60 protein-coding genes and 1 pseudogene (1 of these 61 running past the window's edge) are annotated in these 52,446 nt (G+C 43.7%); 28 read left to right on the top strand and 33 right to left on the bottom strand.

Annotated elements, in window-relative coordinates; translation table 11 throughout:
• The 3 genes and pseudogenes from NG798_RS16845 to NG798_RS16835 form a co-directional block, all read left to right on the top strand.
• Positions 1-132 (top strand): annotated as a pseudogene (locus NG798_RS16845) (photosystem II D2 protein (photosystem q(a) protein)); the annotation flags it as partial.
• 160 nt (positions 133-292) lie between these two features.
• A complete protein-coding gene (psbC, locus tag NG798_RS16840; RefSeq protein WP_263013009.1) occupies positions 293-1,651 on the top strand; it encodes a photosystem II reaction center protein CP43 in 1,359 nt (452 codons plus the stop codon).
• A 136-nt stretch (positions 1,652-1,787) separates the two neighbouring features.
• Positions 1,788-1,973, top strand: coding sequence for a PCP reductase family protein (locus NG798_RS16835; protein WP_261224846.1), 186 nt, complete (start codon positions 1,788-1,790; stop codon positions 1,971-1,973).
• Positions 1,974-2,074: 101 nt separating this feature from the next.
• Here NG798_RS16835 and NG798_RS16830 read toward each other — a convergent pair whose 3' ends face one another.
• The 4 genes from NG798_RS16830 to NG798_RS16815 all read right to left on the bottom strand — a co-directional run bounded on the left by NG798_RS16830 (position 2,075) and on the right by NG798_RS16815 (position 5,679).
• A complete protein-coding gene (locus NG798_RS16830; RefSeq protein WP_261224845.1) occupies positions 2,075-2,887 on the bottom strand; it encodes an ion transporter in 813 nt (270 codons plus the stop codon).
• Between the two features lie 91 nt (positions 2,888-2,978).
• Positions 2,979-3,341 (bottom strand): hypothetical protein, encoded by a 363-nt coding sequence (locus NG798_RS16825; protein ID WP_261224844.1) that lies wholly within the window; start codon positions 3,339-3,341, stop codon positions 2,979-2,981.
• 98 nt (positions 3,342-3,439) lie between these two features.
• Entirely contained in the window at positions 3,440-4,207 is a 768-nt protein-coding gene (locus NG798_RS16820; protein ID WP_261224843.1) for an endonuclease/exonuclease/phosphatase family protein, read from the bottom strand.
• Between the two features lie 56 nt (positions 4,208-4,263).
• Positions 4,264-5,679 carry an NCS2 family permease gene (locus NG798_RS16815; protein WP_261224842.1) on the bottom strand — a complete coding sequence of 472 codons (1,416 nt, stop codon included), beginning with the start codon at positions 5,677-5,679 and terminating at the stop codon, positions 4,264-4,266.
• Positions 5,680-5,882: 203 nt separating this feature from the next.
• Here NG798_RS16815 and NG798_RS16810 point away from each other — a divergent pair, with 203 nt between their 5' ends.
• Positions 5,883-7,433: a dolichyl-phosphate-mannose--protein mannosyltransferase gene (locus NG798_RS16810; protein WP_261224841.1), complete on the top strand. Its 1,551-nt coding sequence runs from the start codon at positions 5,883-5,885 to the stop codon at positions 7,431-7,433.
• Between the two features lie 45 nt (positions 7,434-7,478).
• Here NG798_RS16810 and NG798_RS16805 read toward each other — a convergent pair whose 3' ends face one another.
• Positions 7,479-7,994, bottom strand: coding sequence for a pentapeptide repeat-containing protein (locus tag NG798_RS16805; RefSeq protein ID WP_261224840.1), 516 nt, complete (start codon positions 7,992-7,994; stop codon positions 7,479-7,481).
• Entirely contained in the window at positions 7,991-8,638 is a 648-nt protein-coding gene (gene trmB / locus NG798_RS16800) for a tRNA (guanosine(46)-N7)-methyltransferase TrmB (protein ID WP_261224839.1), read from the bottom strand. The genes NG798_RS16805 and trmB overlap by 4 nt, the downstream gene beginning before the upstream one ends.
• A 303-nt stretch (positions 8,639-8,941) precedes the next feature.
• Between trmB and NG798_RS16795 the strand changes: the two genes are divergently transcribed.
• On the top strand, positions 8,942-9,145 hold the full coding sequence (locus NG798_RS16795) for a hypothetical protein (protein ID WP_261224838.1): 204 nt from the start codon (positions 8,942-8,944) through the stop codon (positions 9,143-9,145).
• Positions 9,146-9,159: 14 nt separating this feature from the next.
• On the opposite strand, the gene NG798_RS16790 is transcribed toward NG798_RS16795, so the two are convergent.
• From NG798_RS16790 to NG798_RS16775, 4 genes are all read right to left on the bottom strand, one after another.
• Positions 9,160-9,597, bottom strand: a complete 438-nt coding sequence (locus tag NG798_RS16790) for an Hpt domain-containing protein (protein ID WP_261224837.1) — start codon at positions 9,595-9,597, stop codon at positions 9,160-9,162.
• Between the two features lie 178 nt (positions 9,598-9,775).
• Positions 9,776-10,177, bottom strand: coding sequence for an alr0857 family protein (locus NG798_RS16785; RefSeq protein ID WP_261224836.1), 402 nt, complete (start codon positions 10,175-10,177; stop codon positions 9,776-9,778).
• 166 nt (positions 10,178-10,343) lie between these two features.
• Positions 10,344-10,865 (bottom strand): HNH endonuclease, encoded by a 522-nt coding sequence (locus NG798_RS16780; RefSeq protein ID WP_261224835.1) that lies wholly within the window; start codon positions 10,863-10,865, stop codon positions 10,344-10,346.
• A 142-nt stretch (positions 10,866-11,007) separates the two neighbouring features.
• Positions 11,008-11,229 carry a hypothetical protein gene (locus NG798_RS16775; protein ID WP_261224834.1) on the bottom strand — a complete coding sequence of 74 codons (222 nt, stop codon included), beginning with the start codon at positions 11,227-11,229 and terminating at the stop codon, positions 11,008-11,010.
• 90 nt (positions 11,230-11,319) lie between these two features.
• Between NG798_RS16775 and NG798_RS16770 the strand changes: the two genes are divergently transcribed.
• Positions 11,320-11,655 (top strand): ribbon-helix-helix domain-containing protein, encoded by a 336-nt coding sequence (locus NG798_RS16770; RefSeq protein WP_261224833.1) that lies wholly within the window; start codon positions 11,320-11,322, stop codon positions 11,653-11,655.
• 58 nt (positions 11,656-11,713) lie between these two features.
• On the opposite strand, the gene NG798_RS16765 is transcribed toward NG798_RS16770, so the two are convergent.
• Both NG798_RS16765 and murG read right to left on the bottom strand, forming a co-directional pair.
• Positions 11,714-11,908, bottom strand: a complete 195-nt coding sequence (locus NG798_RS16765) for a hypothetical protein (RefSeq protein WP_261224832.1) — start codon at positions 11,906-11,908, stop codon at positions 11,714-11,716.
• Positions 11,909-12,187: 279 nt separating this feature from the next.
• Positions 12,188-13,249 carry an undecaprenyldiphospho-muramoylpentapeptide beta-N-acetylglucosaminyltransferase gene (gene murG / locus NG798_RS16760; RefSeq protein ID WP_261224831.1) on the bottom strand — a complete coding sequence of 354 codons (1,062 nt, stop codon included), beginning with the start codon at positions 13,247-13,249 and terminating at the stop codon, positions 12,188-12,190.
• A 166-nt stretch (positions 13,250-13,415) separates the two neighbouring features.
• On the opposite strand from murG, the gene NG798_RS16755 reads away from it, so the two are divergent.
• From NG798_RS16755 to lepB, 3 genes are all read left to right on the top strand, one after another.
• On the top strand, positions 13,416-14,204 hold the full coding sequence (locus NG798_RS16755; protein ID WP_261224830.1) for a nuclear transport factor 2 family protein: 789 nt from the start codon (positions 13,416-13,418) through the stop codon (positions 14,202-14,204).
• Positions 14,205-14,240: 36 nt separating this feature from the next.
• On the top strand, positions 14,241-15,020 hold the full coding sequence (locus NG798_RS16750; RefSeq protein WP_261224829.1) for an SDR family oxidoreductase: 780 nt from the start codon (positions 14,241-14,243) through the stop codon (positions 15,018-15,020).
• Positions 15,021-15,107: 87 nt separating this feature from the next.
• Positions 15,108-16,184: a signal peptidase I gene (gene lepB, locus NG798_RS16745; RefSeq protein ID WP_261224828.1), complete on the top strand. Its 1,077-nt coding sequence runs from the start codon at positions 15,108-15,110 to the stop codon at positions 16,182-16,184.
• A gap of 25 nt (positions 16,185-16,209) precedes the next feature.
• Here the strand turns inward: lepB and NG798_RS16740 are convergent, their stop codons facing one another.
• Positions 16,210-16,719, bottom strand: a complete 510-nt coding sequence (locus NG798_RS16740) for a hypothetical protein (RefSeq protein ID WP_261224827.1) — start codon at positions 16,717-16,719, stop codon at positions 16,210-16,212.
• Between the two features lie 287 nt (positions 16,720-17,006).
• A complete protein-coding gene (locus NG798_RS16735) occupies positions 17,007-19,154 on the bottom strand; it encodes a pentapeptide repeat-containing protein (RefSeq protein ID WP_261224826.1) in 2,148 nt (715 codons plus the stop codon).
• Positions 19,155-19,538: 384 nt separating this feature from the next.
• Here NG798_RS16735 and NG798_RS16730 point away from each other — a divergent pair, with 384 nt between their 5' ends.
• Entirely contained in the window at positions 19,539-19,952 is a 414-nt protein-coding gene (locus NG798_RS16730; protein ID WP_261224825.1) for a hypothetical protein, read from the top strand.
• A gap of 96 nt (positions 19,953-20,048) precedes the next feature.
• On the opposite strand, the gene NG798_RS16725 is transcribed toward NG798_RS16730, so the two are convergent.
• The 5 genes from NG798_RS16725 to petB form a co-directional block, all read right to left on the bottom strand.
• Complete coding sequence (locus NG798_RS16725) at positions 20,049-20,432, bottom strand: DUF2614 family zinc ribbon-containing protein (RefSeq protein WP_261224824.1); 384 nt, start codon at positions 20,430-20,432, stop codon at positions 20,049-20,051.
• 47 nt (positions 20,433-20,479) lie between these two features.
• Positions 20,480-21,628, bottom strand: a complete 1,149-nt coding sequence (locus tag NG798_RS16720) for a glycosyltransferase family 4 protein (RefSeq protein ID WP_261224823.1) — start codon at positions 21,626-21,628, stop codon at positions 20,480-20,482.
• Positions 21,629-21,795: 167 nt separating this feature from the next.
• Entirely contained in the window at positions 21,796-22,233 is a 438-nt protein-coding gene (locus NG798_RS16715; RefSeq protein WP_261224822.1) for an anti-sigma regulatory factor, read from the bottom strand.
• A gap of 272 nt (positions 22,234-22,505) precedes the next feature.
• A complete protein-coding gene (gene petD, locus NG798_RS16710; protein ID WP_261224821.1) occupies positions 22,506-22,988 on the bottom strand; it encodes a cytochrome b6-f complex subunit IV in 483 nt (160 codons plus the stop codon).
• 120 nt (positions 22,989-23,108) lie between these two features.
• Positions 23,109-23,756 carry a cytochrome b6 gene (gene petB, locus NG798_RS16705; RefSeq protein ID WP_261224820.1) on the bottom strand — a complete coding sequence of 216 codons (648 nt, stop codon included), beginning with the start codon at positions 23,754-23,756 and terminating at the stop codon, positions 23,109-23,111.
• Between the two features lie 769 nt (positions 23,757-24,525).
• Between petB and ctpA the strand changes: the two genes are divergently transcribed.
• Positions 24,526-25,776, top strand: a complete 1,251-nt coding sequence (gene ctpA / locus NG798_RS16700; RefSeq protein ID WP_261224853.1) for a carboxyl-terminal processing protease CtpA — start codon at positions 24,526-24,528, stop codon at positions 25,774-25,776.
• Between the two features lie 273 nt (positions 25,777-26,049).
• Positions 26,050-26,691, top strand: coding sequence for a tetratricopeptide repeat protein (locus NG798_RS16695; RefSeq protein ID WP_261224819.1), 642 nt, complete (start codon positions 26,050-26,052; stop codon positions 26,689-26,691).
• Here the strand turns inward: NG798_RS16695 and NG798_RS16690 are convergent.
• Entirely contained in the window at positions 26,688-27,119 is a 432-nt protein-coding gene (locus NG798_RS16690; protein WP_261224818.1) for a hypothetical protein, read from the bottom strand. The two genes, NG798_RS16695 and NG798_RS16690, sit on opposite strands and share 4 nt — an antisense overlap.
• 348 nt (positions 27,120-27,467) lie before the next feature.
• Positions 27,468-27,563 (bottom strand): photosystem I reaction center subunit XII, encoded by a 96-nt coding sequence (gene psaM / locus NG798_RS16685; protein ID WP_261224817.1) that lies wholly within the window; start codon positions 27,561-27,563, stop codon positions 27,468-27,470.
• A gap of 242 nt (positions 27,564-27,805) precedes the next feature.
• Between psaM and NG798_RS16680 the strand changes: the two genes are divergently transcribed.
• On the top strand, positions 27,806-28,540 hold the full coding sequence (locus NG798_RS16680) for a TerC family protein (RefSeq protein ID WP_261224816.1): 735 nt from the start codon (positions 27,806-27,808) through the stop codon (positions 28,538-28,540).
• Between the two features lie 151 nt (positions 28,541-28,691).
• Here the strand turns inward: NG798_RS16680 and ndk are convergent, their stop codons facing one another.
• From ndk to NG798_RS16665, 3 genes are all read right to left on the bottom strand, one after another.
• Positions 28,692-29,141 carry a nucleoside-diphosphate kinase gene (ndk, locus tag NG798_RS16675; RefSeq protein WP_261224815.1) on the bottom strand — a complete coding sequence of 150 codons (450 nt, stop codon included), beginning with the start codon at positions 29,139-29,141 and terminating at the stop codon, positions 28,692-28,694.
• Positions 29,142-29,342: 201 nt separating this feature from the next.
• Positions 29,343-30,359: a mechanosensitive ion channel family protein gene (locus tag NG798_RS16670; RefSeq protein WP_261224814.1), complete on the bottom strand. Its 1,017-nt coding sequence runs from the start codon at positions 30,357-30,359 to the stop codon at positions 29,343-29,345.
• Positions 30,360-30,429: 70 nt separating this feature from the next.
• Entirely contained in the window at positions 30,430-30,948 is a 519-nt protein-coding gene (locus NG798_RS16665; protein ID WP_261224813.1) for a hypothetical protein, read from the bottom strand.
• 105 nt (positions 30,949-31,053) lie between these two features.
• Here NG798_RS16665 and NG798_RS16660 point away from each other — a divergent pair, with 105 nt between their 5' ends.
• Complete coding sequence (locus NG798_RS16660) at positions 31,054-31,965, top strand: histone deacetylase (protein WP_261224812.1); 912 nt, start codon at positions 31,054-31,056, stop codon at positions 31,963-31,965.
• A 131-nt stretch (positions 31,966-32,096) separates the two neighbouring features.
• Here the strand turns inward: NG798_RS16660 and NG798_RS16655 are convergent, their stop codons facing one another.
• Positions 32,097-32,942: a methyltransferase domain-containing protein gene (locus tag NG798_RS16655; RefSeq protein WP_261224811.1), complete on the bottom strand. Its 846-nt coding sequence runs from the start codon at positions 32,940-32,942 to the stop codon at positions 32,097-32,099.
• 71 nt (positions 32,943-33,013) lie between these two features.
• On the opposite strand from NG798_RS16655, the gene NG798_RS16650 reads away from it, so the two are divergent.
• From NG798_RS16650 to NG798_RS16640, 3 genes are all read left to right on the top strand, one after another.
• Positions 33,014-33,631, top strand: coding sequence for a TenA family protein (locus tag NG798_RS16650; RefSeq protein ID WP_261224810.1), 618 nt, complete (start codon positions 33,014-33,016; stop codon positions 33,629-33,631).
• 92 nt (positions 33,632-33,723) lie between these two features.
• Entirely contained in the window at positions 33,724-35,076 is a 1,353-nt protein-coding gene (locus NG798_RS16645; protein WP_261224809.1) for a TrkH family potassium uptake protein, read from the top strand.
• Between the two features lie 135 nt (positions 35,077-35,211).
• A complete protein-coding gene (locus NG798_RS16640) occupies positions 35,212-35,907 on the top strand; it encodes a TrkA family potassium uptake protein (protein ID WP_261224852.1) in 696 nt (231 codons plus the stop codon).
• Positions 35,908-36,039: 132 nt separating this feature from the next.
• Here NG798_RS16640 and NG798_RS16635 read toward each other — a convergent pair whose 3' ends face one another.
• A complete protein-coding gene (locus NG798_RS16635) occupies positions 36,040-36,615 on the bottom strand; it encodes a thioredoxin family protein (RefSeq protein ID WP_261224808.1) in 576 nt (191 codons plus the stop codon).
• A gap of 60 nt (positions 36,616-36,675) precedes the next feature.
• Here NG798_RS16635 and NG798_RS16630 point away from each other — a divergent pair, with 60 nt between their 5' ends.
• From NG798_RS16630 to fmt, 3 genes are all read left to right on the top strand, one after another.
• Positions 36,676-37,080 (top strand): NIL domain-containing protein, encoded by a 405-nt coding sequence (locus tag NG798_RS16630; protein ID WP_261224807.1) that lies wholly within the window; start codon positions 36,676-36,678, stop codon positions 37,078-37,080.
• A 270-nt stretch (positions 37,081-37,350) separates the two neighbouring features.
• Positions 37,351-37,809, top strand: coding sequence for a hypothetical protein (locus NG798_RS16625; RefSeq protein ID WP_261224806.1), 459 nt, complete (start codon positions 37,351-37,353; stop codon positions 37,807-37,809).
• Between the two features lie 408 nt (positions 37,810-38,217).
• Positions 38,218-39,222: a methionyl-tRNA formyltransferase gene (gene fmt / locus NG798_RS16620; RefSeq protein WP_261224805.1), complete on the top strand. Its 1,005-nt coding sequence runs from the start codon at positions 38,218-38,220 to the stop codon at positions 39,220-39,222.
• A gap of 339 nt (positions 39,223-39,561) precedes the next feature.
• Here the strand turns inward: fmt and uvsE are convergent, their stop codons facing one another.
• From uvsE to NG798_RS16600, 4 genes are all read right to left on the bottom strand, one after another.
• Entirely contained in the window at positions 39,562-40,476 is a 915-nt protein-coding gene (uvsE, locus tag NG798_RS16615; protein ID WP_261224804.1) for a UV DNA damage repair endonuclease UvsE, read from the bottom strand.
• 201 nt (positions 40,477-40,677) lie between these two features.
• The gene (locus tag NG798_RS16610; RefSeq protein ID WP_261224803.1) at positions 40,678-41,034 is read right to left on the bottom strand and encodes a DUF6464 family protein; all 357 of its coding nucleotides are present in this window, start codon (positions 41,032-41,034) and stop codon (positions 40,678-40,680) included.
• 160 nt (positions 41,035-41,194) lie between these two features.
• Positions 41,195-42,409, bottom strand: a complete 1,215-nt coding sequence (locus tag NG798_RS16605) for a DUF790 family protein (RefSeq protein ID WP_261224802.1) — start codon at positions 42,407-42,409, stop codon at positions 41,195-41,197.
• A 12-nt stretch (positions 42,410-42,421) separates the two neighbouring features.
• Positions 42,422-43,975, bottom strand: coding sequence for a DEAD/DEAH box helicase family protein (locus NG798_RS16600; protein WP_261224801.1), 1,554 nt, complete (start codon positions 43,973-43,975; stop codon positions 42,422-42,424).
• A 372-nt stretch (positions 43,976-44,347) separates the two neighbouring features.
• Between NG798_RS16600 and NG798_RS16595 the strand changes: the two genes are divergently transcribed.
• The gene (locus NG798_RS16595; protein WP_261224800.1) at positions 44,348-44,980 is read left to right on the top strand and encodes a cytochrome b N-terminal domain-containing protein; all 633 of its coding nucleotides are present in this window, start codon (positions 44,348-44,350) and stop codon (positions 44,978-44,980) included.
• An 85-nt stretch (positions 44,981-45,065) separates the two neighbouring features.
• Here the strand turns inward: NG798_RS16595 and NG798_RS16590 are convergent, their stop codons facing one another.
• Entirely contained in the window at positions 45,066-45,854 is a 789-nt protein-coding gene (locus NG798_RS16590; protein WP_261224799.1) for a Uma2 family endonuclease, read from the bottom strand.
• 136 nt (positions 45,855-45,990) lie between these two features.
• Between NG798_RS16590 and NG798_RS16585 the strand changes: the two genes are divergently transcribed.
• The 3 genes from NG798_RS16585 to NG798_RS16575 are packed head-to-tail and all read left to right on the top strand — an operon-like array spanning position 45,991 to position 48,277.
• On the top strand, positions 45,991-46,746 hold the full coding sequence (locus NG798_RS16585; RefSeq protein WP_261224798.1) for an ATP-binding cassette domain-containing protein: 756 nt from the start codon (positions 45,991-45,993) through the stop codon (positions 46,744-46,746).
• Positions 46,743-47,378 (top strand): ABC transporter permease, encoded by a 636-nt coding sequence (locus NG798_RS16580; protein ID WP_261224797.1) that lies wholly within the window; start codon positions 46,743-46,745, stop codon positions 47,376-47,378. The genes NG798_RS16585 and NG798_RS16580 overlap by 4 nt, the downstream gene beginning before the upstream one ends.
• On the top strand, positions 47,375-48,277 hold the full coding sequence (locus NG798_RS16575) for a glycine betaine ABC transporter substrate-binding protein (RefSeq protein WP_261224796.1): 903 nt from the start codon (positions 47,375-47,377) through the stop codon (positions 48,275-48,277). The genes NG798_RS16580 and NG798_RS16575 overlap by 4 nt, the downstream gene beginning before the upstream one ends.
• A 16-nt stretch (positions 48,278-48,293) precedes the next feature.
• On the opposite strand, the gene NG798_RS16570 is transcribed toward NG798_RS16575, so the two are convergent.
• Positions 48,294-48,980 carry a Uma2 family endonuclease gene (locus NG798_RS16570; protein ID WP_261224795.1) on the bottom strand — a complete coding sequence of 229 codons (687 nt, stop codon included), beginning with the start codon at positions 48,978-48,980 and terminating at the stop codon, positions 48,294-48,296.
• Between the two features lie 152 nt (positions 48,981-49,132).
• Here NG798_RS16570 and NG798_RS16565 point away from each other — a divergent pair, with 152 nt between their 5' ends.
• Positions 49,133-50,104 (top strand): aromatic ring-hydroxylating dioxygenase subunit alpha, encoded by a 972-nt coding sequence (locus NG798_RS16565; protein WP_261224794.1) that lies wholly within the window; start codon positions 49,133-49,135, stop codon positions 50,102-50,104.
• A gap of 7 nt (positions 50,105-50,111) precedes the next feature.
• Here NG798_RS16565 and NG798_RS16560 read toward each other — a convergent pair whose 3' ends face one another.
• Positions 50,112-50,687: a DUF1802 family protein gene (locus NG798_RS16560; protein ID WP_261224793.1), complete on the bottom strand. Its 576-nt coding sequence runs from the start codon at positions 50,685-50,687 to the stop codon at positions 50,112-50,114.
• 93 nt (positions 50,688-50,780) lie between these two features.
• On the opposite strand from NG798_RS16560, the gene NG798_RS16555 reads away from it, so the two are divergent.
• From NG798_RS16555 to NG798_RS16545, 3 genes are all read left to right on the top strand, one after another.
• Positions 50,781-51,743, top strand: coding sequence for an aldo/keto reductase (locus NG798_RS16555; protein ID WP_261224792.1), 963 nt, complete (start codon positions 50,781-50,783; stop codon positions 51,741-51,743).
• A 122-nt stretch (positions 51,744-51,865) separates the two neighbouring features.
• Positions 51,866-52,072, top strand: coding sequence for a type II toxin-antitoxin system HicB family antitoxin (locus NG798_RS16550; protein ID WP_261224791.1), 207 nt, complete (start codon positions 51,866-51,868; stop codon positions 52,070-52,072).
• A 129-nt stretch (positions 52,073-52,201) separates the two neighbouring features.
• A protein-coding gene (locus tag NG798_RS16545; RefSeq protein WP_261224790.1) for a HEAT repeat domain-containing protein crosses the window boundary here: on the top strand, positions 52,202-52,446 show its beginning. It continues 2,704 nt past the right edge of the window; the window shows 245 of its 2,949 coding nt (coding positions 1-245); it begins with the start codon at positions 52,202-52,204; the stop codon falls past the right edge of the window.

The raw sequence follows: 52,446 nt of genomic DNA, 5'->3' as shown, positions 1-52,446 counted from the left end.
GAGTTTGAAACGTTCTATACCAAGAACATTCTCCTCAACGAAGGTATCCGCGCTTGGATGGCACCGGCTGACCAACCGCACGAAAACTTCGAGTTCCCCGAAGAAGTGCTGCCTCGCGGTAACGCTCTGTAAGAGTCCATTGTCATTAGTCAATTGTCGTTAGTAATTCGGCTGGAAATTCGATTTGACAAATGACTAGGGACTAATGACAAAGGACAATTGACAACTAATGTTTACTTAGTGTTGAAGACAAAAGAGGTTCTGCTCCGTGCAAACATCCTTTAACAGCGCAATGGTGAGCGGACGTGACCAGGCATCTTCAGGGTTTGCCTGGTGGTCTGGTAACGCACGCCTGATTAATCTCTCTGGTAAGCTGCTGGGCGCCCACGTCGCTCACGCTGGTTTGATTGTGTTCTGGGCCGGTGCGATGACTTTGTTTGAAGTCGCTCACTTTGTCCCCGAAAAGCCCATGTATGAGCAGGGTTTCATTTTGATCCCTCACATGGCAACTCAAGGCTGGGGTGTTGGCCCTGGTGGTGAAGTTATCGATACTTTCCCCTACTTCGTGGTCGGTGTTCTGCACTTGATCTCGTCTGCCGTTCTCGGTTTGGGTGGTATCTATCACGCAATTCGTGGCCCGGAAACCTTGGAAGAATACTCTTCTTTCTTTGGCTACGACTGGAAAGATAAGAACCAAATGACCAACATCATCGGCTATCACCTGATTTTATTGGGTTGCGGTGCGCTGCTGTTGGTGTTTAAGGCCATGTTCTTCGGCGGTGTGTATGACACCTGGGCGCCTGGTGGTGGTGACGTTCGCGTGATCACGAACCCGACGTTAAACCCGGCTGTGATCTTCGGCTATTTGGCTCGTTCTCCGTTTGGTGGCGAAGGCTGGATCTGTAGCGTCAACAACATGGAAGACGTTATCGGTGGTCACATTTGGGTCGGCTTTATCTGCATTGCCGGTGGTGTTTGGCACATTCTCACCAAGCCTTTTGGCTGGGCACGTCGTGCTTTCATTTGGTCTGGTGAAGCTTATCTGTCTTATAGCTTGGGCGCTTTGTCCTTGATGGGCTTTATCGCTTCTTGCTATGTGTGGTTCAACAACACTGTTTACCCCAGTGAGTTCTACGGCCCGACCAACGCTGAGTCTTCTCAGGCTCAAGCTTTGACGTTCTTGGCCCGTGACCAACAAATGGGTGCTAACGTGGGTTCTGCTCAAGGCCCAACCGGTCTGGGTAAATACCTGATGCGTTCTCCTACCGGCGAAATCATCCTCGGTGGTGAAACCATGCGTTTCTGGGACTTCCAAGGTCCTTGGTTGGAGCCTCTGCGTGGGCCTAATGGTCTTGATTTGAATAAAATTAAGAACGATATTCAGCCTTGGCAATTGCGCCGTGCTGCTGAGTATATGACCCATGCTCCTAACGGTTCTATCAACTCTGTGGGTGGTATTATCACCGACATCAACGGGTTTAACTATGTTAACCCCCGTGCTTGGCTGGCCGCTTCTCACTTCATCTTGGCTTTCTTCTTCTTGATCGGTCACTTGTGGCACGCTGGCCGCGCTCGTGCTGCTGCTGCCGGTTTTGAAAAAGGTATCGACCGCGAAAATGAGCCGGTGATGTTTATGAATGACCTCGACTAATTTTTGAGTTATTCATATTTTAAAAAGTGTTCCTGCTTCGGCAGGGACATTTTTTTTGTTTGGGGATAATTGGGTTTCGTTGGTTAAGCCAACCTACTATAATCGTTTTAGGTTTTAGATATTTATTTAATTAGCTATGATGAATTCTGATTTTTCTGATGAGTTGAAATGGACTGCTGAAGCAAAGCTGAAGTTAAAAAATATTCCTTATTTTGTACGTTCTCAAGCCAGACAGCGTATCGAACAACTGGCGCGGGAGGGAGAGTTAGATGTAGTGACACCCGAAATTGTAGAACAGGCAAGGTTAGAATTTGGACAATAGAAAAATAACATCCGAGTTCATCTGCGTTCATCCGAGTTCATCCGAGTTCATCTGCGTAGCGCTACGCGCGGCTACGCCTAACATCTGCGGTTAAAAAACTCTTAAGGATTATCTAACTCAGTACCACAACGCTTACAAAAACGAGCATCAGCATCGTGGAAACCTAAACCACATTTTCGACAAGGAGTTTTAACTTGATTGGCAGTTTTGACGAATTGCTTAATCAGATCGCCTAATTGCCAGGGTATGAGAGCAATGCCGGTTAAAATCATTAAAACAGTCATAAACCGGCCTGCTTGGGAAATAGGAGTAACATCGCCAAAACCTACGGTAGTCATAGTAACAACGGAAAAATAAACCGCATCAAAAAAGGTGGCAAAAGTTTCGGGGTTGACTGGATGCTCGACTTGATATATGAGGCCAGAAAATACAAAAATAATGGCTATTAATGTAAATAAAATTCGGGCAACAATCACGCTATCTTCAGCACTTATTTTACCAAAAATTAACGTTTTTTTGTCTAAAAATCTGAGCAGTCGTAAGACTCGAAACCAGCGAAATATTCTTAAAAAGCTAATATCAACCACTCTTAAAATTAAGGGCAAAATAACGATAAAATCGATTAAGGCATAGGGGTTGAAGATAAATTTTAGCTTGTGTTCTGCACACCATAGCCGCAGTAAATATTCAAGGGCAAAAAAGACTAAAGTGCCTGTATTTATATTATGTAAAATAACTTGAAAGGCGGCTGGGAGGGGGTAGGTTTCTGCGACAAAGACGACGCAAGATAGCAATATAATACTTGTAATAAATAAATTGATAGCGCGACCGGCTGGGGTTTCAATATCTTCTAAATAAAAGGCCAGTTTCTCTCGAAAAGCGATTGATTGCAAGCGTAAAATTTTGGCATCCATTGCAGTTTTTTCTCCACAAAAAACGGATAAAACCCTCTTGCATTGCTGAAAGAGGGTTATTTTTGAAATTTGCCCAAAAATTGCTTTTAGTTTAGCGAACGAGGGTGAGTTCTTTTTCGACTGTTTCCGCCGGGGTGACTACTTCTTCAATCACCGCTATCTCATCGATGATGATAGCTTCTGCTTGCTTTTTGCGACCGGCTTTGTAGGCAACACCGGCAGCCACCAAACCAGCAACCCCAGCCAATCCCAAGCCGCCGATAGCGAGTTTTTTAGTCATGTATTTTTGGCTGAGGGCAGCCGAGGAAGCGCCATCAGAAGAGAGGGCGGTGCCTTTGCTTTGGCTGAAGAAGGGGCAACCACCAGCCACCGAGGGGCTGACGGATGCGAAGACTACAGCGGCGGTGAGGGTGGCGGTGGAGAGAATGCCGGTGAGATATAAATTGCCTTTCATAATTGCTGTGGAGTTTGAATGAGGATGTGATTTATTATGGGTGATTTTTTCTAAACTGCCCACCTAATCACCGATAAAGTTTTTCTGATTATTGCCATTTAGGAAACTTCTGCGATGACGGGCAAATGATCGGAGGGCCAAACTTCTAACCACCGGCCTGTATCTATTTTTACTTGCTGCAATTTTAAGCGCGAATCGTAATAAATGGTATCAATTGCTGCAAAAGCTTTGCCGGTGAAGTCGTGAAAAGTTTGTTGTTGGCTGATCGGCAGACCACCAAGGGCATCCACAAGTTGAATATTATTTGATAGCAATTTGAGAAAAGTTTGTCTAGCGATTGTTTGGGGTTCGGCGTTAAAGTCGCCGGTGAGTAATAGAAAAGAATCGTTATTCTGAATTTGACTCATGCGTTCACAAATTAATTTTGCCCCCAATTCGCGGGCTTTTTGGCTGCGATAATCTAAATGGGTATTAAATAAAGTAAATTTCTGTTGGTTGGGATCAGAAAAAATTGCCCAAGTTGCCATACGCGGGATGGGATTACCCCAACTTTCACTAATGCTGCCTGGTATTTCGGGTGTGTCACTTAAGCAAAAATCGCCGGTTGCTAAACAAAGTAATTCTGTGCGATAAAAAATGGCGCAATATTCGCCTTTGCCTGTGCAGGTGCGGTCATTTCCTACACATTGATAGTCGGGTAGTTTTCCCAGTAAATCATACATTTGGTGAGGTAATAATTCTTGGGTTCCAATGATGTCTGGGGCGTAGGAGTGGATTAATTCAGTAATGGCTTTTAGACGATATTTCCAGGCGTTATTGCCTGGATCTGGTTTATCAAAACGTAGGTTAAAACTGATTACTTTCATATTTGTAGGCCGGGGTTCTGCCCACCATTATAAATGCCGGTGGGCCGAGTATGGGGCTACGCGGCTTGAAAAGCCATGAAGACAAAACGTAATAGAAAAACCCCAGCTAAAACCCAAATAGCAGGAGTAACTTCTTTGGTTTTTCCTTGAAAGGCTTTAAGCAAGGGATAAGTAATAAAACCAATAGCTAAACCTTCGGCAATAGAATAAGTTAAAGGCATCATTATCAATGTTAAAAAACAGGGAATAGATTCGGCGGGATCATCCCAGCGGATATTACGAACATTGCCGGCCATTAAAACACCAACAATCAGTAAAGCTGGAGTTGTGGCAAAGGCAGGGATGGCAGAAAAAAGCGGAATAAAGAACACAGAAAGCAGGAAAAAACCGGCAACAACAATACTTGTAAAGCCGGTGCGTCCGCCTTCTGCAACTCCTGAAGCAGATTCGATATAAGTTGTAACGCAAGAAGTTCCTAAAATAGCGCCGGCAGTAGTACCAATGGCATCAGCAAGGAGAGTTTCTTTAGCGCGGGGAAGTTCACCATTTTGATCGATATAACCGGCTTGAATTCCTACACCGGCAACTGTACCAATAGTGTCAAATAAATCGACAAACAAAAACACAAATGTGACTGCCAGAAAGTCTAAAACATTGCCTTGCATCATTTTAGATAATCCCAGTACCGATTGACCGACTAAATCTGTCGGCCATTGAGGGAGAGCAACAATACCAGCCGGCCAGGGTGTAACACCTAAAATCCATCCTAATAAAGCGGTTGCTAAAATGCCAATTAATAAAGCACCTTTGATGCGGCGAGCAACTAATGCAGAGGTAATTAAAATACCGGCAATTGCTATAAGAGTTGATGGTTGACTTAAGTTGCCTAAAGCTGTTTTTGTGGCAGGATTAGCAACAATAATCCCAGCCCCTCCTGTGGCAGGATCACCGGCAAGGGCAATGTAGGCTAAAAATAAGCCAATTCCAGCGGCTGTGGCGTGTTTTAAACTTTCAGGAATAGCGGTAAGAATGAAGGTACGAATGTTAGAAAGCGTCAGGGCAATAACAATTAAACCTTCAATTAAAACAGCAGTGAGGGCAACTCGCCAATCAATGCCTAATCCTTTGACAACAGAAAAGGCAAAATAAGCGTTTAATCCCATTCCTGGGGCGAGTGCAAAGGGATAATTTGCCACTAAAGCCATGACGATACTGCCAATGGCTGAGGAAATGGCGGTAGCGATTACTAATTCTCCAAATAGATCCTTGGGTTCTTGTAAAAAAATGGCGTTTGATAAAATTGCGGGGTTAACGGCCAAAATATAGGCCATTGTCATAAAGGTTGTGACACCGGCCAGGATTTCTGTGCGAAAATTTGTGTGGTTTTGCGAAAATTTAAAAAAATCCGCTACCGCCGCCGAAATCCCAGAGGCCGGTGGTTGAGGGTTTACATTGAAATCACTATCACTCATTGCTTTAAACTGAAATACACCGCCTTTAGCCTACAGCCATTGAGTGCATTTTTTGGCAAAATAGGACACAATTAGCAAAAACTCCGCCAGCTAAGTGCGGTACAGACGTTCTGCCACAACGTCTCTACATCTGCACTGCGAAGATTGATATGCTCAACCGATATTAACAACTGATGCCTCTAAAATCTAAATTTTTCTCTAAAATGAATCCTCAAAACTATCCAATCAAGAAAACTTCTAAATTTCCCTGGTTTGCCCTGGGAATGTGGGGTGTGTTTTTGCTGTCGCTTGGGCTAAGATTTTGGAATATTAACTTTTTTAATACTCTGGTTTTTGATGAGGGATATTATGCCGTTTATGGGGTTAATTATTTAGATGGAGTGCCGTTTTTTGATGCTCATCCGCCTCTAGGAAAATATGCCATTACTGCTGCAATTTGGTTAGCTTCTCATTTGCCTTTTAACACCGGCACCCCCAATGCTTTAAGCGGAATTTTGCTTTCTCCGTTTAGTTATCGTTGGTTAAATGCCTTGGTAGGGTCTTTTTTACCCTTGATTGTGGGGGGTGTTGCTTATCAACTTTCGGGTCGCTGTTTGTATGCTTTTTTGGCAAGTTTGTTTACTGCCTTAGATGGCTTACTTTTAGTTGAATCTCGTTTTGCTTTAATTAATATTTACCTAGTTTTTTTTGGTTTTCTTGCTCAATGGTTATTTCTTTTAGCTTTGAATAATCGAGGATTTATAAGTGTTTTTTGGTTGTTTTTATCTGGCGTATCTTTTGGCTGTTCTATTTCGGTTAAATGGAACGGTTTAGGGTTTTGGTTAGGAGTTTGTTTGACTTGGTTAGCGGCGCAAATTGTTTACTGGCAACGCCGCCGACAAGAAAAATTAAGTCGGCCTACAATTGAAATTATTAACCCGGATACCGGCATTAGAAGCTTTGAATTATCTTCCAAAATTCCTCTACCTCTCCCCCTGCTTCAAAAACGTTTCATTCAATTGTCTTGGTGGAAAATTTTACTGTTTTTAGGAGTTGTGCCGGCAGCGGTTTATTATGCAGTTTGGCAGCCTCATTTAGAGATTAATACGGATACAAATTTTCTCGACGTTCATCAAAAGATTTTTAATTTTCACAAAAGCTTAAAAAGTGGCAAAGATATTCACCCCTATTGTTCGCGGTGGTTCACTTGGCCTGTGATGTGGCGTCCAATGGTATATTTATTTGAAAAAGCACTAACTCGCCGTGAATTGGTGCCACAGTATCCACCTTTACCAGACAAAGTTGGTCAAATTTTTTATGATGTTCATGGCATGGGAAATCCTCTGCTTTGGGTACTTTCTGCGATAGTAATTTTGTTGTTGTCTGTGATTTTAATTCATCGAGTTTTTATTTGGTACACAGAGGGAGATAATTTTAATGCAAATGACCAAGTTTTGCGCTTTCCCACACCGGCAGAGTTCTGGTTAGTGTGTTTTGTTGTGCTGAATTATGCGGCAAATTTTTTACCTTGGGTGGTGGTGACTCGTTGCACTTTTATTTATCTTTATATGCCGGCTTCTGTATTTGCTTTTATGGCGGTTGCTTGGTTAGTAGAACGCTGGTTAAGAAGTTACCAAATTTATTATCGCGCTGCCGGTGTGACGGTGATTTTTGCGATTGCAATTGCCTTTGTTTTTTGGTTGCCAATTTATTTAGGTTTACCCCTTTCTCCTGCCGAGTTTAATCTTCGGATGTGGTTAGAATCATGGATTTAGTCATTGACCCCCCTTTAAAAGGGGGGATGACAAATGACAAATAACTTATTCTTCTTCCTCCTCCGAAACACTGCCATCTGGGAGAATGGCACCCGTAAGGGTGATGCCGGTTAAGTCTAAGCCGGTGACATTTGCTTCTTTTAAATTGGCTTTCATAAAAGAAGCGCCGGTGATTTTTGTGCCGGTTAAATTGGCTTTGATTAAAAAGGAAAAATCTAAGTTAGCCGAGGTTAAATCAGCCCCATTTAAGTCGGCCTCATTTAACACAGCCCGTTGCAAATTAGCTGCTGTTAAATTTGTATTTGTCAAGTTTGCCCGTTTGAGTTTTGCACCCACCAAGTCAGCGCCAGAAAGGTTTGTACCAGAAAGATTTGCTCCCTCCAAAAAGGCACTCCGCAAATCGGTTTTACTCAGGTCAAGATTACTTAAATCTGCACCTCCTAAATTGCACATTCTGCATTGTTTTGTTTGCAAGAGTCTTTGGACGTGCTGAGGATTAGCAGCAAAAGATGGGGTGCTGTTTAACAATAAAAGTGCTAAACTCAAAACCGTGACTTTCATATTTTATCTACCCGCACAAATAAGGTTCTGTAAACAGGCTGGCCTTTTCTTATAGTAGCAATTTCTCGTTCGGTTTGCACCGGCAAAGGATTTTCTGGTAGCCAAATTTCCGGGTCATGTTTAAAAGCAAAAGCCGGATTAGCTGCAAAACGTTCTCGCATTTCCTGGGCTACTTCTTTGACATCCGATTGCAAAAACAGTTCCCCGCCCGGAACTAAAAATTGAGCTAATTCTTCCACCATTGCCGGTTGAACCATCCGCCGTTTTTGATGTTTGTTTTTAAACCAAGGATCGGGAAATTGAATTGTGACTCGTTCCAGCATTGCCGGTGGTAGAGATTCCAGCAAAGATTTAAGGGAATTATTGGCATTGCAAAAGAAATAATACAAATTTGTTAACTGTTTTTCCGCCGCGATATTGTTGGCTTCTTCTACCAGAGGGTGACGGATTTCTAAACCTAAAAAATTCCAGGCCGGTTCTACCTGTGCCATACTTAAAATAAACCGGCCTCTAGCACATCCAATATCTAAATGCAAGGGTTTACTTAAATCTTTATAAATTTGACTCCAATCTGGGGGCAACACCGGCACCTGAAAAACGTTACTAAGGGGATTAACGTGCTGCCTAACTCTCACCCTTGCCATTCGCAAAACCTCATCGGAATTTTAGGAACAAATTACTTTACAATCTTATCAAAGTATTCTTACCTTAGTTAACTTTTGTAGGGCCACAGCATTGAAAGTAAACTTTAATTGTAATAACGGATACATTTAGTTGAAAACTTGTGGTTGTTTGGTTGTAAAAAATATCTAACACGGCGGAAAACTGCTTTAAGATAGAGAGAAATTTTCATCCAAAAGATAGATAAATTAATGGCTTATGGAGAGTTAATCTTAACAATAGTTAGCCCATGAAACACAGAACTCCTTAAAAAGATCGCAAAAATTATGTCATTCCATGCAATTTTACCCGAAGAATCCACCCTTCCAGAATTATTTGCCAACGTTTGGAAACAAGGGATGATGACTGCCAGTAATCGCCAAAGCATTAAATCCGCTTTACTCACCGGCAGTCTCAGCGAAACAGAGTTAAGAATCATTAACCGAATGCTATATGCTGTACGCCGGGGATGGTTAAGAGTTGCCGATTAACTTAACCGCGCCAATCAACAAAGCTTTTTTTCCACAATTAAAATATCTAAGTAAAAGGTTAAGGCTTCAAACGTCGATTCGCTAGTGGCAACAATTGCGGACATTTTTTCGTCAGGCAATTCTTCATAACTCTGCATTTGCTCAATTAACTGTTTAAGAAATTCAAGCGCTTGCAAAAACAGCGCTTGTAATTTTGCATCTGCCTCCACCGGCTGCTCTTTAATGACGCGAAAACATTTTTCTAACTTAAAAGCGGTTTTACCAATACTCTCAATATGCAAAAAAGCTGCCCCACCTTTCAGCGAATGAGCAGCGCGAAACAATTCTTGTAAGCATTCTGGATCTTCCAAACTTTCCGCTAGATTTAGAATGCCTTTTTCCAGCGTTTTCAGCAAGTCTTTTGACTCTTCAATAAAATATCCCATCAAAATTTTTTTCTGTTCTGGCTGCATTGTTTCCTCCTTAAAAAAATGATTGGGAGTGGAAGGGCAGGGGCGGGCACAATGATCGGGCAATCACAATCATCGCCGGCGTCCCGCCTGCGCCACTGGGGATGCCTGGGCCAAAGAGTAGCCCCACCCCTACAGAGCTCGGTAACTTTAAAAAAAATTCCCACTTCCCAATCAATAATCACCAATCTTGTGTTTCACGGACACAGGAAATATTATTCTGGGCTTCTTGCCATAACTTCACCAAAAAAAACTCGGTACGGTCAAAAAGTGAAGTTACAAACACTCCCTCAGCCGTCTCGCTATCAGCAGCGATCCACGTTCCCTGTAGGCTGATTTCGACAAATTCTGCATCAGCAACACACACAGAAATCACCTCTGAATCTTCTCGTTTTGTTTCGGTTTCCAGATAATGCAAACCGGGTAAATTAGAAGGCAGCAAAAACGACGCTGTAATCGGTTGCACACAGAGGCTTTGACCAACTCGCATCGCCAAAATTACTCGTGTTGCCACCAATTCTTCTAAAGATTGTGCCAAACGCTCAAGGTGAAAGCTTGTTTCGGTGTATGTAAACTTCAGCATTGCCGGTTTTCTCCCGTTATTTTTTTTGCTGAGGGGCTAAAAATTAAGAGTCAAGAGTCATTTGTCATTTGCCCTTTTTTATAGGTCAAGAGTCATTCTTGATTGATTATAATTTCATGCTAAAAAATAGACGATTGACTCTTGACAAATGACTCTTAACAAAGGACTACTCTCTAAGGTGTTGGTCGCGCCAGAAGTGGTCAGCAAACGCAACAGTTGGGTGCATGGGTGCGCGAGGTTGACACTTCAATGGCATGGCAGCTTGGAGGGGGGTACGGTCGCCTTTACGAGCATTACAGCGTTCGCAAGCGGTGACGATATTATCCCAAGTGTGGGAACCTCCTTTTGAGCGAGGGATGACGTGATCGAGGGTTAAATGTTTGCCGCTACCGCAGTATTGGCAGGTGTGATGATCACGCCGTAAAACTTCTCGTCGGTTGACCGGCGGAATTTTCCAGATCCGTTCGCCACCGGCAATTGTTAAACGAATATGTTCGGGTACTTGTAAAACACAACTTGGCGAACGCACCGGCCAGCTAATGCTGGGTGGGGTTCCCAAATTTAAGGGTTCTGCCTTGCCGGTGACTAACAAAACAATTGCCCGCTTAATATTGATGCGGCTGATCGGTAAGTAGTTTTGGGAAAAAACGACTACTGACCTACTTAATATCTCGGTTGCGGTTGTCATAATGCCCATCCCATAAGTTGCTATACAGTGCGACCATTGCGGGAGATTTCTTTTATATTGACAAAACCCTGAATAAAATCACCCCCGCCTCTGTTCGTTGGAAGCGGGGGTGATAAAAATCCGTTAAAGTTGATTTTTCGCCCTATGTTGGTACAGTAATGTGTACCTCGCTTCCTTGCTTTGCTTTCTCTGGTGCCCGCCGAATAGCGGCAGAATAATTATTGTTTTTATTATTGCTGTAGTTTTGCTGTGGCAAACCCGAAAAACCCACAAAAATAAACTCCACATCCATATCTGCTGATTCCCAATGGCTGAGGCATTGGATTGCAAAAACGGTTGTGGAGGCGAGGGTTAGACTGTTCACGGGAAAACTCTTTGAAGGCTACTACTTGAATCCTACAGCCAATATACTACACTAATATTACAAGCTTGTCTAGTTATCGGAGGAAAATTTATGCAGACCCTGACTCGTACTTCTACAACCGAGATGGAAGTTACCAGCATTCGATTGGAGCGGGATCTCAAAGAAAAGCTTAAAGAATTGTCTGGAAACCAGGGATATCAGGCGTTAATTCGAGATATTCTCTGGAATTACGTTCAGCAAAAGTCTGGAGATTATCGATCTAATTTTTCGAGAAATGATATTCGGGCCTCGTTTTCGGCGACGGCGGAAAAAGAAGAGCATTGTGTACTCACCGGCAAGCTCATCCGACCGCAAGAGCCAATGTTATTAGGCTTTACAACGACTGGCGATATGGTGCCTTTGAGTTTAGAAAGTTTGGCCGGTTAGGTTTTTTCTGTTAATTTGCCTCCTCCCCATGTTTAGTTTTGGCCGGGGAGGGGGAATTTTAATCTTTATTTTCTCCTGTTAATTTTGGGGCGTGAGGGCCGGCTTTTTTGCTGGCTTTCTTTTTTTTGATCGCCTGAATTTCTGCCAGGATTTTCCCCCACTCGGCGGTTAATTCTTTGGCGGAATCATCGCTGTGAAATTCAAGATAGGTGACGGTTTTTTTGATTAAATATTCAAATTCTGCCGGTGACATATTTAGGGATTAAGGATTTGGGGCAAATTGATCGGCATCAGGACAAACGCACTCGTATGCTTAGAAATTAGGTTTTTCTATCAGGCATCCTCGATTTGATTTTGTTGCCATACTGCTCAAAAACTTGGTTTCTCGACTTTCCTGCGTTTGTCTTTAAAAGGCGTTTTTGTGATTACTAAAACTTCTTTTTTAGAAAAAAGCATCAAGATAAAAAAAGAGGTTTTTTAAAGGTTTATGGCAGCCCTCTCTCATTTTCCTAAAAAAGCCGGCGATTTTTGATTAATTGGCCAAATATTCTCTTACCAAACCGGCCAACCGGCTCGCACTATTGGGAACTGCTAAGGAACGCGCCTTATCTGCCATTTCTTGCAACCGCTCTGGCGATTTCAACAAGTCTAAAACCAAACTCTGCAATTTTTCGGCTGTAAGTTGCTGTTGCCGGCACATCACAGCGGCACCGGCACGTTCAAATACGGCGGCATTAAAGGCTTGGTGATCTTCTGCGGCAAAGGGATAGGGGATTAAAATTGCCGGTGTGGCTGTTGCTGCCAATTCTGTTAAGGTACCGGCACCGGCCCGCGAAATTGCCAAGTCTGCCCGCTCAAATAAACCGGCCATATTGTCATACAACGGTAGCGAAATATACTGCGGGTGTTGCAAACTTTGTGCATCGGGGTCATTTTCGCCGGTTTGGTGAACGATCCATGCTCCCTGCTCAAACCAGGCCGGCGCACATTCTCTCACTAATTTATTTAATGCTACAGCACCTTGTGAGCCACCCGTGACGACGATTAGGGGTACATTGTCCGGCACCGGCAAATTTAATTTCTGGACTGATAAAAATTGTTTTCGCACCGGCGTGCCGACATAAAGGGTTTTTACACGAGGTAAATAGGCGGATGCGGCTTCAAAGCCAAGGGCGACTACGGTGCAAAAGTTGCTAAACCAGCGCGTTACTTTTCCGGGTAAGGCGTTGGAGTCGTGGAGAATGGCCGGTAATCCGAGAGAACGCGCTGCTAAAATGGCGGGGGCTGCGATATATCCGCCGGTGGTGAAAACGCCGTCAAATTTGCCTTTTTTGAGGAGCCGGCGCACGGTAAATACCGAACTGACAAGTTTGGCAAAAACTTTTACGGTTCCGAGCCCTTTTGTTTGGAAGCCTTCGACGGGGACACTATGCAGGGGGTATTGTTTGGGCACTAATTGGGTTTCGAGCCGGTCGGGGACTCCTAGCCATTGTATCTCACAATCTTGGAGTTGTTCGGCTACTGCAAGTGCTGGGAATAAGTGCCCGCCGGTGCCGCTGGCGGCGATTAGGAGTTTTTTGGGTTGGGTAGTCATTGTGAGGTTTTGGAGTTTTAATCGCAGATGTTAGCGGAGCAGATGTGGAGGCTGGGAAGAGAGTTTGTTGGAAAAAAGAGATTTTTTCTGTATTCGCCAATTTAAAATCTAAATTCTAAGATATAAGTTGGCTGCGCTTTGTCTGCCAATTATTCAAATTACCACCATGATGCGTCAATCTCAATCTCGTTTCTGTTTTTCTCAAATGTCTGGACTCGGTGCTGTGCTGGGGTTTGTGCTATGGTGTGCCGGTGCGATGGCCGCGACGCCGGATACTGCACCTCCTGAGCTTAAGGCTATTTTGACTAAAATTGATAGCGCTGCTAACCGGCAAGATATTAATGCGGTGATGGATTTTTATAGTCAAAGTTTTAGCCACAGTGACGGTTTAACTCGTGATAATCTGCAAAATGCTTTGGTGGAATTTTGGAAGCGTTATCCGCAAATTAGCTATCGTACGGAGTTGCAATCTTGGCAAGTTGATGGCAAGACAATTGTTGCGGAAACAATTACTCAAATTGTTGGCAAGCAGTCGAATAATGGCCGAGAGTTTACTTTGAATGCTACTTTACGTTCTCGTCAGCGTTATGAGCAGGAAAAAATTGTTCAGCAAGAAATTTTAACTGAACGTTCTCAAGTGACTACCGGCGCAAAACCTCCGACGTTAGACATTAAATTGCCGGCGCAAATTAAGGCCGGTCAGGAATATAGTTTTGATGCGGTTGTGCAAGAACCTCTGGAGACGGATTTACTTTTGGGTAGCGCGTTAGAAGAGCCGGTGAAAGCTGAGACTTATTTAACACCAACTCCCTTTGAATTAGAAATTTTACAAGCTGGAGGTTTATTTAAGATTGGTAGCGCGCCGGCAGAAAATCAACCGCGATGGCTTTCAGCAATTGTTGTGCGAAAAGATGGTATGACTGCTGTTACTCAGCGGGTGAATATGGGTAAATAAGGGTTAAGTTTTTGGGGATAATTTAAAAGGAGTGAAATGATTTCTGTTAAAGACAAAATTGTGCTAATCACCGGCGCATCAAGTGGCATAGGTTCTGCCTGTGCGCGGGTGTTTGCGGGGGCCGGTGCGAGGTTAATTTTAGCCGCTAGAAGATATGACAAGCTGGAAGAATTTGCTAAGGAACTCCGCAAAGAATACGGCTGTGAAACGTATCTTATTTCGCTTGATGTGCGAGATTTACAACAAGTCGAGCAGGTGTTTTCAAATCTTCCTGAAAATTGGCAAAATATCGAGATTTTGATTAACAATGCTGGGTTAAGTCGGGGGCTAGAAAAACTCCATGAAGGCTCGATCCCAGATTGGCAAGAGATGATTGATACGAATGTTAAAGGGTTGCTTTATGTAACTCGAACAGTTGTTCCTGGGATGGTAAAAAGAGGTAGCGGTCATGTCGTGAATATTGGCTCTATTGCCGGTCGTGCTGCTTATCCGGGGGGGAGTGTTTATTGTGCCTCAAAAGCGGCTGTGCGGGCAATTTCAGAAGGACTAAAACAAGATTTACTTGGTACTCCTATTCGGGTGACGGAAATTGAACCGGGGTTAGTGGAAACTGAGTTCAGTATTGTGCGATTTCATGGAGATACTGACCGCGCCAAAAAGGTTTATCAAGACTTAACTCCTTTGACGGGGGATGATGTGGCGGATGTGGTATTTTTCTGTGTAACCCGACCTGCTCATGTGAATATTAGCGAGGTTTTGGTAGTACCAAATGATCAAGCAAGCGCGCTTCTTGTTCACCGGCATCCGCCTAAATAAGTTAAATTAAATAGGCCGTATTTGTTGAGGCAAAAGATTGATAAATTCCCCTCTTTTTTTGAATAGAGGGGTGAAGGAGGTAAGGTTTTGCAAACTATCTATCAGCCTGCATCTTCCCGTATAAAAGAGCCTTGGTTAGCGGTAAATTTGTCTTTGGTTTTGCCAGGCTCAGGCCAAATTTATGCCGGAAAAATTTTAAAAGGAAGTGTAATTTTAATCAGTTTAACAAGTTTAATAGCGTTTTCTGTTTGGTCGATTTTTGCGGCGCGGGGAAATACTCTTTTAGGAATGGCGGGTTTAGGTGCGGGAGTTGGGGGATATTTATGGAATTTGGTTGATGCTTATCATTGCATTAGCGGAAAAAAAAGGGGGCAAAATGCGACACCTTACCCTAAAAAAGTTAAATCAAAATCTAGCCCAAAAGATCCTTGGTTAGCGGTGTTTCTTTCGCAGATTTTACCAGGTTTGGGGCATTTATATTTGGAAAAAGCTGTGATGGCTGGGATTTTGTTATCAGGGATTGTTTTGTTTGCAAATTTGGCCGTTTTCTATCGTCAATTGCTTTTAGTTCCGCCGGTGTTATATGCGCTTGCTTCTTATCATTCTTACTTAATTGTTGACCGCAAACCCCGCCATTATAAACATTTGATTATTTTTTTTGTGGTTTTGGTTTTAATTCTAAGAATTATCACTACTTATTTACCGGCCTGGATCGAAAGCAAAGTTCAAAAGTTCAGTATTCCCAGTGATTCAATGCTGCCTACTTTGCAAATTGGGGATGGCATTTTTGTCGATAAATCTAGCAATTTTATTCCCCAAAAAGGTGATTTAATTGTTTTTCAGGCACCGAAAGCAGCCCAAAACAAAGATGTGCCGGCAGACACTTTATTTATTAAAAGGACTATCGGAAAACCAGGGGAAGTTATTGAAATAAAAAAAGGCATTGTATCTCTAAATAGCATTCCTTTAGATGAACCTTATATTGCAGCACCTCCCCTTTATGAATGGGGGCCCGAAGTGATACCAAGCGGCTTTTATTTTGTCTTAGGAGATAACCGGAATGATAGCTTTGATTCGCACGTTTGGGGATATTTACCGGCCTCTAATATTATCGGAAAAGCGTATAAAATATACTGGCCACCGGCTCACATCAAACCTTTGTAGGGTGGGACATTGCCCACCATTTCCCTTAAAATCGTAACCCCACACCACCTTGTAAAGAAAATGCTGCACCCCCTTGTTCTCGATAAGCATCAAAAGCAATAATTGCATTCCCAAAAAAGACTAGGCGGCTATTAGGTAAAGAGTAATCAATTCCAGGCTGAATGGCAAAACTTGGCTTATTTCCCACCGGCGTATCACCACCCGCAATAGAAACCCCAGCACCCACATAAGCATCGGTTTGCCAATTAGTAGGAATATCATAAGAAACTGTCGGAACAATAGCCGCACCATCGCCATTTAAAAAAGCTTGTGCGCGTAAAGAAATCGGTACTTCTAAAAGTTTATAACGAAAGGCAATAACGCCAGCGGTTTGCCCTTGACGATCTTCGCCACCGCTACCAAACGATCCGCCGACACCGACATAGCTACCATAGGCGGCTTGTGCGTAGGCGAATCCAGCATTAAAAGTCAATGCTGCTGTTGTTGAGGCTGTGAGTAAACTCATTCCCCATACCAACTTTTTTAGATGTTCCATTTTATACTCCTCACTTGCCTGCTATTTTGCGATTTGGTTAATTTTAACTTAAGGCCGGTGATTTTTTAGGGATTGCAGAAAGATATTGTGGAGTAAAAAAACTTTATAACTTCTACCAAAACCGCTTTAAAAAATAACCTATCTGTGGAGCAGGCATCTTGCCTGCCATACATCTGCGAACATCTGCGAACATCTGCGGTTAAAAAATCCCCCAACAAAAAGACCCTATAAAAATCGTATCTAGTATGATCTTAATAAAACACCCCCAGAGGGCGTTTAATTGTAATTTACCGGCCCATAAACCCACATTTCGGATGCAAACCCCCCTGCTCACAAATATAACTCAACTGCTTAACATTCAAATTTTTCGCCTTAGAAAAATCCACCCCCTGCAAACCCAAAGAAGGCGAACCACTACCCACCTTTTGGATAAATTGATCCGGCTTCTTCACCTCCTCCTCAACAAAAAGCGCCCCCTGAAAATCAGCCCCCAGCAAATTAGCCCCCCGCAAATCAACCCCCACCAAATTCGCATCCCGAAAACTCGCATATCTCAACATCGCACCCCGCAAAAACGCCCCCTCAAGCGAAGCCGAAGAAAAATCAGCATACTCTAAATTACCCCCACTCAAAACAACCTTCCTTAAATCCGCACCCTTCCACTCAGTTTGACTTAAATTCCCACCCTTAAAACTCGCCCCAGCCGCCTTAACCTCAGCCAAACGAGCACCCACTAAATTCGCCCCAACCAACGAAGCATCCTGTAAATCAGCCCCCGTCAAACGAGCATTTTTTAACACAGCCTCTCGCAAAGAAGCCCCCATCAAAACCGCACTACTTAAATTCGCCCCACTTAAATTAGCCTTCGCCAAATTAGCCTTCGCCAAATTAGCCCGAATCAAACTTGTATTATTCAACAAAACCCCCGCCAGCAAAGCACGAGACAAATTCGCCTCCTTCAACTCCGCCCCACTCAAATCAGCAAACTGATCATCAAAAGTACCAAACAAATTATCCTCACCCGGCCCAGAAAAACGAGCCTCCTGAAAACTACCCCCAGAAAGAATCGCCCCTTTTAAAACAATCCCCGACAAATCCAACTTATCCAACACCAAATTAAACCGAGCCGGCTCACTCATTTGCCCCAAATTTGTGCGGCTCAAATCCGCCCCATGAACACGATCATTATAAAGCATCAAAATCTTAGAAATCGCCCGCTGAGTCGTCCGCAAACGCAAAGCCACAGTTCTTTTTTCCTGCTTAGATCCCCCATAGCGCACGCCATCCAAATCATTCCGCAGCGATAAATTCAGCCGGTGTAAATAAGGCAAAGACTTCGGCCCCGCACTAACCAAAGCCTGAGAAATAGCCTCTAACTGTTGCGCGTCACTTTCTAAACTCAACAAATCCGCTAAAACCATCACCTCCGCATCAGGACTTTGAAGCGTTGCCAACGCCAAAATAGCCCCGCGTCTTTCATCACTTGCAAACTTATTAACTAACTGTAAAAAACGCTCATTTTCCTGCCTTTTACCGGCCCGCAAATTTTCCTGACCTTGAATATAAACCTGAGTCCCCACAAACGTCAGCAAAATCGACCCCAAAACCGAAACACCGCCAATCAAAATCGCCACACCCGGATGGCGGCGAACCCAAAACCAAAACCCAGGTTTAGACCACTGACTTTTTTCACTCACCACCAAAGCAGCAATCGCCTCATCCTCATCAGCCTCATTCCACTGAGATTCCCCACGCGGCGCATCAAATTGTCTAAACGCCGGCAAAATAGAATCAGCCTCCTGAACAAAAGTCCCCGCCAGCCGGTCATGGAAAGTACAGCGGTGGCGGAAAAATAACCCATAAACCCCATCCGCCACAATCAACACCGCCACCAAGCCGGTCAAAATCCCCAAATCTGGCACCGCCCCACCATAACGCCAAATTGTATAACCAACCCCCACCGGCAAACCCCAGCGACTACCCTCACGCAACAAAGCTTTACTAAAACCCGGCGCCTCACCCGAAGCCGTCACCACCTGCAAATTAAACCAACGTTTCGGGAGAGTTTTGCCGGTTTTCGCCAACAAATAAAGCTGCCAACCGGCAACAACCCAAGGCATCACAAGGGCCCCTGTCCAAAACAAATTAGTTAAAGGCGAAACCTTTTGCTTTGTTTCCCGCAAAGGAAGGGCCAAACTTTTCGCCACCCCCACCTGAGTTGCCGACAAAATTGGATTCAGTGGTACCGCTTTCTCAGATAAGTGAGACTGAGCATACAAACCACAACCAAAAGGAATCAGCGCACTTGCCAAAATAATAGAAACTTCCGCAGCCCAAGCACCGCAACGTCGCGTCAACAGGGGCAAAGCATTTGTTTTAGAGGGCCACACTTGTTTTAACCGCTCAATACCGAAAGGAACACTAGAACTTGCCATCAGAGGATTTACAGGTAATTACTCGTTATTTTAAATAAAATAGCTAACCAATAAAAAGCGATTTGCAATTTAGCGCTTTTCTATGCAAACTATAATAACCGCCCCATCTTCAAAAATAGCTAACCTTTTGTACCACTTTAACAAGTGACGCGATAAGGCTTGCATAGGGGACAATACCCCCTCGAAATTAGTAAAATAATTCATAGCCTTAGCCTTATTTTTAAATCCAGCACCGCTATTTTAACTTGTTTAATCTTTCCATCCCACAAAAAGCTCTCTCCGGTTCTTCTGCGTGAAAAAAAATCGCCTCCATATGGCATCGGAACCGGGTTTTCCCCCCTCTCGTCAGATAAATAATAAATATCTAGCATTGTGACGCAAACTATGAAAAAATTAACCCGCACAATCCTTATCAGCGCCGCAACCGGCCTAATATGGGGTGCACTCAGCAGCGTTATTGCTCAAGCACAAGTCATTTTAGCCCCCGGTTTTAACCCCGACCCCAAACCCATCACCACCGGCACCTCTGGCGGTGGAAAAAACAGCGGTGACTGCGGTTCAATCTCTGCTGCACCTAATTTGCAACTTCAATTAACAGAGCAATTTACTTATTTACGTTTTTCCGTTCAAGGAGCCGGTCAGCCAACGCTTTTAATAGAAGGGCCGACGGGCCGGTTTTGTGGTTTAGCCCAACCAGAAATTTCAGGGTTGTGGATACCCGGAACTTATAACATTTATGTGGGAGATCGGGCCGGTGGTCAGCATCCGTTTAGTTTGTCGGTAACGAAAAATCCTTGAGCGATTGGGGTTGATTTTTTTTAACCGCAGATTAACGCAGATTAACGCAGATGGGTTTAGGGTTTGATCGTTAGGGGTGTGGTTGGAATCTACAGTTTATTTGTCTTCTAATTGTGCTGCCGAAATGTCAACGGCTTTTACATCTATAGTGCCTGGGGGTGTTAAACGTTCTAATTGTCCGTTGACTGCTTGCAGCGGTTCTCCACAATTGGCACATTGTAGTTGAGTTTGGTTTAAGGCAGACATTTCATAGCTGCAAACAGGACATTCAGCTTGTATTAAATTTCGATTTAACCACCACCGCAGTCCAAAAAATGCTACGGCTGGTACAAACAAGGCCAATCCTAATAAAATTAACAAGGAATTTACCAACCAGCCTAAACCAAATGTTGCTACTAACCACACAATCGCCAACAAAGTCAGCCAGTTGCTTACTCCAGAAAGGTTAAATTGAAATGTGTTTGTGCTGCGCTGAGTCACGGGGAATTCTCCTAATATTGCGCTTTAATGGGATACTTCCATACTAATCACAAATCAAGCATCTGTTTAAACCGGCCCTCAAACGCATCTTTACCAAAATTCTTGATCATTTCGTTTCTCAACCACTCGCCATCACACCTGCTATCTTTCCCCTCCAAGGCTTCCAAACAAGCCAGCGCAACTGCTCCTGCATCCCGATGGGGGACGCGCCACCCCAGCTTACCATCCAACAGCGGATCAGCCGAACCATCCGCATCTCCGGCCACCACCGGCACTCCACACGCCATCGCCTCTAAATACACTATCCCAAACCCTTCGTGAGACGGCATAACGTACACATCCGCCAGCCGGTAATGTTCCACCAACTCTTCACTCGCCACAAACCCGGCAAATACTACTTTATCCCTCACCCCCAACTCTTCGGCTATTTTCTCTAAACGGGGCCGGTCGTCTCCTCTGCCAATGACTAAATACTTGACATTTTTTACTTTTTGTGCAATCTCTGGCAATGCCTGAATTGTCACATCCACCCCCTTATAGATATCCCCAGACCATAACCGCGCCACCGTCATCAAAACGCGGCTATCTTTTAAATTATATTTTTCCAAAAGTGTTAAAGATTTGCGGGCCGGTGTAAAAACTTCCCCATCCACCGCACAAGGTAAAATCTTGAATTTCTCAGGATTTAACGCATTAGCCTCACAAGCCTTATCACGACTATAACGGCTAATAGTCCAAATTTCCTCCGCCTCTAAAAGCGCCCTTTGATAACTGCCTTTTAGCGGTTCCCAAACCTCCTTTCCATAGGTTAAAACCGTATAAGGAATATGGGTTTTTGTGCAAAGAAAATGTATTAATGGTGCTAATTTAACATGACCGCAAAAAAGCCGGCGGGGACGTTTGAGCAGCAAAAAAGAAGCCAGACTAAAAGCCAGACGAATTCTACCAAAAGAGGCCGGTGAAGTCTTCAAAAAGTGAAATTTTAAAAACTCTGAGGCAAAAAAAATATCAGAATCAGGACTATCTCTTAAAATAAAAACCTCAGCCTTGCGACCTTCTATAGAACTATAAGCCTTCAAAAGATCCTTAACATAAGATTGAATACCCCCCTCACTACAAAAAACCTCCAAAAACACAAAAACATCGATTTCTTTTTCATCCACAAGATCGTCTTTTTCGGAAAAACTTGTCTTCATCAGCCTTAATCTGCTAAAGGATGCGGTTAAATTAACATACCAACACCCCGGATCTAAAAACTGTAAGATGCTAGAAATTAGCTCAAATTATGCCAGACCACAAGATAAAATTCTCAGAAAATTTGCTATTTCACCGGCCCCAAAAAAGCCATCAATGAAAAGAGCCTTTACCGCTCATCTTGCTGAAAATCATACTTAACAATCAACAAACAATTTTGCCGGTCTTGATGACGCTCATAAAGCACCTTATCCGCCAACCGGCGCAACAAAAACCAACCATAACCCCCCTCCTGAAGCGTCCCCGGTTTTGGTTCCTCCAACAAATCAGGATTAAAAGGCTTACCCCGATCCCAAATGCGGATTTCTAGGCGGTCATCCCACAACGCCAAATCAATTTTAACAGGAGTCGCCGGCGGCAAGTCCTGATGTGCGTGGCGTACAGCATTTGTAAACCCCTCCGCCAAAGCCAACTCCATCGCATAAACCTGCCTTTGCGGCCAAGCAAACTTAGCGCTATTTTCTGCACAAAAAGCTTCAAACCACTTCTGCACTTTGGTTAAGACAGACAAATCACTCTGAACTGTCAAATGTTTTTCTTTAAACATAACCAAGCCTAACCTATGGTTGATGGGGTAAGAATATCACTTACCATTGTGCCGCTAACTTAGCTTTTTTTGTTTAAATTTTTATCAAACTTCGCACTGCAACCCGTAGCATATCCGGGGCAAAGTTTTTAATTTTCAATCTAAATAAAATCTAAAAATTTTAGTCAATCTTAATAAAATCTTAAATTAAAAGCGCCTGTCAGTATTTCTCAAAGTACAACTAGCACTTACAGAAAACCTGACAGGCGTTAAAGAAGGGAAATCGCTGTAACTTAGAACAAGCCCAAAGTCAGAGACTTGTCAATCGGCATAACAGCACCGACACCCAACCACAAAGTCACCAAAGTACCAAACATGAATACAGCGGTAGCAACCGGCCGGCGGAAAGGATTCTGAAACTTGTTCACATTTTCAATAAAAGGAACCAGCATCAAACCCAGAGGAATCGAAGTCATACCGGCAATCCCCAGCAACTTGTTAGGCAAAATGCGGAGGATTTGGAAAGCCGGCCACAGATACCATTCCGGCAAAATTTCCAAAGGAGTAGCAAACGGATTAGCAGGCTCACCCACCATCGCGGGATCTAACACAGCCAAACCCACGCAGAGAGCGATGCTTCCCAAAATCACCACAGGGAAGATGTAGAGCAAGTCATTAGGCCAAGCCGGCTCACCATAGTAGTTGTGGCCCATGCCTTTCGCCAATTTGGCGCGTAATACGGGATCGCTGAGATCCGGTTTCTTAATAGTTGCCATAGTCGGGTGTGTTCTCCTGTTACTGTGCGCTCGCTGAAATCATTTTAAGAGTCTTGAATTTTCTTATTTCAAAACCCTGTAGAGACGCAATAACTTACGTCTCTACAATTGCATTGCTTTTTACAACGGCCCAGAGATGCCTTGTTTGCGGATCATCAAGAAATGCAACAACATGAACACCGCAATCAACCAAGGCAAAACAAAGGTGTGCAAGCTATAGTAGCGGGTCAGAGTCCCTTGACCAACACTTTCGCCACCCCGGAGCAATTCAACGATCAGAGATCCCACAACCGGGATGGCTTCCGGAACCCCTGACACAATCTTAACTGCCCAATAACCGACCTGATCCCAAGGCAGAGAATAGCCAGTTACACCAAAAGAAACGGTAATAACTGCCAAAATCACACCTGTTACCCAAGTTAACTCGCGGGGCTTTTTGAAACCGCCAGTCAGGTAAACTCGGAAAACGTGCAGGAGCATCATCAATACCATCATGCTTGCGGACCAGCGATGAATGGAGCGGATGAGCCAACCGAAGTTAACCTCAGTCATCAAATACTGCACCGAGGAAAACGCTTCAGTTACCGTCGGCTTGTAATAAAACGTCATGGCGAATCCAGTGGCGAACTGGATCAAGAAGCAAGTCAAGGTGATCCCGCCCAAGCAATAGAAAATGTTGACGTGGGGGGGGACGTACTTGCTTGTTACATCATCTGCGAGAGCCTGAATTTCCAGGCGCTCCTCAAACCAGTCATAGACGTTGGCCATAAAGCAAGCGTTCCCAAAAAAATTTATTGCTGTACTAGAAAATTTAACGTTTCTGCTTCTTCCTTTCAAGAGTGAAGCGGCTTCAATCTGCAAACCTCAGCTTTCGCTAAGGGGCGATTAATTTTACCTGATCACTGTTATGTTGTCAAGGTTGCCGTTTTTATTTCTCAACACTTCCCCTCACTCAGGCAACGCTTGTTATGGCGTAGCGGGTCATTGGAGAGGAAAGGCGAGAGCCCTCCCCAAGGCACAGGAAACGTGCGCGAGTTAAATTCGCTGCGTGTGTCGGAACACATAGCTGTCAAAGGCTTTTGCCAAAGGCTTTGATGCCGGTTGATCATCTATGAGTCAGTTGTTAAATTTTATCACATTTCTGAATTCCGCTTTTTGGCTTTTTTTTGGGAAGCTTGGGACATTCTGGCTGGCATGATTGTCTTTCAAAGCCTTTGGGGCTTCGCTGGCACAGTTTCGTCCTTGGTAGGCATTAATACATCATTATTTTGGCTGGGCTGGTAAATAATATTACCCATCCGCTGATAATTTCATTTACCCTCCCCAACTAAACACTTTCTTAACAAACCTTTCTTTCTCTCCACAGCCCTACTGGTGACGGCAGTTTTGTAACATAGTTTTAACAATCTCTTACCACAGTCAAGCCGTCCGAACTCAAAAGCTAAATTTTTTTTTAGTTTTATTTCGACAATTCGTGTCAATGCCGATAAATACAAAGGCTAAGGCGGCAAATCATTCTCATCAAATATTAACCACCATGCACAAACGAGTTTCCTGGGTTCTCAAAATAGCACTGATTCTAGTTATCTCCTTTAGCGGGCTTTCCCAAAGCGCCTCAGCCCTAAGCGAGAGCGCCGCCTCTGGCGTGGAACAACAGCTTTATAGCGAAGCTTGGCGCATCGTTAAACGTGCCTATGTGGATGACACCTTTAACCATCAAGATTGGTGGAAAATCCGGCAAAAAGCCCTCAAATTACCCCTCAAAAGCCGCGAAGAAACTTATGGCGCTATTTCTCAAATGCTGGCAAGCTTGGACGACCCTTTTACCCGCCTATTGACGCCAGATCAATATCAAAATTTACAAGTCAGCACCTCCGGCGAACTCACCGGCGTAGGTTTGCAAATCGTCCTCGACGAAGATGGAAAAATTGAAGTAGTCGCGCCTATCGAAGGTTCTCCGGCTTCACGGGCCGGCATTCAACCCCGCGATCAGATCCTTGAAATTGATGGCATCTCTACCGCCGGTCTTTCCCTTGATGATGCGGCTGGCCAAATGCGCGGCCCCATTGGTAGCTCTGTTTCGCTTACCATAAAAAGAGAAAATAGTCAAGAGAATTTAAAAATTGATATGGTAAGGGATCGAATTGCCCTTAACCCAGTGTATGCAGAACTGCGAAACCCCACCGGCAGTAAACCAATCGGTTATATCCGCCTCAATCAATTTAATGCCAACGCCACCGCCGAAGTTGCCCACGCCATAGCCAACTTTGAAAAACAAGGAGCCCAAGGATATATCCTTGATTTGCGAAATAATCCGGGGGGGTTATTGCAAGCCGGCATCGAAATTGCCCGTTTATGGTTAGACACCGGCACCATCGTCTACACCGTCAACCGGCAAGGCATAGTAGGCGGTTTTGAAGCCTTTGGCGAAGCTTTGACCAACGATCCGTTAGTCTTATTAGTGAATCAAGGTACCGCCAGCGCCAGTGAAATTTTAGCCGGTGCCCTGCAAGATAACGGGCGGGCAGTTTTGATAGGCGAAAAAACCTTTGGTAAAGGCTTAATTCAATCGTTATTTGACCTCTCCGACGGTTCAGGGATGGCTGTCACCGTCGCTAAATACGAAACCCCCAATCACCGAGATATTCATAAACTAGGCATCACGCCGGATCGCTTGGTGAAACTCGAAGGCATTACCCGATCCCAAGTTGCTACCGAAGCTGATCCACAATATCAAGCTGCTGTGGATTTATTAACGCACGACTCTGTTTTGGCAGATGCGGCATAAAGTAAAAACCTAATCCCCCTATTCCCTACTTAGGGAGGGGGGGAAGAGTCGAAGACGGGAAGAGGAATAAAAAAAGCTGTACCAGTTAAAAGATTGTCAGGCAAGGAATAAAGCTTTTAAAGGCGAAACTGTAGGGAGTTCAGGTAAAAAAAACCGCTTGCTGTGCCAGTTGGGGCAGAATTTCAAGACGCATGGGAAACTGACACAGACAAGGATTCCGTCTAAAGAAGGAAGCTAATACAGTGTTTCTCAAAGGCTACCAGGGATAAGGCTATGAATTCTCACTCGATGACGAACCTCCAACAAACGACCGCTCCCGAATATATTTCCGAAGATCCTAGCACCACACGCCGCTGCGCACTGCAAGCTGCTGAGATTGGTGATTTGCAGACTAGCATTGAAATTTTGAGTGAGTTAATTCGCAAGAATCCGTTGAGTGCGACAGATTACAATAACCGAGGGCTGATGTATGCCAGAAATGGACAACTCGATAAAGCAATAGCTGATTATAATCGGGCCATTTTGCTGAATCCGCATTTGGCCGGTGCCTATAACAATCGGGCGAATTATTATGCCAGCATTGGGGACTTGATTGCCGCCATCGCTAATTATGACATTGCCATTGACCTCAACCCAGCTAATATTAGGGCTTGGATCAATCGGGGAATAGCGTTTCGAGATATGGGAATTTATGAGTTAGCGTTAGATAATTTTGATTTTGCCTTGCTGCTGGGGGGATTGAAGGGCAAAATTTGGGCAGAAAGAGGGCGGACTTATCATTTATTGGGCGATTGGAATTATGCGGTGGCGGACTACCGGCGAGCTTTAGAGCAATTGGGGAATGATTCAGATCGTCGCTTGGTTTGTCGGGTGGAAAGCTGGCTGAAAGAACTTATGCCACCGATGAGTGCTTAAAAATCCATTTCTGGAGTTGGGGGAGTTGCGGTTAAGTCTGGGGTTTTTTGATTTTCTAGCCAGATAACCTGTAATTGTTCGGGATCAGTGCGGTGACTGTGTTCTTGCATGATTGTTTTGGCTTGTTGCGGGTCAAATGAGCGATTAAAATCTGCTCGTAGGGCTTTGACTCGATCTTCGGTTTGTTTGACTTCGGTTTGAATTTGCTGTAGTTTTTCTTGGCCTGAGCGGTTGTGAGGTAATAGTTTTACTAAGGCAGTAACCGCGACGATTGAAAGGACAACATTAACAGCTAATTTGAGGGTTGTTTCTGTAGCGATGACAACGTGAGGATTTGAACGCTGTTTGCGCCGCGCTTTTGTAGGGGTTCGCACGCGGCTTTTTTGGGCCGGTTGCTTGAGTTCTCTTGATGGTTGAATGGCAGTCATGGAGTTGTTAATCAGCCTGAAGGAGTGAGAGTAAGTGAGTTTGGCAACTTATTTACTATAGCTAGAGCTTCGATTGGCAGGCTTTTAAATTAAAAGATGGCGGTTGTTAGGATAGCTGAATTTTACCGTTTTTACCAGATTGGTGTCGCCTCATACCGATCTGCTTCAAAAAAACAGCCCTCACAGCTTTCAGCGGCTGGCTGTGGCTGTCAGGACTGTTTGGAGTGGGGGTTTCCGGGGAGTGGCTAAAAAATTTGTGACCAATTGGACAATTTTTTAAGCAAGAGTTTGTTGAGTGGTGGAAAACCCACACTTCCCAAGAGTTGGGGATGGCCCTCTATCTTGAGTTTATTTGTAAAGTTCGGTGGAAAGGCGGAAAGCCAAGATCCCTGGGATCAAGGCGACGACGAGGGCAACGAGAACTTGTGTGTCAGTTAAAGGCATGGCTATAAAACTCCAGATAAAAACTGTTTCGTTCACCAATTTGAACTAATTTGCGCTTTTCTGGAAGGGTGTTGTTACAAGTTGCAACAAAAGAAATCTTAGGCTTGGGGCGGAGAAGGGGAGGGGGCAGAGGGAGGTCGGGTTTTCAGGTTCAGGTTAAGCTGAGTAAAGAGAATCTTGCTAAATCAGACAAAGGGCTGATTGCTTGTCGTTTGTAAGTATCTGAGGCACGAAAAGCGGTAATGTTAGACCAATTTTTAGATTTTTATCCGAGTTTCGGGGTAGATGCGTTTTTTCTGCTGGTGATTTTGGTGGCGCTGGAGTCGGTGCTGTCGGCAGATAATGCGATTGCTTTGGCATCTATTTCTCAAGGGTTGGGAAATGAACGGATGCAGCGTCAGGCGCTTAACTTGGGGTTGGTGGTGGCGTTTGTGTTGCGGATGGGGTTGATTTTAACGGCTACTTGGGTGATTAAGTTTTGGCAGTTTGAGTTTCTGGGTGCGGTTTATTTGTTGTGGTTGGTTTACCAGCATTTTAGTTCGGCTGAGGGAAAGGATGGTGAGCATCATGGCCCTCGGTTTGCGAATGTTTGGCAGGCTATTCCAATGATTGCTCTAACGGATTTGGCGTTTTCTTTGGATAGTGTGACTACGGCGATAGCGGTTTCTGATGAAACTTGGCTGGTTTTGACTGGGGCGACGATTGGGATTGTGGTGTTGCGTTTTATGGCGGGGTTGTTTATCCGCTGGTTGGATGAGTTTGTCCACTTGGAGGATGCCGGTTATGTGACGGTGGGTTTGGTGGGTTTACGGCTTTTGCTGAGGGTTTTTAATGATGATTTGGTGCCGCCTGATTGGTTGATGATTAGTGCGATTGGTGGTTTGTTTTTGTGGGGCTTTTCTAAGCGGAAGTTGATTCAGATTGAGGAAAAGGTGACTCCGGTGGCTGAGGATGTACCTGAGAAGGTTCGTGATTAATCAGGCTGGAGTCAATGTTGATGCAATTTTTATAATTTTTGGGGCACTCCGATGGGGGTGCCCCTGTTGTTTGATTTCTACTGGAAACTTGCTGGTGAGTGATTTTTTTCTCGTCAAGTGTCACCAGTCAAGCTTTAGTTAATCACTTGGTTTATTCGTAGATCCATTTGGTGAGGGTGGGTTCCCAGCCGGCTAGTTCTGAGTCGTTGAACCAAAGGGCGATTTCGCGTTGGGCGGTTTCGACTGCATCGGAACCGTGTATGATGTTCCGGCCTATGTCGATGCCATAATCTCCGCGTATGGTGCCGGGTTCTGAGTTGAGGGGGTTGGTTGCTCCGATGATTTTTCGGGCTGAGGCGACTACGCCTTTTCCTTCCCATACCATTGCGACTACTGGGCCGGAGGTGATGAAGTCTACTAGGCCGGCAAAGAAGGGTTTTTCTTTGTGTTCGCCGTAGTGTTGTTCGGCTTTTTCTCGGCTGACGTTCATTAGTTTGAGGCCAACGAGGGTAAAGCCTTTTGATTCAAACCGGCTGATGATTTGGCCGACTAAGCCGCGTTGTACGCCGTCGGGTTTGATTGCTAAAAATGTGCGTTCCACTTGGATCTCCTTCAACTGCATCAAATCTGACCAAGGTTCAGATTATCAGAATCGTTTACGGTTAGGTCTATTTTTGGGGTAGAGAGGTAAGGCGCGGAACGTCTGTACGTTGCGGCTGGTTCTGGAAGGGAAAGTCTGTTTGGGCTGTTTTGGCTGACTGGGGTGGCCGGTGTGGTCGAAGTTTTGGTTTTTTATAAGGTTTTATCTTTTGATGTAAATGTCTTCGCTGGGAAAGGGGATGTGGATGTTTTCTTGTTTATAACGTTTGTGTATTTTTTTGATGAATTCATGGATGGCAAATCTTTTATCTCGAATTTCTGCTACTCGTAAGTAAACGTTGAATTTTATGCTATAATCGCCCATGTTTTCGTAGCATATAAACGCTTGAAAATTTGTGTCTTTTTGATAAAATTTTTCCATGATTTCTTGGGCAACTTCGACGGTGACTTGTTCAACTTTTTCGAGGTCGCTATCATAACTAACTCCGAGTTCGACTTTTATGGTGATTTCTTTGGAGGGGAGATGATAGTTTGTGAAAATTGCTGATGCGAGTTTGCTGTTTGGCACAACGATGATGTTATTGGGTATTTCTTTGATGACGGTGTTTCGCCAGGTTATATCGATTACATATCCTTCTTGGTTGGTTTCTAGTTTGACGTAATCTCCGGGTCTGACTTGTTTGGAAATGATTAGGTATAAGCCGGAAAATATGTTTGATAAGGTATCTTGAAATGCTAGGGCTACGGCTAATCCTCCGATTCCTAATGTGGCTAAAATTGGGGTGATGGAAAATCCGAGGGTTTGTAAGATTGTGAGGAAACCAAATACATAAATGGTGATTTTGGCAAGGTTGGAAAGTAGGGAGGCGGAAACTCCTTCGGTTCTTGAGGTTAAGATTTCAACAAAAGAAACTCCTAGTCGGGCTATAAGTACGGTGACTGAATAAATGAAGCAGGCGGTTAAAATTTTGATGAAGGTGTCTGCTATGTTTTGAGAGAAAATTTGATTAAATTGGAGGCTGAGGACTGCTCCGTAAATGCCGGCAATTAGAAACCAAACTAGGGTGACTCCCCGCAAGGAGTGGACAAAAATTTCTGGGCCGGCTATTTGGTTTCGGGAGAGAATTATTTTGATTTTATTGAGGATGATTTTTTCAAAAATTCTCCCGGCTATATATCCGCCTAATATGAAGGCTATCGGCATTATCAATTGTAACATTTTTTGTTTCCCTGATTTGAAAAAACTTTTGGAAATTTTAGCTCAAACTGGAGATTTTGCCAAGGCAAATTTAACTTAAAAGTTGTTGTTTAAGTTGTTGGAGGGTTTCTGAGGTGAGGGAGATTTTGATTTCTATTAGTTGGCTGGGATCTCGGAAAATAAGGGTGGGAGTTTGGCCGGTTGTTGTGTATTGAATTTCGGGATTGTTGATTTGGATTTTGTTAAAGATGAGTTCGGGTAATCCGATGCGAATGATGAGAGTTTTTTGGGATTGGGGATAGATGTAAAGTTGTTGCTGTTGAGGGTGAAATTCTAGTTTGCTGGGGGTGATGTTGCGTTCTTGGGAATTGTCGGGTTTGCGCCAATAAAGGGTGATTCCGCGTAATTCTGGGGTGGTTAGATCGAAGGTTTCGTCAAAACGTTGGGGTTCCCAGTCGAGTTGGGTGATGTCGCCGGTGGGGGGAATTATGCGGTGTTTCCAGGTGATTTTTTGGCCAGAAAGACCGGCCCACCATTGACGGATGATGTTTAGGTTGGTGGGGTTTTCTGGGTTGGGGTTGTTTTGTTGCCAAATTATTGTGTTTTCCATATTGGTATGGGGAAGGGGTGTTTATTTGTTTTTATCTTGATTTTTGATAAACTGCAAGTTGCTTAGGGGTGAAAATTTAAAATATTTGAGGATAAAAAAATTGTAATGGATCTGCCGATTGTTTATCATGCTGATTATGTGGTGCCGTTGCCGGTGGGACATCGTTTTCCGATGGAAAAGTTTGGGTTGCTTTATGAGTTGCTTTTGGCGGATGGGGTGGTAAGCAAAAATCAGTTTTATAGGCCGGTTATACCTCCGTTAGATTGGATTGAGTTGGTGCATGATTGTTGTTATGTTAAGGGATATTGTGAGGGTAGTTTGGATGCGAAGGCGCAAAGGCGGATTGGTTTACCTTGGAGTCCGGCTTTGGTGAATCGAACTTGTGTGGCTGTGGGGGGGAGTATTTTAACGGCTAGGTTGGCTTTGGAGTGTGGTTTGGCTTGTAATACTGCGGGGGGTACGCATCATGCTTTCCCTGGTTTTGGGTCTGGTTTTTGTATTTTTAATGATTTGGCGATTTCGGTGCGTGTTTTGCAAAAGTTGGGGTTGGTGAAGAAGGTTTTAATTGTTGATTTGGATGTGCATCAAGGGGATGGAACGGCTTTTATTTTTGAGGGGGATGAGAGTGTTTTTACGTTTTCGATGCACTGTGAGGTTAATTTTCCTTTGAATAAACAAAGAAGTGATTTAGATGTGCCTTTGCCGGTGGGGATGGAGGATGAGGAGTATTTACAAACTTTGGCGAATTATTTACCTGATTTGCTTTCTGAGGTAAAGCCTGATTTGGTGCTTTATGATGCGGGTGTTGATGTTCATGTGGGGGATCGTTTGGGTAAGTTGGCGATGACTGATAGTGGTTTGTTTCGTCGGGATATGCAGGTTTTATCTACTTGTGTTGGGGCTGGTTTTCCTGTGGCTTGTGTGATTGGTGGGGGGTATTGTGAGGATATGAGAAGTTTGGTTTACCGGCATTCTTTGGTTCATCGGGCGGCGTCTCAAGTTTACCGTTTGTTTTAGGTGGGAAAGGGGGTTTTTTAAACCGCAGATGAACGCAGATGAACGCAGATGGATTAAGTGGATGGATGCAGAAGTAGATGAGGGCAGGTAGATAGGCTTCCCAGGTAATACCTGGGAAAGAAAATAAGGGATTATTTGGTGCCGGTAAGAAGGCCGAATTTTATTAAGCCGCGTTTATATCCGTTACTCATTAATGGTAGGGAAAGGGCGGCTTGAATTGTTGTCCAACCGGCATTTATTAAGCCTAAAATTGATTCAAGGTTAAGGGCTGAGTCTATGACGGTATCCCAGAAGGGGGCGACGGCTTTTGACCAGTCTGCTGTTTGAATGTTTTTGAAACCGGCTTCTGTTGCCATTTGCTCATATTCGGCTAGGGAAATGACGTAGGGAAGGCAATAAACTCTGTAGATTTCTGCTAGGTGTTTTCGTTCGTCGTCTGTGAGTTGTCCGCCGCAGTTTTGGTCTAAATTGCGATGACACCAAGTAACAAAAATAAATGTGCCTCCGGGTTGAAGGATGCGATAACATTCTTGGAGAAATTTTTGTTTGTTTGGCATATGTTCGCCGCTTTCTAATGACCAGATCAGGTCAAAGGAATTGTCAGGAAAGGGCATTTGGAGGGCGTCTATGACGTGGAATTGAGTTTTGTGGTCTAAACCGGCATTTTTGGCGCGTTCTGTGGCGCGGTTTGCTTGGACGGGGCTGAGGGTGATGCCGGTGGCGTTGGCGTTATATTTTTCTGCTAAATATAGAGTGCTTCCTCCAATTCCACAACCAATATCGATGATGTTTTTTGGGTTTTGGATGGGGGCCCATTTTAGGATTTCTTCTATTAGGTCAATTTGGGCTTGTCTGCGCTCTTTTTTTTGGTCTCCGTTGGGGCCATAATATCCATGATGGAGGTGTTCTCCCCAGGTTTCTTCCCATAGGCCGGTGGAGTTGTCATAAAATTGTTTTATTTCTTCGGATAAGTTCATGGTGGGTTTTTGTTTAGGGATAATTGTTTTATTCTAAACTAGCAAGGTTAGTAATTGTTTGGTAAAAGTTTATGAGTTTATCAGAAAGTTTGTGGCGGTTGAATGAGGATTTAGCGATTGCTTGTTTACAAAATAAGTTTGTCCAGGGCATTGCCAGTGGATCTTTGCCAAAATATCAATTTAGTTATTATGTGGGACAAGATGCGTTTTTTTTGGAGGCGTTTGCGCGGGCTTATTGTGTTGCTGCGGCTAGATGTGGTGATTGGCAGGGTTTTGAGGTGTTTCATGGGTTAGCAAGTGGGGTTTTAGAGGAGTTAAAATTGCATAAAAGTTATGCGAAAAAATGGGGGGTGAATTTGGCTGAGGTGAGGCCGGCTGCTGCGACTCGTCGCTATACGGATTTTTTATTAGCGACGGCTTGGAGTTCTGAGGTGGGGGTGACGGCGGCTGCGATGGTGCCTTGTATGCGTTTATATGCGTTTTTGGGGCAATCTTTGGCAAAAAATGGTATTCCTGATCATGTTTATGGGGAGTGGATTGCCACTTACAGTAATGTGGAGTTTGAAGGGCTGGCGAAGCAGTTAGAAACGTTGCTCGATAGTTATGCAGTAGGGGAAAAGGAAACTGAGGCTTATCGCTATGCGATGCAGTGTGAGTTAGATTTTTTTCAAGCGGCTTGGGAACTTTAATCAAAAGATGACATTTTGAGGTAGAGTAAGCTTTAATTTGGGTGGTGAAAAATCTACCAATCTAAAATCTCAAATCTCTAATCTCAAATCCCATGACTGTTTCTCGAACAATTTGCCTGGGTTTTTTGGCGGTTATTCTTGCGGGTACGCTGTTGCTAATGTTACCAATTTCGACTCAAGATGGGTCGTGGAGTAATTGGGTAACGGCGTTGTTTACTTCAACTTCTTCGGTGTGTGTGACTGGTTTATCTGTGGTTGATATTGGAAAATATTATTCGTTTTGGGGGCAGTTATTTTTAGTTTGTTTGGTGCAAATTGGTGGTTTGGGTTATATGACGGCCACCACGTTTTTGCTGTTAATTTTGGGCCGCAAGTTTGGCTTGAAAGAAAAAATTGCGATTCAGCAATCTTTGGATAAGCAAGGGTTGGCCGGTGTGGTTCAGCTTGTGCAGTCAATTATTGCTACGACGCTGTTGTTTGAACTGACGGGGATGTTTTTGTTGATGTTGGTTTTTGTGCCTAAATTTGGGTTCTATGGGGGGCTTTGGCAGTCGATTTTTCATAGTGTAAATTCGTTTAATAATGCCGGGTTTAGTTTGTTCTCGGATAATTTGATAGGTTATGTAAAATCGCCTCTGGTTAATTTGGTTGTCCCTGGATTAATTATTTTTGGGGGAATTGGCTATGAGGTGATTATGAATATGTATTTGTGGGGACGTGATCGATTTAAAAGAAGTTCGGCTTGTGTGGTTTTTCCGCTAAATTACAAAATTGCGACTCGCACGACTCTGGCGCTTTTAATCCTTGGAACACTAGTATTTTTAGTGATGGAATTTAACAACCCAGAGACTTTTGGGCCGTTAAGTTTTGGGCATAAATTAATGGCGGCTTGGTTTCAATCGGTGTCGCCGCGCACGGCTGGTTTTAATACGATTGATATTGGAAAAATGACGAGTGGGGGTTTGTTTTTTACCATTGTTTTGATGTTTGTTGGCGCATCGCCTGGAGGAACTGGCGGGGGTATTAAAACCACAACTTTTATCGTATTAGGAAGTTGTACGCAGGCTGTTTTGCGTGGCAAAGATGAGGTGCAATGTTTTCAGCGTCAAATTCCCATTTCTTTGATTTTAAAAGCCATTGCGGTATTTTTTGGCTCGCTGATGGTGGTGATTATTAGCACGACTTTGATTAGTTTGACTGATCCTGGTTATAACTTGAATTCTCCAGATGATTTTCTTCAAATTTTGTTTGAGGTTGTGTCTGCTTTTGCGACGGTAGGACTTTCTACCGGCATCACGGCGAAGCTTTCTGTTGCTGGGAAATTGATTATTATCGCCACTATGTATATCGGACGGGTTGGAATTTTGCTGTTGATGGGTGCTGTTTTGGGAGATCCTAAACCTACGTCGGTGAAATACCCGGAAGAAAATTTGCTGGTGGGATAATGTAGCGACTGGGGAATGGGGGTTTGAGGATGCAGGAGTGTGATAAGTTTTTTCTATCTTTCAAACTCCAAAAAAAATGAAATTGGGGGTAAATGTTGGTAATGTAGATTAACATCGTTGCTCTACTTATTAGCTGTGAATCTTTCTTCGCTTGGATTCTTACGCAGTTTGCGTAAAGACAATAAACAATTTGCTGTGATTGGCTTAGGCCGGTTTGGTCGGGCCGTTTGCCAAACGTTACACGGTTTGGGATACGAGGTTTTAGGTATAGATACCGATGAAAAGCGGGTAACTCAAGTTTTAACGGATCACCTTGCATCCCACGCTTTGCAATTAGACTCAACAGAATCTTATGCTTTAAAACAAGCCGGTTTGTTTGAGTTTGATACAGTAATTGTGGCGATTGGTAATTATGTTGAAGAAAGTGTGATTACGACTTTAAATTTAAAGGAGGGTGGTGTGCCTCATGTTGTGGCGAAAGCTTCAACGGAGATTCATGTTAAGTTGTTAAGAAAAGTCGGGGCAGATCATGTGGTTTTTCCTGAACACGAAATGGGTTGTACTTTGGCAAAAACTCTGACGCAACCGAGTATTTTAGACCGGTTTGATCTTGATCCAGATAATAGTATTGTGGAATTAATTGTGCCGGAAGAGTTTCATGGCAGGACGATTGCGGAGTTGCAATTGCGTTCGCGTTATGGGTTAAATTTGCTGGCGGTGAGTCAAGATAACAAGTTTGAAATTAATCCTTCTCCGAATAAGCGTTTACAAAAGGGGACGGCTATGGTGGTGATTGGGTCGAATAAGGATATTAATAAGTTGCCGATTTGAGGCAAAATTTCCCCCCTGACTTCTCTCCCCAGGGGTATCGGGCAACATGAGATGTGATTAATCAATTGCGGGCGTTGATGTTGCCAGCGCCACTGGGCGAGACACCTGAAGAGAGAAGGCCGGTTAGGGGTTTTAATTAACAACTTGGCTGCTGTGAGTGCGAGGATCACTGCTGCTGTTTTTTGTGGGCGCTACTGGTGCTTCAAAGGCTGATTTTTGGCCTTTTGCTTTGGCGTAAGGTAAGGGGTTGCCGGCAATTAGTGCTTCTAAATTTGCTTCTAAAATGTTGCGGGGGACTTCGCCTATGCTTTCGCCAATGTCTTCGGCTTTGTTGTTTAAAAATACAAAGTGGGGAATGCCATCAACTCGATATTTCATTAATTCGGGCAGCCATTTTGTGTTGTCTACATTAAGCATGACAAAGTTGATTTTTCCTTGGTATTGTTGTTCTAATTCTTTGATTTCTGGGGCCATTGCCATGCAGCTTGTACACCAATTTGCATAAAATTCCATGAATGTAGGTTGTCCGTTGGTGAGGGCGAGTTCTAGGGGGGTGGATTCTTCGGCGAGTTCTGTTAATTCGGTGGCGGTTGTTTCTGTCCGCAAACCGATAAAAATTGCGACGGTGAGGATAATGGCGGCGAGGGCGATGAGGAAATTTCGCACGCGGGCGGGGGTGTTGTTGGGTTGAGGTGTTTTGGCTGTCATCGGTTTTTTTTTGAGAAGTTATGATTTAAATATAACTAACTTTTTTGGAAGTTTTCTGTCGTGAAAAAACGGGTAACGCTGACTTTCCCAAAACGTGCGATCCAAATGCCGGTGACTTACCGACTGGCTAAAGATTTTAATGTGGCTGCGAATATTATCCGCGCCCAAGTGGCTCCTAATCAAATTGGTACTCTGGTGGTGGAACTTTCGGGGGATATTGATGAACTTGATGCGGCAATTGAGTGGATGCGTTCACAGCATATTAATGTTTCTTTGGCAAGTCGAGAGATTTTAATTGATGAGGAAATTTGTGTTCATTGTGGTTTGTGTACGGGGGTTTGTCCGACGGAGGCTTTAACGCTTGATTCTCAAAGTTTTAAGTTGAATTTCACTCGTTCTCGTTGTATTGTTTGCGAGCAATGTATTCCGACTTGTCCGGTCGAGGCTATTTCTACGAATTTGTAGAGATGATTTTTTAGGGTGGGTTTGGCTCCCACCTTTTTTAATAAAAATTAAAGGCAGTTTGATTTATGTATGAGTTATAATTGAGGGGCTAGATTGGGTTGGAAGTCAATTAATACCTGGGGTGAGATATGGGTGAGGCAAGGCCGATGGGGGATCTAAAGATGCCGGCAGGCTTGGAAAGGGATTTTGGCTGGCCGGTGGGGGTGCTGAGGTTAATTGATGCAATCAACGCTAGGTTTAAAAAATAATCTTTGATTTACAAAAGCTGAAATGTCTTTTTTATATAATCAGTTTTCGCTTTTTCTTTTCTTGGCTGCCTATTTCAATTTAGGATGGCTTTTAGCGGCTTCTGCGGTTTCGGTTTGGATTTGGCTACTGGTGACGGGTTTAATTTTATTGGTGGCGGAGGCTTTGGCTTCGCCTTGGGCAATTATTCGGAAGTTTTTTTTACGCTGGATTAGCACAGATACAAAAGCCTTTTTTGCGGTAACATTCGCTGCTATGTTAACGGTTATTATCCTTTCTTGGTTTCATGTTTTTACTCAAGTTATGCTTTTGGTTGTCGCTGCCTGTTTGATTAGGCTCAATCTTCAAACGGCGGCGATTGGAGATAGCAAGGCTTTGGCAATTTTAAGTGTTTTATCTTTAAGTTCTATGGGGGCTGGAGGAGGAGCAAATTGGTTATTTAATCATAGGGATTTGGTTATGAAATTGGTAATGGGGAACTGATAAGGTTAAAGTAAGGGATGATCCAGAAGGCTTTGCATGGCTCTGCTTGTGGGGGCGTTAAATAATAAAAAAGCAGCCGGCCTTGGGGCTGCTCTGAGTGCATAAGGATTTCTCTACTAAGTTAAGGTAAACAAAGTTAGGGGGGGTGCTGGTTACGTTTTTTGTAACTGGGGGTGTTGGAGTGGAAAAATGTATTGGCCAATAGACAGCTTTAAAACCGGCACAAGCTATGCAGTCTAACACAACAGAATTGCAGAGAATAAAGTTGAAGCGTTTATCTGTCCTGATGCCTCGCAGCCGTTGGTTGTGGGGCTGTTTTGTTTTCGGTATATCTGAGGCTCTTTGCTTGGAGGGGCTGGGGCTGAGGTTTATAATAAAATTTCCTAAATTTTGAGTGAGATTTTGTGTATGAAAGTTATTTTTTTTGGGACTCCTGAGTTTGCTGTTCCGACGCTGAGAGGTTTGTTAGAACATCCAGAATTTGAGGTTTTGGCGGTGGTTTCTCAACCAGACAAACGGCGGGGACGCGGGAAGGAGTTATCACCTTCGCCGGTTAAAAAAGTGGCACTTGAATACAATTTGCCGGTGTGGCAACCGGCTCGCATTAAAAAAGATCCAGAGACGTTAAATTTGCTACGAGAGGCTGGGGCTGATGTTTTTGTTGTGGTTGCTTATGGGCAAATTTTATCGCAAGAAATTTTAGATATGCCTAAGTTGGGTTGTGTTAATGTTCATGGGTCAATTTTACCAAAGTATCGCGGTGCGGCTCCTATTCAGTGGTGTATTTATGAGGGGGAAAAGGAAACGGGTATTACTACAATGTTGATGAATGTGGGGATGGATACCGGCCCAATGTTGTTGAAGGCTTTTACGCCGGTTGGGTTGTTTGATAATGCTGGGGAGTTGGCGGAAGTTTTGGCTCCAATTGGGGCAAGTTTGTTAATTGAAACGTTGTTAAAGTTGCAAGCTGGGGAGGTTGAAGCGATTCCCCAAGATGATAGCTTGGCGACTTATGCGCCGCTGATTAAAAAGGAGGATTTTTTGATCGATTGGTCGCGTTCTGCTATTAGTTTGCATAATCAAGTTCGGGGGTTTTATCCAAATTGTGCGGCTAGGTTTCGTGGGGAGGCGATTAAGGTTTTGGCGACTGTACCTCTTGGGGTGAAATTTTGGGGGGAGTTGCCGGCTGGCTTTGATGTTTTAGAGAAAAGTTGGGAAGATTTATCAAGTTTAGGGGGGAAAGTTGGGGAGGTTGTGAGTGTGGTTAAAAATTTCGGGCCGGTGATTAAAACGGGTGAGGGTTTATTGCTTTTACATAGTGTGCAACTGGCGGGGAAACGTCCTCAATCTGGTTGGGATTTTGTTAATGGTTCTCGGTTGCCGGTGGGTGAGGTTTTGGAAAATGGGGGTTAATTTTTGAGGGTAATAAGTTAATTATTTGGGATAAAGAGCCGCCGGTTAAATAGCCGCCGGTTAAACAGTTAAATAGCCGCCGGTTAAACAGTTAAATAGCCACCGGTTAAACAGTTAAATAGCCACCGGTTAAACAGTTAAATAGCCACCGGTTAAAACCGGCGTCTACAAGAAAAAAACCCCTACGGGGTTAGGAGATTTCATTATTTAGTCCGTAGGACTTCCTATTCGTGTAGACGCCGGTTTTAACCGGCGGCTTTAACGGGTTATTATAATCAGCTAACCGGCGGCGTTAAATCGGCGGCTTTAATCGACTTGATGAAAATGTAATTTAGATGTTCAGCATTTGACAAGCACCGGCTCCCCAGCGTCGGATGGTAGCCATTCTTGTTTTAATTTATCGATGGCTTGTTCTTTTAATTTGGCTTCAATTTCTATCCAAGGTGCATCGATATAACAACTCGGCATGGTGGTAATAAAATCGCTGTGCTGCCGGTCGTTAAATGATTCGCGTCCGTTGGAAATATGCACGAGTTGCCAGTCAGAAACCGGCCAAGTTGTGCGGGCTGCTTTGAGCATTTCGCTGACGCTTGGATCGTCGTAGCTGTCTAGTTTTTCGTGGATAATATGGTGGTGTGCATCAAATACCATTGGGATAGATGCGGCTTTACAAACATCTAAAATTTCTGAAGCGCTGTAGGCATATTCATCATTTTCTAAGGCGAGCCGGTTGCGTATTCCTTCGGGTAGTTGTTGAATGATATTAATTAAACGTTCCGATCTGTCTGATTTTCCACCATGAATTTCCATTATTGCCCAAGGTGAGCGAGGTAATGTCAATTTATCCATGATCAAAGCATGGGTTTCTAAGATTTTGATGCTGTTTTTTATGACTTCTAGTTTGTCAGAACTAAGGACTACAAATTGATCAGGATGCACTACTACTCTGATGCCGAGTTCGATGGCGCGGCTGCCGGTTTGTTGGAGTTGTTCGCTTAATTCGTTGAGGATGTTTTCACCGGCAGGGGTATCGGCAAAGGGAAATAATTCTGAACTGAGCCGATAAAGGCGAATTTGGCGCTCTGTGCAAAAATCCCAGCAGTTATTGAGGCGTTTTAAATTGTGGAGATAAATTTCTTTTAAAATGTTTTGTTGTTCAATTTCGCTATGTTGTAAAAGTCGCTTGCGGGTGACTGTGCGAAAGCGTACTGCGTCGGTGGTGGTGATGCAAACTAAGCCTAATTTTGGGAGCATTTTTAGAGGGGATTAAATGGTTAGTTTTTGTTTTTTATAGGTTAGGATTTTTTGGCGGAAAATGACATCTACAATTAGACAGAGAAATTAGACTAGCTAGGGGTTTGGTTGAGTGTTGGTAAATAAGATATGCACAATAAAAATGTCAAAAAAAGCATTTCTTCTTCGCCAATCACCTACTAGCCAATCCCCCATTCCCGGTTATTCGGAGGTTTCATAATACCGGCATCCATCGCAGGGCCCTTGTGGATTTACGGCACATCGAATAATTTCTGAAAAGGCATTGTAGCAACAGGTGACATCACCAATTATCCAGCGTCCATTGATTAGGCTGGTGTCGATGGGTCGCTGTGCGGATTGAACGTAGATGGCGATTTTTTGGAGGCGGTAGCGACCTGATTGGAGTTGATAGCGGTGCCGGCGTTCTAGGACGGCGTAGGTTTTTCCTTGCAGGTCGAGATAGTGACCGGGTTGGGGGCTCCAGTCGAGTTGGATGCTTCCTAATGACTGACTTGGCTCGGTCAATATGACCTCTGTGGGTAGTGAGTCTGGCTCCATAATTTCTTTGTATTGCTGTTTACTTCTCTCAAGTTACCGCACTGATTGGGTGAATGTTGGCTTTGTTAGATGGTGTTAATAATTGCGGGTTTGGTTGTGTGAGGGTGTGAGGAGTATATAAAACCGATTTTATATACTTGGCATAAAGACGGACGGGCGATTATTCCAAAATATCTAAGACTGATTTGGGGAGCAGTTTGTCTTTAAACCAGATAACTTTTGCCGGCACGTCTCGGACATTTACACCGGCTTTTTCTAAGTTTAACCTTTCGGATATGGCTAATATTAAATTCGTGCATTCTGAGCGGCGGACTTGAGCGAATTTTTTTTGTAAATATTCGGGTCGCCAATAACCGACGATTTCGAGTAAATAGGTGCGTCCGTCGGGGTGAACAAGGCGAAAATCTGGGATCATTACGCTTCCGGGGATGGGAATTAAATCAACTTCTCGCTCTAATATCCAGTCGGTTTTTAGGGCTTCCCAGCGTTCGGCAAAGGCGGCTTCTAGCATACTGTCGTAAGGTTTTCCGGGGGGATAGTGGCTGACTAACTGGCATTCGGAATCGATGGCAAACCGGCCTGCTTTCCATTCGTTTGTATAAAAGTCTTTTGTTTGTAAGGTGGCTTTTAAACTCCATTTTGTAACGTGCAGTAAGGCGGGTAACATTTTGGCTAGGGCGAGGCCGTAACGGGTGCTATTTTGAAATAGGCTGGTGGGCCCGTCTATGGTGATGGTGAAGCCGTGATCGGCGTCTCCTTCTATGTAGGCCATGAGTTGAAATAGTTTTAAATATCGGAATAATAGTTTGTATTCTCCGGGGTTGTTTCTGTGGGCGTTTAGGGTGATGTGGGTGGCGCGATAAAAGATGCCTTGAACTTGGGATAAGTTGTAGCGGTGGAGAATTTCTTGGGGGGTTGGGTTTTCAAATTGGGTGAATATTTTGTTTTCGTTTAAATCTGCATAAAGGCCGGTTTTTATTTCGATTGGTAAGACTTCTCGCTTAAGTTCTTCGGTTAATGTTGTGGCGAGTTTTTGTAAGGTTTTTTCTGTTGCTTGGGGGCTGGGTGTGGTTTCGGCTGCTAGGCTAAATACTCGTTTTCTGAGTTCGATGGGTTCGAGGGGGCTGATGATTTCAAAGGTGGAAAAGCTGCTTTTTAAAAGGTGGGCTATTCCGCGTTTGATGCGGTAGTCTGTACTTTCTCCTTCGAGTTCGAGGAGTTGCCGGTCTAGTTCGCTTTGGGTGTTGCCAAGGTTTTCTTGAAAGCAGGTGATGATGTCGGTGGCGAGTTGGATGTTTTTGGGGTCAATGTTTAGGTGTTTTGGGGTTAGGGTTTCGCCGGTGTAGCGGTGGATAAGTAAGTCGGTGGGTAGCATGGTTTTTTTTAGTTATTGATTGGGGTTTTCGGGGTTAGTTTCTCCCCATTTTTGTTTTTTTTCTGCGGCGCGTTTTGTTGTGGATTTTTTCACGCCATAAATAGGAGTTGGTGGGGGAAGGGTTTGGGGTGCTGGGAAAATTTCTAACTGTTGATTTTCGTTTTGTTGGTGTTCTTTGGGTTTTGGTTGTTCGTTTTTCTTTTCGCCTCTTCGCCGTTGAGAAGTTCCTTCTTCGCCGGTATCTTCGGCGATGACTTCGTACATAATAGCTATTTTATCTTTATCGTTTCCTGTCCGTAAAACGCGGCCTAAGCGCTGAATATATTCGCGTTGAGAGCCGGTGCCTGAAAGCAAAATGGCTACCCGCGCATCAGGGACATCTACGCCTTCGTTTAAGACGTGGGAGGCGACGACGGCTTTATATTCGCCGGCTTTAAATTTGCTGAGAATTTCGTGGCGTTCTTTTACGGGGGTTTGATGGGTTAAGGCGGGGATTAAAAATTCTTCGGAGATGCGGTAAACGGTGGCGTTGTCTGCGGTGAATATTAGGGTGCGTTCGGGGTAATGTTGGGATAATATGTCTGCTAAAATGCGGATTTTTCCGCTGGTTCCAAGGGAGATTTCTCTTGCTTGCCGGTGGGCTAACATGGCGCGTCTGCCGGCTGGGGAACGGCAGGAGGTTTGTACAAATAATTGCCAGCCTTTTAGGGTTCCTAATGATATTTTTGCTTCTTTTAAGAAGTCGTTGCGAATTTGAATGAGTTGGGTGTATTTTTCTCTTTCAGTTTGTGATAGTTTGACTTTAATTTGTACGATTTCATGCTGGGCTAGGGCTCCACCGGCCAGTTCTTCGGCGGTTTTGCGATATACTTCTGGGCCGATTAAGTAATTTAGCTCACTATGTTTACCGTCGCTGCGTTCGGGGGTGGCTGTGAGTCCAAGGCGGTAGGGAGCTATTGAATATTCGGCGATAACGCGGTTAAAGTCGGTGGGTAGGTGGTGGCACTCGTCAAACACTATTAAGGCATACTTGTTACCCAAGGCTTCGGCGTGGATGGCGGCGCTGTCGTAGGTTGCAACGAGGATGGGGGTTTTGTCGCGCGATCCGCCGCCGAGTAAGCCAATTTCAATGTCGGGAAAGGCGGCTACTAAGTGAGCATACCATTGGTGCATGAGGTCAAGGGTAGGCACAACTATTAAGGTGCTGCGGGGGGTAGATTGCATAGCTAATTGTGCGAGATAGGTTTTGCCGGCGGCGGTGGGTAAGACGACGACTCCTTGGCGTTGTGCTTGTTTCCATGCTAATAGTGCCTCACTTTGGTGAGGGTAGGGTTTCATTTCGATGGTGGGTGTTAGTTCGAGGGGTGAAAAGGCTTTTGCTTCGTCGTTAATTTCGATATTTTCTGCTAGGAATTTTTCGACAAGTGCCCGGTATTGGTTGGCCGGTATGCGGAATTTTTCTACTCGATCATCCCATGTGGCAAATTCTACCCAAGCTTTGCCTTTTGGGGGTGGGTGTAAGATGAGGGTGCCGCGATCATAGGTGAGGGTTGGTTGGCGTGCCATTGGTGTTTTTTATCTAATTTCACTAAATTTATTTTAAACGAAATTGGCGAAATATTAAAGCTTTTGAGGGTTATGCTAGTCTATTTATTTGTTGAATTTGGATATTTTAAATCTTACCTTTCTGCTTAATAATTAATGCTAATAAGCACTCTTATATTTATCCTTTAAAAGGGGGAAGAATGCCAGAATGGATGTGGCTTATAGAGCAACATTATTACTGTAGTTGGAGTTTTTTAACGAGTATGGCAGAGCAATCATTTGATGATTTTTCCCCACAAGATTTTTTGTATAGACCGGCTGTTTGTCGCTGGCATTTTTTGTGAAGGTGTGTTACAAAAGTTTTAAGAGCCTTCATAAAACTACACAATATCTATGATCACCAATTGGGATTTTCGTTTACGCCGGCTGGCAACGGTTCTGTCTGTGGCGATTTTAACGCTATCGTTGTTAGCAGCAATCACCGGCATTCTTTTGGGGTTTTATTATCAACCAACGGCGGGGGGTGCGTATTATTCATTGACAAAAATTACCAATGAGGTGCCGTTTGGTTGGTTGATTCGCAGCTTGCATAATATGGCAGGCAATTTGTTGATTGTGTTTGGGTTAATTCAGCTTGTGGTGATGTTTTTAGGGGAGAAGTTTCGCCGTAGTTGGCTTGCCGGTTGGTTTAGCAATATTTTTCTAATTCTCGCTGGAATTGGGGCCGGTTGGACTGCGATGTTGTTGGATTGGAATCAAGAGGGTTTTTGGCGTTTTCGTATTGAATTAGGAATCATTGAAAGTATCCCTTTGGTTGGCAAAGAAATTTCATCAATTTTGGTCGGCGGAAGCGGAGTTACTACCGTGACGGTGGCTCATTTGTATGCGCTGCATAGTTATGTTTTGTCTGCGGTGGCGGTTTCTTTGGCTGTGATTCATTTAGTGAGTTTGCTGATTTTGCACCGCAGCGAAGTGAAGGAAAAAGAAGTGAAAATGCCGTTAAATTCGGTTGTGTCTGATTCTTGATTTTGAGTTTCAATGTCATATCAATTTTAGGCAAGGGGCAATATTTCCTGTATTGCCCCTTTGTTTTTACAAGCTAAAAAAGCGATTACAACTGCTCTGGATCAATTCCCATCGCTCGCAATCGTTCTTCTAATGCTTGCGCTCGTTGGCGTTCTTGTTGTAGTAAGGCTTGCGTTTGCTCAAGTTGCTGTTGTGCTAACTGTTTTTCTTGACGTTCAATTTCCGTCATTTCTTCAAACCACAAAAGCATATTTTCTTGAGCATCCCACCAGCGCAACCAAGGGCCGGTTCGTAGTTCGTGAGTTCCCTCCCAAACTCCCAAAAATAGCTCCAAACCTGGAATCCAAAAACGCCCCGCTTCATTTGGTTTTTGTCGTTGATAACGCTCATTGACTAAAGCATAAACCTCAAGATTTCCCGTATTGGGTCGGAAAATTACATAGGTGGGGACTTTAATCACTTGTTCGTAAAAAAACCACTTGCCGACGCCTTCTGTAGACTCAACAGAGTATTCTTCACCGTAGGTTTCTGATAAGAATTCCATCACAACTTGGGGTATGGTTCCTTCGGTGTGGGGAGTATAACTACGGCGGATTTTTTTGGTTGATTTCCAAGGCGTTACAGGACGCACATACATCCAGTCGGGTGCTTTGCAAATAATGCGACCTTCAATGGCAGCACATAAAGCAAAATTAGAGACAATAAGCGCGTCTTTTGTTAACTCTCCAAAAGCACTTAAAGGCTGGCTGAGCGCGGCGGCGATTAGGGGTTGGTCTGTATTTTCCACAGGGTCATCAGGAAGGATATAATCGTCTGGCAATACGGGCCAGGTTATTGATAGTTCGCGGACTGGTTCTTGTGTGATTATTGTCATAAGTTTTTTCCCCGCGTGCCGGTTTTAACCGTTATTTTATAGTTTATACTTTTTTGATAAATTTGAGTAGGGAAGCTGTAAGCACTTTTGATTATTCACATTTTGTAGTAAACTCTTTTTAGCATTTGAGGAATCCATGCCACCACATAAGGAAATCGCTGTTCAATTTCAAAACGTGACTGTCAGCATTAACAACCGGCAACTGGTGTCTGACTTAAATTTTTCTGTCCGCCAAGGAGAAGCGTTGATTTTGCTCGGACGCAGCGGCAGCGGCAAAACTACGACTATGAAACTGATTAATAATTTATTGATTCCTACCAGTGGGGAAGTGATTGTCCAAGGCAAACCAACAGCCGAATGGAACCCGATAAAATTACGCCGACAAATTGGTTATGTCATTCAAGAAATTGGTTTATTTCCTCACTTCACTATTGAGCAAAATATCGGTTTAATTCCCTCGCTGGAAGGCTGGAAACCCAAGCAAATAAAAACCCGCGTTTATGAACTTTTAAACTTGATTGGATTAGAACCAGAAAAATTTGCAAAACGCTATCCAAATCAACTTTCAGGGGGGCAACGTCAACGAGTTGGAGTAGCGAGGGCGCTGGCTGCCGATCCGCCTATTATGTTAATGGATGAACCCTTTGGCGCACTCGATCCAATTACGCGGGTAGAAATTCAAAAAGAGTTTCGTCGCTTGCAACAAGAGTTAGGAAAAACGGTTATTTTTGTCACCCATGATATTCAAGAGGCTTTAATTTTGGCATCTCGAATTGCTTTAATGTTTGAAGGAAAAATGATATTTTTAGGAACACCTGAAGAGTTTTTGCAATCACAAGAACCGGAAGCGCGTGCATTTATGGACTGTTTAAACTCAATTAAGCAAAAATGAATAATAATTTTTTTCTAATTCGCTATTTACCAGAAATCCTCACTCGCACCGGCGAACATTTATTTCTTGTGACTGTTTCCATAGGTATTGCGGTATTGGTAGGTATTCCTTTGGGAGTTTTAATTACCCGGAAAGCGGGCTTTGCTAAGCCAATTTTAGGGCTGGCAAACATTATGCAAACTATTCCAAGTTTAGCCTTATTTGGCTTTTTAATTTCCGTTCCGTTGCTGGGTGGAATTGGTGACACTCCGGCCATTGTTGCGCTTATTTTATATTCTCTCCTCCCCATTATTCGCAACACCTACACCGGCATTACTTCTGTAGATCCGGCAATTAGGGAAGCGGGGAGGGGGATGGGAATGACTGATTGGCAGTTGTTATATCAAGTCGAAATTCCTCTCGCCATGAGTGTTATTTTAGCCGGTGTTCGTGTTGCTACCGTCATTGCCATTGGCGTTGCAACTATCGCCCCTGCCATTGGTGCCGGGGGTTTGGGAGTGTTTATTTTTCGCGGCATTTCTGTTGTTAATAATCAGCTAATTTTGGCGGGGGCAATTCCGGCGGCTGTGATGGCTTTATTGGCGGATTTTGCAATTGGTTGGACTGAGCAAAGATTGAGGGTAAAAACATGAAAAAATGTCTATATTTCCTTTTTGGCATTTTCGCTTGTGTGTTAATTGTTGCTTGTAACGCATCGCAAAAAAGCGGTAGCGGTGGCGGGGATATTGTTATAGGTTCAAAAAATTTCACAGAACAAGTGATTTTAGGCGAACTTTTGGCGCAGCAAATTGAAGCAACCACCGGCTTAAAAGTAATTCGTAAACTTAATTTAGGTGGCACCGGCATTTGTCACGAAGGAGTAAAAACCGGCCAATTAGATGCTTATGTAGAATACACCGGCACCGCTTTAACTTCAATTTTAAAACAAAAAGTCATCAGTGATCCCAAAGCTGTTTATAACAAAGTCAAACAAGAATATGCCAAACAATTTAAACTCGAATTAACCGAACCTTTGGGCTTTGAAAACACCTTTGCAATGGTAGTGCGAGGGGAAGATGCAAAACAATTAAAAATTCAAACTTTATCAGAAGCAGCCAAATATACCCCACAATGGCAAGCTGGTTTTGGCTACGAATTTATGGAACGAGAAGATGGGTTTCCAGGGTTAGCGAAAACCTATAACTTGAAGTTTGCAAAAGCTGCAAAAATCATGGATTTAGGGTTAATGTATCGCGCCTTAATTGAGAAAAAAGTTGATTTTGTGGCGGGCTCTTCTACCGATGGGCAAATTGCTAGTCTGGGGTTAACAATTTTGAAAGATGATAAGCGCTATTTTCCGCCATACGATGCGGTGCCGGTTGTCCGTCAGGAAACGCTGAAAAAATACCCAAAGTTGCGCGAAGTTTTTAAGCAACTTTCTGGGAAAATAACAGCCAAAGAAATGCAGAAAATGAACTACCAAGTCGATGCAGAATTTAGGCCGGTGGAAGAAGTTGTGCGGGAATTTAGGCTAAAAAAAGCCACCGCTTAAAACCGGTGGCTAAGGTTTACAGCAACTCGTCAGGATTCACCCCCCTATCTAACAGCATTTGTCGTAAACGTTCGGCGCGTTGACGTTCTTTTGCCTCGCCTTCTTCAGGAGTCAAAACCAATTGTTCATCGGGAGTAAAAAATCGTAATTGTTCATTCAAAATCCCTAAATACAACTGTAATTCTTCACTCCAAAGCCATCCCCGCTCATTTGGTTCGATTTCTTCATATTGCCGGTAATTGCGTCTAAACCCTTTAAACTCAAATTTATAAGGATCAAACCAAAAATACTCAGGAGTGCGAAAAACATCCTGATAAATTTGTTTCTTTAATCCCCGATCTGTTTGAGCCGTGCTATCAGAAAGCACCTCTAAAATGAAGTTAGGATATTTTCCATCTTCATCCCAGACTACCCAACTTTTACGCTCTTTGCGTTCCGTATCCAGAACTACAAAAAAGTCGGGCCCTTTTACGTCTTCTGATTTGCGTTGCCGGCTGCTGTAGTAAATGCTTAAATTCCCACCGGCAAAAAAATCATTGCGATTACTCCACAAGCGTTCTAAGCAAGTTAACAGTAGAATCAGTTGTTTTAAATGGCGGTAAGTTTCCAATTGCGGCTCCTCACTTAATAAGTCACTTGGGGGAAATACAGGCATTTCCCCAGGAGTTTCCACAGAAATTTCGGAAGCAGCGGTTTCTAGCATATTTGAGTACCTACATGGCCCCAGATTTGTTGACTTCTCCTCATTCTATTCTATCATTTTGTTCTTTCAATAAACCCAGTTATTTATATAAATTTATGCTAAAATTCTGTAATAATTGAGCCGAAAATCTCAACTTTTTCGCACTAAAAACCATGACAACTGATGCAATTTTACTCAATGATTGGCACGCTGTTGCAAAAGTAGAAGACTTAAAATCAACATCCCTTTTACCGGCACGTTTATTAGGGGAAAATATCGTTTTGTGGCGCTATGAAAATCAAATTATGGCATGGCAAGACAAATGTCCTCACCGAGGCGCACGGCTATCAATTGGTAGCATATCCGGTGATACACTCATTTGTCCTTATCACGGATTCGAGTATGACACCACCGGCACTTGCACACACATTCCCGCCTATCCCAACCGGCAGCCCCCGCAACGAGTTCGAGTTAAAACATATACAGTGCAAGAATGCTACGGTTTAATCTGGGTATGTTTGGGCACTCCCGACACCCCCACACCGGCACCTTTTGCAGAATGGCAAGATAGCAGTTATCGGAAATTTTTATGCGGCCCATACAATTATCAATCAAGCGGATTTCGTGCGATTGAGAACTTTTTAGACGTTTCTCATTTCCCCTTTGTGCATGATGGCTTGTTGGGAAGTCGCAGTTATACAGCCGTTGAGGATTACGAAGTGAGAAAAGAAGAGACTGGCTTCTCACTTTGTAATGTGCCGGTGTGGCAACCTGATCCAGACGGCACCGGCAAAGGCGGAAAAGTTATCTATAATTACCGAGTTTGGCGCCCCTTAACCACCTCATTTGTAAAAGAAACAAACGGCAATTGTTTAGCCATATATTTCACAGTTGCGCCTATAAACGAGGAGGAATGTTTAGGGTGGATGTGGATAGCAATGAATTATGGTTTTGAGATTCCAGAAATTGATTTAAAAACATTTCAAGATAAAGTAGTCAATCAAGACATCCCCATTGTTGAGTCTCAGCAACCCAAATGTTTACCGCTTGATTTGCAGGCGGAATTTCATTTACCTTGCGATAAGTCTTCGATTTTTTATCGCAAATGGTTACGGGAAATGGGGGTGAGTTTTGGCGTAATTTGAAGCTTACTTAAACTGGGTTGGCGATGGTTTGGCGGATAGCATTTGCTTGTTTATTATACTCGCCATCACTCAAAATCGCTACCGAATTTTCAAGAGAAACCAACTCCTTAATATCCATCCAAGACTTACAGCCGCCGTATTCTTGCCGGTAGGGAATAATCCGGGTTTCAGCAAGTTTATAAACCCGCAACAACAACACAGAAACCGGCTCACTGGGTTTCCATTTTAAGCGCTCCGTGATAAATTGCTCATTCCAAATATGATAAGGTAAAAGCGCTTTAATAGCCGGTTCATGCGCCACCAAAAAAGCATCAGTAATTTCTGCAAAACTGCCGATCCTGACAGTTTCAGGATGCCACCCAGACTCAACTGATACAACTTTCTTGCAATATTCCGACTTCAGCAAATCCGGTTTTTGATGCTCAAAAGTCGGGTAAAGCAAAACCCGATTCTGCTCAACCTTAAAACCTCCCTTACCCTCACGAATTCCCCCCTTACGCAATAGCAAAATCGTCTCCCCAGCCTCCAAAGCCTCTACAGCAACCGCCCATTCTTTCAAAGCCAAACTTAACATTAAATCCATAACCTTACCTCCCAATCTTATTCTATAATACACCCATCTGCGTTAATATGTGGAGCAGGCATCTTGCCTGTTATACATCTAGGGTAAAAAAAAATGCAAACAAGAAACCTCGGCAAATCAGACATCAAAATCACCCCTATTATCATGGGAACATGGCAAGCCGGCAAAAATATGTGGATAGGAATAGAAGACACCGAAACCACCAAAGCCATGCGAGCAGCATTTGACGCCGGCATCACAACCTTTGACACCGCCGAAGTGTACGGAAACGGACACTCTGAGCAAATTGTTGGACAAGCATTATCAGATATCCGCGATAAAGTTGTCTATGCAACAAAAGTGTTTTCAAATCATCTTAAATATAACCAAGTAATTGAAGCCTGCGAACGTTCTCTCACCAATTTAAAAACCGATTATATCGACTTGTATCAAATTCATTGGCCGGCGGGCACTTGGAATAGTGAAATCGTGCCAATAGAAGAAACAATGCGCGCATTAAATGATTTAAAAAAACAAGGCAAAATTCGCAGTATTGGTGTCTCAAACTTCAATCGGCAACAAATAGAAGAAGCCGCACAATTTGGGCAAATAGATAGCTTACAACCGCCCTATTCTTTATTCTGGCGCTGGGTAGAAAAAGACTTGACTCCTTATTGCGTAGAAAACAACATTTCAATTATTGCCTATTCGTCATTAGCGCAAGGATTACTCACGGGCAAATTTGGCCCCGATCACAAATTTGCAGAAGGCGATCACCGCGCCAAAAATAAGCTATTTGCCAACAAAGATAACTATCAGCGGATACAACAAGCCTTAGATAATTTGCGCCCTATTGCTGAGAGAAATAATTGCAGTTTAGGACAATTAGCATTAGCTTGGTTAATTGCCCAACCTCAATCAAATGCCATTGTCGGGGCAAGAAATGCCGAGCAAGCCATTGGCAATGCTGAGGCGGGAAATGTTAAGTTATCTGCGGAATATTTAGCAGAAATTGATAGCATTGGGCGCACAGTTACCGATCATTTAGATGATCAGCCGGTGATGTGGGATTTTTAAATAGCCGGTTTTTTCGTTTGGGTTAATAGTGCCGGTAGAAGCCGCCGGTTTTAACCGGTGCTTCTGCGGGATGTGTTAAAATAGAAAAATTAGTTTAAAAAATATCCATTATTTATAGCACTATGTCTCGAACTTTTACAGCGATAGTTTATTGGGAAGAAGATGTGTATGTGGCAGAATGTCCAGAAGTAGGAACTGCCAGCCAAGGCGATACGATTGAGGAAGCACTGGTAAATTTAAAAGAAGCAACAGAACTTTATTTAGAAGAATTCCCAATGCCTAAAAATTCCCGCACTTTCTTAACAACATTTGAGGTGTTAAGTGCCTAAACTACCACGAATCAACTATGCCGCCGGTTAAACCCGGTGCTTCTACGGGATGTGTTAAGCCCCCCATTACGAAATCCAATTAAATTAGAATGTAGGTTATCTTGTTCAGCTTTCCAAGCTTCTACCGAAATGAGAAAAAATAGCCGGCATCAATTATTGGCTGCTTTGACTGTTTCATTACTATCTATCACATCACCCTTGCTGCTCAACAGCATTGCGTGGGGGCAAAATAGCGCCGAAAAACAGGCCGGTGCCGGTGAAGTTGCCCCCCTTATTGAGAAATTAAAAACCGCCGATAAATTTAACCGCGATGACACAATTGAGAAATTAGCAAAAATTGGTACTCCCGCCGTTCCCCAACTCATCAAAGCCTT

Origin of the sequence: Ancylothrix sp. D3o, from assembly GCF_025370775.1 — a bacterium.
Lineage (GTDB): Bacteria > Cyanobacteriota > Cyanobacteriia > Cyanobacteriales > Oscillatoriaceae > Ancylothrix.
The sequence above is the reverse complement of the archived record's forward strand: the minus strand, read 5'-3'. Positions and strand labels throughout refer to the sequence as shown.

Bases quoted from the DNA above. Each gene is read 5' to 3' on its own strand.
- NG798_RS16740 (WP_261224827.1), bottom strand. From the start codon at position 16,719: ATGGAACATCTAAAAAAGTTGGTATGGGGAATGAGTTTACTCACAGCC.
- NG798_RS16770 (WP_261224833.1), top strand. From the start codon at position 11,320: ATGCAGACCCTGACTCGTACTTCTACAACCGAGATGGAAGTTACCAGC.
- NG798_RS16635 (WP_261224808.1), bottom strand. From the start codon at position 36,615: ATGACAGCCAAAACACCTCAACCCAACAACACCCCCGCCCGCGTGCGA.
- NG798_RS16755 (WP_261224830.1), top strand. From the start codon at position 13,416: ATGATGCGTCAATCTCAATCTCGTTTCTGTTTTTCTCAAATGTCTGGA.
- NG798_RS16595 (WP_261224800.1), top strand. From the start codon at position 44,348: ATGATCACCAATTGGGATTTTCGTTTACGCCGGCTGGCAACGGTTCTG.
- NG798_RS16820 (WP_261224843.1), bottom strand. From the start codon at position 4,207: ATGAAAGTAATCAGTTTTAACCTACGTTTTGATAAACCAGATCCAGGC.
- NG798_RS16720 (WP_261224823.1), bottom strand. From the start codon at position 21,628: ATGAAGACAAGTTTTTCCGAAAAAGACGATCTTGTGGATGAAAAAGAA.
- NG798_RS16805 (WP_261224840.1), bottom strand. From the start codon at position 7,994: ATGAAAGTCACGGTTTTGAGTTTAGCACTTTTATTGTTAAACAGCACC.
- NG798_RS16695 (WP_261224819.1), top strand. From the start codon at position 26,050: ATGAATTCTCACTCGATGACGAACCTCCAACAAACGACCGCTCCCGAA.
- NG798_RS16565 (WP_261224794.1), top strand. From the start codon at position 49,133: ATGACAACTGATGCAATTTTACTCAATGATTGGCACGCTGTTGCAAAA.
- murG (WP_261224831.1), bottom strand. From the start codon at position 13,249: ATGACTACCCAACCCAAAAAACTCCTAATCGCCGCCAGCGGCACCGGC.
- fmt (WP_261224805.1), top strand. From the start codon at position 38,218: ATGAAAGTTATTTTTTTTGGGACTCCTGAGTTTGCTGTTCCGACGCTG.
- NG798_RS16815 (WP_261224842.1), bottom strand. From the start codon at position 5,679: ATGAGTGATAGTGATTTCAATGTAAACCCTCAACCACCGGCCTCTGGG.
- ctpA (WP_261224853.1), top strand. From the start codon at position 24,526: ATGCACAAACGAGTTTCCTGGGTTCTCAAAATAGCACTGATTCTAGTT.
- NG798_RS16555 (WP_261224792.1), top strand. From the start codon at position 50,781: ATGCAAACAAGAAACCTCGGCAAATCAGACATCAAAATCACCCCTATT.
- NG798_RS16810 (WP_261224841.1), top strand. From the start codon at position 5,883: ATGAATCCTCAAAACTATCCAATCAAGAAAACTTCTAAATTTCCCTGG.
- NG798_RS16645 (WP_261224809.1), top strand. From the start codon at position 33,724: ATGACTGTTTCTCGAACAATTTGCCTGGGTTTTTTGGCGGTTATTCTT.
- NG798_RS16665 (WP_261224813.1), bottom strand. From the start codon at position 30,948: ATGGAAAACACAATAATTTGGCAACAAAACAACCCCAACCCAGAAAAC.
- NG798_RS16715 (WP_261224822.1), bottom strand. From the start codon at position 22,233: ATGTTTAAAGAAAAACATTTGACAGTTCAGAGTGATTTGTCTGTCTTA.
- NG798_RS16835 (WP_261224846.1), top strand. From the start codon at position 1,788: ATGATGAATTCTGATTTTTCTGATGAGTTGAAATGGACTGCTGAAGCA.
- NG798_RS16790 (WP_261224837.1), bottom strand. From the start codon at position 9,597: ATGCAGCCAGAACAGAAAAAAATTTTGATGGGATATTTTATTGAAGAG.
- NG798_RS16650 (WP_261224810.1), top strand. From the start codon at position 33,014: ATGAGTTTATCAGAAAGTTTGTGGCGGTTGAATGAGGATTTAGCGATT.
- NG798_RS16670 (WP_261224814.1), bottom strand. From the start codon at position 30,359: ATGTTACAATTGATAATGCCGATAGCCTTCATATTAGGCGGATATATA.
- NG798_RS16795 (WP_261224838.1), top strand. From the start codon at position 8,942: ATGTCATTCCATGCAATTTTACCCGAAGAATCCACCCTTCCAGAATTA.
- NG798_RS16825 (WP_261224844.1), bottom strand. From the start codon at position 3,341: ATGAAAGGCAATTTATATCTCACCGGCATTCTCTCCACCGCCACCCTC.
- NG798_RS16780 (WP_261224835.1), bottom strand. From the start codon at position 10,865: ATGACAACCGCAACCGAGATATTAAGTAGGTCAGTAGTCGTTTTTTCC.
- NG798_RS16830 (WP_261224845.1), bottom strand. From the start codon at position 2,887: ATGGATGCCAAAATTTTACGCTTGCAATCAATCGCTTTTCGAGAGAAA.
- NG798_RS16735 (WP_261224826.1), bottom strand. From the start codon at position 19,154: ATGGCAAGTTCTAGTGTTCCTTTCGGTATTGAGCGGTTAAAACAAGTG.
- NG798_RS16765 (WP_261224832.1), bottom strand. From the start codon at position 11,908: ATGTCACCGGCAGAATTTGAATATTTAATCAAAAAAACCGTCACCTAT.
- NG798_RS16690 (WP_261224818.1), bottom strand. From the start codon at position 27,119: ATGACTGCCATTCAACCATCAAGAGAACTCAAGCAACCGGCCCAAAAA.
- NG798_RS16605 (WP_261224802.1), bottom strand. From the start codon at position 42,409: ATGCTACCCACCGACTTACTTATCCACCGCTACACCGGCGAAACCCTA.
- NG798_RS16660 (WP_261224812.1), top strand. From the start codon at position 31,054: ATGGATCTGCCGATTGTTTATCATGCTGATTATGTGGTGCCGTTGCCG.
- psaM (WP_261224817.1), bottom strand. From the start codon at position 27,563: ATGCCTTTAACTGACACACAAGTTCTCGTTGCCCTCGTCGTCGCCTTG.
- NG798_RS16625 (WP_261224806.1), top strand. From the start codon at position 37,351: ATGTCTTTTTTATATAATCAGTTTTCGCTTTTTCTTTTCTTGGCTGCC.
- petD (WP_261224821.1), bottom strand. From the start codon at position 22,988: ATGGCAACTATTAAGAAACCGGATCTCAGCGATCCCGTATTACGCGCC.
- NG798_RS16550 (WP_261224791.1), top strand. From the start codon at position 51,866: ATGTCTCGAACTTTTACAGCGATAGTTTATTGGGAAGAAGATGTGTAT.
- psbC (WP_263013009.1), top strand. From the start codon at position 293: ATGGTGAGCGGACGTGACCAGGCATCTTCAGGGTTTGCCTGGTGGTCT.
- NG798_RS16730 (WP_261224825.1), top strand. From the start codon at position 19,539: ATGAAAAAATTAACCCGCACAATCCTTATCAGCGCCGCAACCGGCCTA.
- NG798_RS16610 (WP_261224803.1), bottom strand. From the start codon at position 41,034: ATGGAGCCAGACTCACTACCCACAGAGGTCATATTGACCGAGCCAAGT.
- NG798_RS16600 (WP_261224801.1), bottom strand. From the start codon at position 43,975: ATGGCACGCCAACCAACCCTCACCTATGATCGCGGCACCCTCATCTTA.
- trmB (WP_261224839.1), bottom strand. From the start codon at position 8,638: ATGGCAAGGGTGAGAGTTAGGCAGCACGTTAATCCCCTTAGTAACGTT.
- NG798_RS16655 (WP_261224811.1), bottom strand. From the start codon at position 32,942: ATGAACTTATCCGAAGAAATAAAACAATTTTATGACAACTCCACCGGC.
- NG798_RS16585 (WP_261224798.1), top strand. From the start codon at position 45,991: ATGCCACCACATAAGGAAATCGCTGTTCAATTTCAAAACGTGACTGTC.
- NG798_RS16580 (WP_261224797.1), top strand. From the start codon at position 46,743: ATGAATAATAATTTTTTTCTAATTCGCTATTTACCAGAAATCCTCACT.
- petB (WP_261224820.1), bottom strand. From the start codon at position 23,756: ATGGCCAACGTCTATGACTGGTTTGAGGAGCGCCTGGAAATTCAGGCT.
- NG798_RS16680 (WP_261224816.1), top strand. From the start codon at position 27,806: ATGTTAGACCAATTTTTAGATTTTTATCCGAGTTTCGGGGTAGATGCG.
- NG798_RS16750 (WP_261224829.1), top strand. From the start codon at position 14,241: ATGATTTCTGTTAAAGACAAAATTGTGCTAATCACCGGCGCATCAAGT.
- uvsE (WP_261224804.1), bottom strand. From the start codon at position 40,476: ATGCTCCCAAAATTAGGCTTAGTTTGCATCACCACCACCGACGCAGTA.
- NG798_RS16590 (WP_261224799.1), bottom strand. From the start codon at position 45,854: ATGACAATAATCACACAAGAACCAGTCCGCGAACTATCAATAACCTGG.
- NG798_RS16560 (WP_261224793.1), bottom strand. From the start codon at position 50,687: ATGGATTTAATGTTAAGTTTGGCTTTGAAAGAATGGGCGGTTGCTGTA.
- NG798_RS16575 (WP_261224796.1), top strand. From the start codon at position 47,375: ATGAAAAAATGTCTATATTTCCTTTTTGGCATTTTCGCTTGTGTGTTA.
- NG798_RS16570 (WP_261224795.1), bottom strand. From the start codon at position 48,980: ATGCTAGAAACCGCTGCTTCCGAAATTTCTGTGGAAACTCCTGGGGAA.
- NG798_RS16785 (WP_261224836.1), bottom strand. From the start codon at position 10,177: ATGCTGAAGTTTACATACACCGAAACAAGCTTTCACCTTGAGCGTTTG.